At 68.6% G+C, this 57,671-nt stretch carries 41 protein-coding genes (1 of these 41 running past the window's edge); 15 read left to right on the top strand and 26 right to left on the bottom strand.

The features are described from left to right. Positions 1-64, bottom strand: the 5' end (the start) of a protein-coding gene (locus tag AUL32_RS01870; protein WP_062111253.1) for a glycosyltransferase. Its footprint begins 884 nt before the window's first position; 64 of the gene's 948 nt are visible here — the first part of the coding sequence; its start codon is at positions 62-64; its stop codon lies beyond the left edge, outside the window. Then, entirely contained in the window at positions 54-992 is a 939-nt protein-coding gene (locus tag AUL32_RS01865; protein ID WP_062111251.1) for a glycosyltransferase family 2 protein, read from the bottom strand. The genes AUL32_RS01870 and AUL32_RS01865 overlap by 11 nt, the downstream gene beginning before the upstream one ends. Before the next feature lie 192 nt (positions 993-1,184). Between AUL32_RS01865 and AUL32_RS01860 the strand changes: the two genes are divergently transcribed. Beyond that, the gene (locus AUL32_RS01860; RefSeq protein ID WP_062111249.1) at positions 1,185-2,171 is read left to right on the top strand and encodes an NAD-dependent epimerase/dehydratase family protein; all 987 of its coding nucleotides are present in this window, start codon (positions 1,185-1,187) and stop codon (positions 2,169-2,171) included. A gap of 13 nt (positions 2,172-2,184) precedes the next feature. Here the strand turns inward: AUL32_RS01860 and AUL32_RS01855 are convergent, their stop codons facing one another. The 7 genes from AUL32_RS01855 to AUL32_RS01825 all read right to left on the bottom strand — a co-directional run bounded on the left by AUL32_RS01855 (position 2,185) and on the right by AUL32_RS01825 (position 12,037). Further along, positions 2,185-3,414 (bottom strand): hypothetical protein, encoded by a 1,230-nt coding sequence (locus AUL32_RS01855; RefSeq protein WP_062111247.1) that lies wholly within the window; start codon positions 3,412-3,414, stop codon positions 2,185-2,187. A 143-nt stretch (positions 3,415-3,557) separates the two neighbouring features. Beyond that, a complete protein-coding gene (locus tag AUL32_RS01850; protein ID WP_062111245.1) occupies positions 3,558-4,661 on the bottom strand; it encodes an acyltransferase family protein in 1,104 nt (367 codons plus the stop codon). Then, complete coding sequence (locus AUL32_RS01845; RefSeq protein ID WP_062111243.1) at positions 4,658-6,100, bottom strand: oligosaccharide flippase family protein; 1,443 nt, start codon at positions 6,098-6,100, stop codon at positions 4,658-4,660. Before AUL32_RS01845 ends, AUL32_RS01850 begins: the two co-directional genes overlap by 4 nt. Beyond that, complete coding sequence (locus AUL32_RS01840) at positions 6,097-7,449, bottom strand: O-antigen ligase family protein (RefSeq protein ID WP_062111241.1); 1,353 nt, start codon at positions 7,447-7,449, stop codon at positions 6,097-6,099. The genes AUL32_RS01845 and AUL32_RS01840 overlap by 4 nt, the downstream gene beginning before the upstream one ends. Then, on the bottom strand, positions 7,442-9,637 hold the full coding sequence (locus tag AUL32_RS01835) for a GumC family protein (RefSeq protein ID WP_062111239.1): 2,196 nt from the start codon (positions 9,635-9,637) through the stop codon (positions 7,442-7,444). The genes AUL32_RS01840 and AUL32_RS01835 overlap by 8 nt, the downstream gene beginning before the upstream one ends. Before the next feature lie 10 nt (positions 9,638-9,647). Continuing rightward, on the bottom strand, positions 9,648-10,595 hold the full coding sequence (locus AUL32_RS01830) for a UDP-glucuronic acid decarboxylase family protein (protein WP_062111237.1): 948 nt from the start codon (positions 10,593-10,595) through the stop codon (positions 9,648-9,650). Between the two features lie 95 nt (positions 10,596-10,690). Continuing rightward, positions 10,691-12,037 (bottom strand): UDP-glucose dehydrogenase family protein, encoded by a 1,347-nt coding sequence (locus tag AUL32_RS01825; RefSeq protein ID WP_062111235.1) that lies wholly within the window; start codon positions 12,035-12,037, stop codon positions 10,691-10,693. 333 nt (positions 12,038-12,370) lie between these two features. Between AUL32_RS01825 and AUL32_RS01820 the strand changes: the two genes are divergently transcribed. Next, positions 12,371-17,104: a family 16 glycosylhydrolase gene (locus tag AUL32_RS01820; protein ID WP_062111233.1), complete on the top strand. Its 4,734-nt coding sequence runs from the start codon at positions 12,371-12,373 to the stop codon at positions 17,102-17,104. An 85-nt stretch (positions 17,105-17,189) separates the two neighbouring features. Here AUL32_RS01820 and AUL32_RS01815 read toward each other — a convergent pair whose 3' ends face one another. After that, positions 17,190-18,305, bottom strand: coding sequence for an endo-1,4-beta-xylanase (locus AUL32_RS01815; protein WP_062111231.1), 1,116 nt, complete (start codon positions 18,303-18,305; stop codon positions 17,190-17,192). A 500-nt stretch (positions 18,306-18,805) separates the two neighbouring features. Here AUL32_RS01815 and AUL32_RS01810 point away from each other — a divergent pair, with 500 nt between their 5' ends. Next, positions 18,806-19,411, top strand: coding sequence for a hypothetical protein (locus tag AUL32_RS01810; protein ID WP_062111229.1), 606 nt, complete (start codon positions 18,806-18,808; stop codon positions 19,409-19,411). 13 nt (positions 19,412-19,424) lie between these two features. Here the strand turns inward: AUL32_RS01810 and AUL32_RS01805 are convergent, their stop codons facing one another. The 5 genes from AUL32_RS01805 to AUL32_RS01785 form a co-directional block, all read right to left on the bottom strand. Next, positions 19,425-20,093, bottom strand: a complete 669-nt coding sequence (locus AUL32_RS01805) for an aspartate/glutamate racemase family protein (RefSeq protein WP_062111226.1) — start codon at positions 20,091-20,093, stop codon at positions 19,425-19,427. Positions 20,094-20,264: 171 nt separating this feature from the next. Then, complete coding sequence (locus AUL32_RS01800) at positions 20,265-21,149, bottom strand: ABC transporter permease (protein ID WP_061974332.1); 885 nt, start codon at positions 21,147-21,149, stop codon at positions 20,265-20,267. A 165-nt stretch (positions 21,150-21,314) separates the two neighbouring features. Further along, entirely contained in the window at positions 21,315-22,199 is an 885-nt protein-coding gene (locus tag AUL32_RS01795; protein WP_062111224.1) for an ABC transporter permease, read from the bottom strand. A gap of 245 nt (positions 22,200-22,444) precedes the next feature. Further along, the gene (locus AUL32_RS01790; protein WP_061974328.1) at positions 22,445-23,743 is read right to left on the bottom strand and encodes an ABC transporter substrate-binding protein; all 1,299 of its coding nucleotides are present in this window, start codon (positions 23,741-23,743) and stop codon (positions 22,445-22,447) included. 40 nt (positions 23,744-23,783) lie between these two features. Next, on the bottom strand, positions 23,784-24,773 hold the full coding sequence (locus AUL32_RS01785) for an ABC transporter ATP-binding protein (RefSeq protein WP_062111222.1): 990 nt from the start codon (positions 24,771-24,773) through the stop codon (positions 23,784-23,786). A gap of 240 nt (positions 24,774-25,013) precedes the next feature. Between AUL32_RS01785 and AUL32_RS01780 the strand changes: the two genes are divergently transcribed. From AUL32_RS01780 to AUL32_RS01765, 4 genes are all read left to right on the top strand, one after another. Further along, positions 25,014-25,742, top strand: a complete 729-nt coding sequence (locus AUL32_RS01780; protein WP_082659071.1) for a GntR family transcriptional regulator — start codon at positions 25,014-25,016, stop codon at positions 25,740-25,742. Positions 25,743-25,891: 149 nt separating this feature from the next. Beyond that, positions 25,892-26,731 carry an aspartyl/asparaginyl beta-hydroxylase domain-containing protein gene (locus tag AUL32_RS01775; RefSeq protein WP_062111220.1) on the top strand — a complete coding sequence of 280 codons (840 nt, stop codon included), beginning with the start codon at positions 25,892-25,894 and terminating at the stop codon, positions 26,729-26,731. 214 nt (positions 26,732-26,945) lie between these two features. After that, complete coding sequence (locus tag AUL32_RS01770; protein ID WP_062111218.1) at positions 26,946-29,303, top strand: Orn/Lys/Arg decarboxylase N-terminal domain-containing protein; 2,358 nt, start codon at positions 26,946-26,948, stop codon at positions 29,301-29,303. A gap of 23 nt (positions 29,304-29,326) precedes the next feature. Continuing rightward, entirely contained in the window at positions 29,327-29,887 is a 561-nt protein-coding gene (locus AUL32_RS01765) for a GNAT family N-acetyltransferase (protein ID WP_061974320.1), read from the top strand. Between the two features lie 21 nt (positions 29,888-29,908). On the opposite strand, the gene AUL32_RS01760 is transcribed toward AUL32_RS01765, so the two are convergent. Beyond that, positions 29,909-30,673: an SDR family NAD(P)-dependent oxidoreductase gene (locus AUL32_RS01760; protein WP_062111216.1), complete on the bottom strand. Its 765-nt coding sequence runs from the start codon at positions 30,671-30,673 to the stop codon at positions 29,909-29,911. Between the two features lie 410 nt (positions 30,674-31,083). Here AUL32_RS01760 and AUL32_RS01755 point away from each other — a divergent pair, with 410 nt between their 5' ends. The 6 genes from AUL32_RS01755 to AUL32_RS01730 are packed head-to-tail and all read left to right on the top strand — an operon-like array spanning position 31,084 to position 40,311. Next, complete coding sequence (locus AUL32_RS01755; RefSeq protein ID WP_062111214.1) at positions 31,084-32,367, top strand: DUF6212 domain-containing protein; 1,284 nt, start codon at positions 31,084-31,086, stop codon at positions 32,365-32,367. Beyond that, complete coding sequence (locus tag AUL32_RS01750) at positions 32,364-33,497, top strand: hypothetical protein (RefSeq protein WP_062111212.1); 1,134 nt, start codon at positions 32,364-32,366, stop codon at positions 33,495-33,497. Before AUL32_RS01755 ends, AUL32_RS01750 begins: the two co-directional genes overlap by 4 nt. A 53-nt stretch (positions 33,498-33,550) precedes the next feature. Further along, the gene (locus AUL32_RS01745; RefSeq protein WP_062111210.1) at positions 33,551-34,789 is read left to right on the top strand and encodes a polysaccharide pyruvyl transferase family protein; all 1,239 of its coding nucleotides are present in this window, start codon (positions 33,551-33,553) and stop codon (positions 34,787-34,789) included. Beyond that, entirely contained in the window at positions 34,789-35,967 is a 1,179-nt protein-coding gene (locus tag AUL32_RS01740; protein WP_062111208.1) for an SGNH/GDSL hydrolase family protein, read from the top strand. The genes AUL32_RS01745 and AUL32_RS01740 overlap by 1 nt, the downstream gene beginning before the upstream one ends. A 22-nt stretch (positions 35,968-35,989) precedes the next feature. Then, positions 35,990-37,546, top strand: a complete 1,557-nt coding sequence (locus tag AUL32_RS01735) for a DUF6212 domain-containing protein (protein WP_062111206.1) — start codon at positions 35,990-35,992, stop codon at positions 37,544-37,546. Next, positions 37,543-40,311, top strand: coding sequence for a glycosyltransferase (locus AUL32_RS01730; RefSeq protein ID WP_062111204.1), 2,769 nt, complete (start codon positions 37,543-37,545; stop codon positions 40,309-40,311). Before AUL32_RS01735 ends, AUL32_RS01730 begins: the two co-directional genes overlap by 4 nt. Before the next feature lie 140 nt (positions 40,312-40,451). Here AUL32_RS01730 and AUL32_RS25525 read toward each other — a convergent pair whose 3' ends face one another. The 10 genes from AUL32_RS25525 to AUL32_RS01680 all read right to left on the bottom strand — a co-directional run bounded on the left by AUL32_RS25525 (position 40,452) and on the right by AUL32_RS01680 (position 53,237). Continuing rightward, on the bottom strand, positions 40,452-41,717 hold the full coding sequence (locus tag AUL32_RS25525; protein WP_062111202.1) for a glycosyltransferase family 4 protein: 1,266 nt from the start codon (positions 41,715-41,717) through the stop codon (positions 40,452-40,454). Beyond that, entirely contained in the window at positions 41,714-43,423 is a 1,710-nt protein-coding gene (locus AUL32_RS25520; protein ID WP_192847405.1) for a hypothetical protein, read from the bottom strand. Before AUL32_RS25520 ends, AUL32_RS25525 begins: the two co-directional genes overlap by 4 nt. Positions 43,424-43,425: 2 nt before the next feature. Further along, positions 43,426-44,163, bottom strand: a complete 738-nt coding sequence (locus AUL32_RS01715; RefSeq protein WP_062111198.1) for a hypothetical protein — start codon at positions 44,161-44,163, stop codon at positions 43,426-43,428. Beyond that, positions 44,160-45,410 (bottom strand): glycosyltransferase family 4 protein, encoded by a 1,251-nt coding sequence (locus tag AUL32_RS01710; protein ID WP_062111196.1) that lies wholly within the window; start codon positions 45,408-45,410, stop codon positions 44,160-44,162. The genes AUL32_RS01715 and AUL32_RS01710 overlap by 4 nt, the downstream gene beginning before the upstream one ends. After that, positions 45,410-46,261, bottom strand: coding sequence for a class I SAM-dependent methyltransferase (locus AUL32_RS01705; protein WP_082659069.1), 852 nt, complete (start codon positions 46,259-46,261; stop codon positions 45,410-45,412). Before AUL32_RS01705 ends, AUL32_RS01710 begins: the two co-directional genes overlap by 1 nt. Next, positions 46,258-48,420, bottom strand: a complete 2,163-nt coding sequence (locus AUL32_RS01700; RefSeq protein ID WP_062111194.1) for a glycosyltransferase — start codon at positions 48,418-48,420, stop codon at positions 46,258-46,260. Before AUL32_RS01700 ends, AUL32_RS01705 begins: the two co-directional genes overlap by 4 nt. Before the next feature lie 290 nt (positions 48,421-48,710). Then, positions 48,711-49,370, bottom strand: coding sequence for a calcium-binding protein (locus AUL32_RS01695; RefSeq protein ID WP_061974293.1), 660 nt, complete (start codon positions 49,368-49,370; stop codon positions 48,711-48,713). A 149-nt stretch (positions 49,371-49,519) separates the two neighbouring features. Then, on the bottom strand, positions 49,520-50,860 hold the full coding sequence (locus tag AUL32_RS01690) for an HlyD family type I secretion periplasmic adaptor subunit (protein ID WP_062111193.1): 1,341 nt from the start codon (positions 50,858-50,860) through the stop codon (positions 49,520-49,522). Continuing rightward, on the bottom strand, positions 50,857-52,593 hold the full coding sequence (locus AUL32_RS01685; RefSeq protein ID WP_187301301.1) for a type I secretion system permease/ATPase: 1,737 nt from the start codon (positions 52,591-52,593) through the stop codon (positions 50,857-50,859). The genes AUL32_RS01690 and AUL32_RS01685 overlap by 4 nt, the downstream gene beginning before the upstream one ends. A 164-nt stretch (positions 52,594-52,757) precedes the next feature. Beyond that, positions 52,758-53,237 carry a c-type cytochrome gene (locus tag AUL32_RS01680; protein WP_062111189.1) on the bottom strand — a complete coding sequence of 160 codons (480 nt, stop codon included), beginning with the start codon at positions 53,235-53,237 and terminating at the stop codon, positions 52,758-52,760. Between the two features lie 443 nt (positions 53,238-53,680). On the opposite strand from AUL32_RS01680, the gene AUL32_RS01675 reads away from it, so the two are divergent. Further along, the gene (locus AUL32_RS01675) at positions 53,681-55,426 is read left to right on the top strand and encodes a family 16 glycosylhydrolase (protein WP_062111188.1); all 1,746 of its coding nucleotides are present in this window, start codon (positions 53,681-53,683) and stop codon (positions 55,424-55,426) included. Between the two features lie 1,212 nt (positions 55,427-56,638). Next, positions 56,639-57,671: acyltransferase family protein (locus AUL32_RS01670; RefSeq protein WP_062111187.1), on the top strand; the 1,033-nt coding region annotated here is incomplete at its 3' end.

Here is a 57,671-nt window from a genome sequence, read left to right as displayed (position 1 = left end):
CGGCGATGACGACGGCGACCCCGCCCTGCCCGCTTGAAATCGGGGTTCGCGGGTCAGCCGCCATGGATCGTCCGATATTCCTGGTAGCGCAGCCCGGCGAGCCCGGCGAGCTTGCCGCCGACACGGGCGAGCAGCAGCAGCCCGGCGACGCGCCGCTCCGGCTTCCAGGCCAGAAGCGTCATGTTGAGAAGCGAAACACCGAGCGCGCCGCCGATCTTGGAGCCCTCGCGCAAAAGCGTGAAGCTCGGCGGGCGGTGCTTGAGGTTGATGAGCATGTCGGTGTTGCCGCCGCGATAGGCGCGGCGCACCATCCAGCCGAGCGAGCAGCGGCTGGCGGGATAATCCTCCCGGACCACCGCCTCGCGCGACCAGGCGAAGACACCGCCGGCCAAGGCGAGGCCGATCAGGAAGTCCCGGTCCTCGCCGCCGAGCAGGGTATAGGCGGGGTCGAACCAGGGATCGGGCCGCCGGCGAAACACGGCGGCATCGAACAGGATGTTGCTGGTCGCGTCCACCAGATCCACCCGCCCCGTCCCGAGCGCGCCATAGGCGCCTTCGGCGGCTTTCAGCACATGCGGCGCGGGCGGCACTTCGTAGCTGCGCTGCACCGGGCCGCCGACGACATCGGCCTCTTCCTGCCTTTGCACGGCAAGGAGATGGCCGAGCCAGTCCGGCCCCGGCCATTCGTCGTCGTCGATCATGGCGATGTGCGAGACCTCCGGATCGGCGATCGCGGCGCGCACCAGCGCGTTGCGCGCGCAGGCGACGCCCCGCTCCTCGGCCAGCACGACCTGAAGCGGAAAGCGGTAGCCCGCCGCGACCATCGCCTCGCATACGGCCAGCCCCTCTCGCCCCACCGTGTCGTTCTCCGCCACGATCACCCGCAGCGGCCCGGCATGGTCGATTTCGGCCAGCGCCTCCAGGCAGCGCCGAAGGGTGCGGGGGCGCCGACAGGTCGGGATAGCCACCACAACGAGTTCAGCGCCGGGCATGGACGTCCTTCCTGAGACGGGGGGAGAAGCAAGCGGAGCCGGCCGGGTCGCCGGACCGCCTCGCGGCTCCGCAACCTATCATAAAGCGAATCCGTGCAAATCTCTACCTATGAGAGCATCGCCACCTGTGGGCGGGAGGGAAGCCCGCCGGCTTCCGGCGGGGCGAGCGTTGAGGGATTGAGCTTGGCGAAAATGGTCCTCACCGGAGCGGCTGGGTTCATCGGCTTCCACCTCGCCCGCCGGCTCTTGAGCGAGGGGGCGCGCGTCGTCGGCATCGACAATCTGAACGCCTCTTACGACCCCGCGCTGAAGCGCGCGCGCCTGGCCGAACTCAGCCCTCTGCCCGGCTTCGCGTTTCACGCGCTCGACATCACGGATGCCACGGCGCTGGCCGATCTCGTGCGGCGCGAGGCGCCGGAGGTGGTGATCCATCTCGCGGCGCAGGCCGGCGTGCGCCAGTCGATCGATCGCCCGTTCGACTATGCCGGCAGCAATCTTCTCGGCCATCTCGCGGTTCTGGAGGCCTGCCGGCATCTGCGGCCCATGCCGCGTCTCGTCTATGCCTCGTCCTCCTCGGTCTACGGCACGGGCGCGGCGCTGCCGTTTCGCGAAAGCGACGCGGCCGACCGCCCGGCCTCGCTCTATGCCGCCACGAAGCGCTCGGGCGAGCTGATGAGCGACAGCTACGCCCATCTCTTCGGCCTCCCCCAGGTGGGGCTGCGCTTCTTCACGGTCTACGGTCCGTGGGGGCGGCCCGACATGGCGGCGTGGCGTTTCGCGGACCGCATCCTCGCGGGCAGGCCGGTTCCGCTCTTCAACGGCGGCGATCTCCGGCGCGACTTCACCTATGTCGACGACATCGTGGCGGGCCTTCTCAGCGTCGCCATGGAGCCGCTGCGCCTGCCAGAGGAGCGCCCGCACCGGATCTACAATCTGGGCAGCGGGCGGCCGGTGGCGCTGACCGACTTCATCGAGCTTCTGGAACGGGCGATCGGCCGCCCGGCGATCCGCGCGCCCGAGCCCATGCAGCCCGGCGACGTGCGGGCCACGGCGGCCGACATCTCGGCGCTGGCGCGCGACCATGGCTACCGGCCGAGCGTGAGCCTGGAAGTCGGGGTCGGGCGTTTCATCGATTGGTTCAAGGCGCGCTATCCCCATGGCGTGCACTCGCCGCCCTGACCCGAGCGAGACATCAGCGCGCCCAATCCACGCGGGCGAAATGGTCCCGCATCATCGGGTCCTCGGCGTGGCGCGAGGGGTCGAAGCGCTCGCGCTCGGAGCGGTCGTATTTCCAGTTCGTGCTGATCTCGCGGAAATGCCGGAAGCGGAAGTCGCGGCTGACGAGGCGCGCGCGCCACCAGCCGTTGATCGTGTGCGTGTGCCACTGCGCCTCGAGCGGGCAGCGGGCCGGCACCACGGCCCATTTGGGATTGCAGCGCATGGGATGGCGCGGAATCAGGCCGTAGCGATAGGTCACGACCGGCGCCAGCGCGTGTCGGTAGTCGGTGAAGCGCGCGGGCTGGCTGTCGTCGAGATCGCGCGTCACGTCCTGGATGCCGAAGACCCAGTCCCCGAAGAAGGACGTGACGCCCGAGCGCGAGCGCTCCGTGGCGGCGAAGATCGAGGCCCCGGAGCGCGACATGACGAGCTCGTCCACGTCGCAGTTGAGCACCGAGCGCGCGCTCTGGAGAAAGCGCCAGCGCGCGTCGGCGAACATGCCGAGCTGGGAGAAGTTGGAGTCCCAGTAGCGCTTCGACCCATGGCCGGGCGGACCATGCCGGAAGGGCCATCGCACCACCACGACGCGGTTCAACCCCTCCACCGCTTCGAGCGCGGCGAGAAGCTCGTCCACGCCATAGCGGGTCGAGCCGTTGTCGTAGAGCAGCAGCGCCGTCGCGCCGTGGCGGTCGCGATGGAAGCGCGCCCAGTCCTGAAGCCAGACGAGTTCGTTGTTCTTCGACAGGGTGAGAAGCACGCGCTCGCCGGCGAACCAGTCGAACCGGGGTTGGCTGACCTCGACCGCGAATGTGCCGAGATCCGAGGCGATCTCCAGCGCGGTCGTGCCGGGCTCCACCTCCACCAGCATATCCTCGTGCCGGTCGAGCTGGCGATGGGTGAAGCGGCAGGGCTGGCCGGATGGGCGCGCGCGGATGATCGCCCGCACCAGGGCTTCGCGAAGGTTCAGAAGCGCCGGGCAGAGAAGGCGCACCGTGCGCCCGTCGGCGCTGCCGACGGCGTCGAAGATCAGTGTCGAGAAGTCGAAGCGCGCGTCGAAATCCGGGCCGCGAAACTCGGGCGGGCGGCTCGGGATGCGCTTCACCAGGCTGTCTTCCGGCAGGACGACGGACTGAACCGACGCGATCCGTCCTCTCCCCTCCCCGTTCTCGCGCGACAAGCGGCGCGGCTGATGGCTCCTGGTCATCCGAGGCATGCTCCATGTTGCCCGGCAAGGTCGAGACATCGCTTTCGCGCATCCCTTCCCGTGATCGGGCCTTCATTCCCATTCCGAACGCCCGGACGCTCCGAGAAGCGACCGGACGGGCTTGCGATCGTCGCGCCGGGCTTTCAGGCCCGCGCCTTGCCGGCGGCGGGCCGGGGCCGGCGCTGGCGCAAGAGGCGCCGCGCGGGGTTTTCGAATCCGTGGAAGGTCGCGAGCGACACCAGCATCACGAAACCCGCGAAGGCGAAACCGACCCAGGGGCCGAGATCGAAGATCCGGCGGCCGAGCAGCGCCTGGCTGGCGCCTGCGGCCAGGATGATGAGCGAGCCCTGGTTGAGGTAGACGCCGTAGGACATGTCCCCCAGCCGCCGCGCGAGCCAGCTAAGGCGACGCCCGAGCGAGGCGCCGGCCCCCGCCGCGACGAGGAGCGGCATGAGAAAGCCGACCATCGCGAGATCGTAGATCTCAGCTGGGCCGAGCGCGCCCTTGAACTGCACCAGCGCGAGCGCGAGAGCCAGAAGCGCGAAGAAGAGCCAGCGCGGCGTGCGCCAGGGATGCGCAGCGTAGCGGCGATGCAGGCACATGCCGACCGCGAAGGAGAAGAAGACCCGGGCGAAGCCGCCGGTGAAGTTCGCGGTGCCCCAGCCGATATCGGCGCTGCCATAGTGAAACACGGCGGCGACGAGGCCGAGGCCGGCGGCCAGCGCGAAAGCCCGCAGCGGCCGATCGTCCAGCCGGGCGAGAAGGCCGAAGAAAAGGAGGCCGGCGACCATCTCGAAGAAGATCGACCAAGTGGCGCCGTTGAAGGGAAACAGCGTGTCCCTGCCCTGCGGCTCCAGAAAGCTCGGCAGCATCAGGGCATTGAGGAGCCCGGTCGGGACGAGGCGCGCGGTGTCGATCCAGCCGTCATTGGCCTCGAACCGCGCCGTCATGACGAAGAAACCGACTGCGGTCGTCGCAAGGAAGAGCGGATAAAGGCGGGCGACGCGCAGCATCAGGAAGCGCCGCAGGCTCATGTCGCCCACGGCAATAGCGCCGCCATAGGTCAGCGACAGGACGAAGCCGCTGAGGACGAAGAACAGGTCCACCGCGACATAGCCGCCCGGCAGAAGCCCGCCGCGCAGACCGAACATGAAGTCGGTGTGGTAGACCAGGACGACAAGGGCCGCGAGACCACGGACGAGATCGAGGCTTTCGAAATAGGCCGGTCGCTGGGTCGAAGGGGTCATGAACCGAGGGCTCCGCGAAGGCGGCGAACCGCCTGGGGCAGGAAGTCGCTGCGGGCGCCGGCGACATCGAGCGCGAGGGCGGCCAGCAGATAGGCGACGGCGCCGGTCACGACCGTTAACCCGAGCAGGCGGGAGGCCGGCAGCGAAAGGCCGTTCAGCACCGGCAGGCAGGCCGCCAGCATGACCAGAGCGCAGAGGCCGACGCGCGCCAAGCTGCGCGCGGGTATGGGCATGGGAAACACTGGCTTCAGCAGCAGGATGGAGACGGCGACGCCCGTGACGTCGCCGATCACGATGCCATAGGCCGCGCCGAGGACGCCGAACTGCCCGATGAGGATGACCGAGGCGACGAGGTTCGTGGCGAGCGTCACCGCCCCGCAGGCCACCTGCCGAAGCGGACGCTCCACGATCTGGAAGCCGATATGGAGATAGAACTGCGCGAAGGCGTTGAGCCCGCGCGACAGCGCCAGAAGCGGCAGAAGCAGCGCGATCTCCGCCTCGAACTCCTTGCCGGCCACCACCTCGCCGAAGACCGGCGCCACGATCATGAGGCCGACCACGGTCGGCACCATGGCGGCGAGGAAGAGCTCCGCGCCCGTGGCGAGCTGCGTGCTCGAGCCCGCCCGCCCCTGATCGGCATAGGCGCGGATGGCCATGGGCCCGACGATCGCGGCGACCGCCGAGGCGACGATGCCGGTCAGCTGGCTCGTCACATCGAGCGCGGCACCGAAATGGCCGGCTGCCGCCGCGCCCAGCATCCAGCCGACGATCAGCCGCGCCAGCGTGGCGTTTCCCGCAAAGACGAGGCCGGACAGAGAAAGCGGCAGGCCATAGCGCCAGAAGCGGCGGATGACATCGCTCTGCGGGCGCACACCCCTCCCCGGCGCGAGCAGGCGATGGAGGGACAGGAGCGAGACGAGGGCGAAGCCTGCGGCGATGCCCGCCACAACGGCCGAGCCGGAGGCGAAGAGCAGCGCCGCACTGGTGCCGAGCGAAAAGCTGACGAGGCTGCGCGCGATGCTGAGCCGGGCGAAGGCGGCGGACTCGTGGCGCGCCCGGCGCACCTCCTGCGTGATGTCGAACAGCGCCTGCGCCGCCGTCATCGCCAGGATCGCGGCCAGCGCGAGCACGGGCAGGTCGGGCAAGAACAGGAGAACGGCGACGGCGATCGCGGGAATGGCGAGAACCGTCAGCGCGCCGAAGGCGCGCAGAGTGAAGGGCATGAAGTCGGTGCGCGGCGCTTCGGACTGGTAGCGCCCGAGCGCAAAGCGCAGCCAGCCGTAGAGCACGGTGCCGATGAGATAGGCGAGGCTGACGCCGACGGAATAGACGGCATAGTCCTCCGGCCGCAGCACGCGGGTGTAGATGCCGAACGACACGAAGCCGACGAGCCCCGGGGCCGCGAAGGCCAGGAGATAGATGATGGCGTGCTTGGTCACGCACGGCCTGCCTGACGCCCGGAGGGAAGCCGCGCGGGCGATGGCGCGGCCTTGAGGGCCGCGCTCTCGACGCGGCATCGCCGGATGCCGGCGATGCCGATCACCAGAAACAGCCAGGCATTGTCGGCGCGGCCGAGCATGTTGGACTCCGTGCCGTTGTGAAGCAGGCCGAAGAGCCAGAAGGACACGTACATGCCGAGCAGCCGCGTGTCCGTCCGGTCGATGCGGCCGAGGTCGAGAGCCGGGCGCAGGATCAGGAAAAGGAGCGCCAGCGTCAGCCCGGGCAGGCCGATCGTCGCCGCCGTGTCGAGATAGCCCTGATGGCCGTAGGCGGCGACGGACACCCAGGTGTTGCCGTCCGTCGCCGCCGGCGAGGCGGGGCCGATCTGCCAGAAGGAGAGCATGCCGGCGCCCATGAAGGGATTGTCGCCGATATAGCGGATCAGCATGGCCCAGACATCGGTGCGCCCGGTGAAACTCGCGTCGCCGATCACCAGTCTCGCGACCTCATGAAAGAAATCGCTGAGCGTCGACAGGATGGTGAGCGCGTTGATCGCGAACACCGCCGACGAAACCGTCAGCAGGATGACGATGAAGGACCGCGTCTGGAGCACGACCTTCGACAGAATGAAGACGGCGACGAGCAGGGCCAGACTGGTCTTGGACCCAGACATCACGAGAAAGAGGACTTGCGGCACCGCGAGCAGCACGAGCCAGGAACTCTGGACCCGCCCGCGGGCCGCATAAAGGATGAACAGCTCGAAGACGCAGACGGGACCGGCGATGTTCTTGTGCGCGAACTGACCCTTCCAGAGACCGTTCAGCTGCGGCTCCGCGCCGAACAGGCCGTGCTTCCCGAACTCGGGAATCGCGAAGACGAAGACATATTTGGTCAGCGTTTCGGCCAGGATGATGCCGAGGAAGAGCCAGAGGATCGAGGCGCTTCGGCGGGGCGTCGCGATGCACAGGATGGCCACGAGCATGGCGACGAGCGTGAAGATGTAGCGCCGCATCGACACGTCGGGCAGGATCGCGAGCGGCACGGTGGCCGCGCACCAGCCGAGCAGGAGGATCAGCGTCAGGTCGAACTGCTGGCGCACGTCTCCCCAGCGGTCCTGGACGTTGAGAAGCGCGAAGCCGAAGGTCCCGAACCAGAGAAGCTGGACGAGAAACGTTCCCTCCCGCCCGGCGCCCGGGTCCTCGCGGAAGCTCACGGCGTTCGGATTGGGAAAGAACCAGATCATCAGGAAGAAGCCGACGAAGGCGGCGTAGCGCAGGTGCTCCCATTGCACCCCGCCCCCTGCCCCGGCCACCCGGCCGCCGGCGAAGCCGGCTTGCGCTCTAGCCATAATAGGCGCTCTTGCCGGGCGCGTATTCGTATTCGAAATAGCGCTTGGCCTGACGCCCATCGACCTTGTTGAGCACGACGCCGACGGTCCTGCGCTGGATGCGGGCCGAGAGCTCCAGGGACCGGCGCGCATTGTCGATCAGTGTCCCGCCCCATTCCACGGTGAACACGAAACAGTCGATCATGTCGGCCGAAGCGCGCGCGTCGATGATCGGCAGGAGCGGCGGCAGGTCCACCACCACATAGTCGTAGTGCTGCTTGAGATGGGCCAGCGTCTCGGCCATGGCACGCGAGGACAACACGTCGTTGGAACTGATGCCGTCCTCCAGCTGCACCGCCGGCAGGAAGTCGAGTCGTCCGTCGCGCGTTCGCAGCATGGCATGGGCGGCGGCGGTCCCGTCCCGCAGATCCGTGAGGCGAACACGGGCCGAGCCCGCCAGACGGCGCGTCAGCGAGGGATTGCGCAGGTCGCAGTCCACCAGAACCGTGCGGGCGCCGGACTGGGCGGCGAGTTCGGCGAAATTGGCGGCCAGCGTCGTCTTGCCCTCGCCCGGCAGGCCCGACACGAAGCCGACGATCTGCGGGCCGCGTTCGGTCGGGTGGAAATCCACCGCGACCTTGATGGCGCGGATGGACTCGGCAAAGCGCGCGATGGGCCGGGCGACGACCTCGCGCAGCCCGCCCGCCTCCTTGCCGCGCACGGTCTCGACGGCGGGCACGCTGGCGATGCAGGGAACGCCGAGCTGGCGCTCCACGTCGCTCGGCCGGCGCAGCGTCTTGTCGGTGGCGTCGCGCAGGAAGGCGAGGCCGAAGCCGGCGATGCCGCCGAGCACCAGCGCCCCGGCCAGCGTCATGGACGTGCGCGGCTTGCTCTTTTGTCCCGGCGGCGAGGCGCTGGTGATGAGGCGCGCCTCCGTCAGCGGAAAGGACTGCTGCTGGACGGTCTCGCGGTAGCGCTGAAGAAAGCTGTCGTAGAGCGCGCGGTAGCTCTGGGCCGAGCTTTCCAGCGCCCGAAGCTGGACCTGCGCCTGGCTGGAAAGCTGGGACTGCCCGATCGCCTCCTTGAGGCTCGCTTCGATCGTGGCGACGCGCGCGCGGGCGATCTCGTAGTCGCTGCGATAGCCCTCGCCGATGCGCCCCAGTTCCTCGTTGATGGAGCGCTTGGCTTCCGCGATCTCGCCCCGGACATTGGCGACGGCCTGATGCTGCGGCCCCAGGCGCTTGGCGAGGTCTGCCTCGCGCTTGGTCAGCTCGGAATACTGGTTGCGCAGCTTGATGATGACCTCGTTGCGCAATGCGTCGGTCAGCGTCGAGTCGGCCAGATCCGAGCCGATCATCTGCTCGACCCGGTCGAGCCGGGCGCGCGCCTCGCTGGCATTGCCGCGCGCTGTCGAAAGCTGCGTGTTCAGCTCGGTCAGCTGCTGTTCGGACAAGAGCCGCCCGCCCCCGGCATCCACGATGTTGTTGGTGGCGCGAAAGTCGACCACGGCGCGGTCGGCCTCGGAGGCCTGGGCGCCCAACTCGGCCAGGCGCTCCTGCAGCCAGACGCCGGCCCGGCGGGTCGACTGGTACTTGGCGTCGAGCTGGTCGGTGACATAGGCGTCGGCCACCGCGTTGGCGACCTCGGCGGCGAGCTGCGGGCTGGTGGAGGTGAAGCTGATTTCGAACACGAAGGTGACGCCGATGCGGCGCACATAGAGATTGTTGTCGACCTCGGCCACCGCCGCGCGCAGGCGCTGCTCCGGCGTCGGCGGCTCGCCGGAGGAGACGAGCGAGCGCAGGCTGCGCTTCATCGCGCCGAGCCCGGTCGGCCGGGTGAAGTCGGGGTCTTCGTCCAGCTTCAGCTGACGCACCACCGCGAGCGCGATGTTTTCCGAGCGCAGGATCTCCAGCTGGCTTTCCACGGTCGGATTGTCGAGCGGCGTTTCGGCCACGTTGGCGCTGACCGAAGGGTTCATCATCGTGGTGGAGCGGCGCGCGTCCATCACCATGGTGGCCGTCGCGGTGAACTGGGGCGGCGCAAGCAGGAGATAGATCACGGCAAGAGCGAGGCTCACCGCGACCGCCGCGCCGATCAGCAGCATATGGCGCCGGACGATGCCCCAAATCTGGACCAGGAGTTCGGTCGGCGAGAGGATCGCCGAGCCGGCTTCGGGCGTGTGCGCGGCGGGGTGGACGCGGTGAAGCATGGCGGACCGCCTACTGAACGAGGGCTCGGAAGTAGTGGATCGTCCGCTCGATCCCGTCTTCCAGCGCGACCTTCGGCTCCCAGCCGAGTTCGGCCTTGGCGAGCGAGATGTCGGGCCGGCGCTGGCGCGGATCGTCTGAGGGCAGCGGCAGGAACTCGATGGTGGAAGAAGAGCCGGTCTTGCGAAGGACCAGTTCGGCCAGTTCCAGCATGGAGAACTCGCCGGGATTGCCGACATTCACCGGACCGGTGAAGCCCGGCCCCGAATCCATCATGGCCAGCATGCCGTCCACGAGATCGTCGACATAGCAGAAGGAGCGCGTCTGCGACCCGTCGCCATAGATGGTAATTGGCTCGCCGCGCAGCGCCTGGACGATGAAGTTCGACACGACGCGCCCGTCGTTCGGGTGCATGCGCGGGCCATAGGTGTTGAAGATGCGGATGACCTTGATCTGCAAGGCGTGCTGGCGCCAATAGTCGAAGAACAGCGTCTCGGCGCAGCGCTTGCCCTCGTCGTAGCAGGAGCGCATCCCGATCGGGTTCACGTGGCCCCAGTAATCCTCGACCTGCGGATGCACTAGCGGGTCGCCATAGACCTCCGAGGTGGAGGCCTGGAGGATCGGCACGTTGAGGCGCTTGGCGAGGCCCAGCATGTTGATCGCCCCATGCACGCTGACCTTCGTGGTCTGCACGGGATCGCGCTGGTAGTGGATGGGCGAGGCCGGACAGGCGAGGTTGAACACCTGCGAGACCTGCACATAGAGCGGGAAGGTCACGTCGTGGCGCATCACCTCGAAGCCGGGATGGCCGATGAGGCTGGCGATGTTGGCGCGCGTGCCGGTGTAGTAGTTGTCGACGCAGACGACATTCGTGCCCCGGCCGATCAGGCGCTCGCACAGATGCGAGCCGATGAATCCGGCGCCGCCGGTGACCAGCGCCGTGTTGGTGTAGGGGTTCATGCCAGGCTCCAAGCGAAATCGATGCAGCCGGCGGCGCCGTCTCGGCCCGCCGGAACGGCCCGCCTCGATCCCGAGACGGGCAAAGGGGCCTCACCTCAGGCCGCGACGTCGGCGGCGCGCGCGGCGCCCGGTGCGTCCCCGCCCCGGCCGACATCGTGGTACTGGAAGCCCTTGGCCTCCATCACGGCGCGCTTGTAGACATTGCGCAGGTCCACGAAGACGCGGCCCTTCATGGCCGCCCCGATCCGGTCGAGATCGAGCGCGCGGAACGTGTTCCATTCCGTCACCAGAACCACGGCGTCGGCCCCCTCGACGCAGCCATAGGCGTCGGCGGCATAGGCGATGTCGTTCAGCACCAGCGCCGCCTGCCTCATGCCCTCGGGGTCGAAGGCGCGCACCCGCGCCCCGCCGTCCTGCAGGGCGGTGGCGACGGCGAGCGAGGGCGCGTCGCGCATGTCGTCGGTGTTGGGCTTGAAGGTGAGGCCGAGCAGCGCGATCGTGCGACCGCGCACGCTGCCGCCGCAGGCCTCGATCACGCGCCGGGCCATGGAGCGCTTGCGCTGCTCGTTGACCGCCGCCACCGTTTCCACGATGCGCGAGGGCGCGCCGAAATCCTGCGCGGTCTTGATGAGGGCGAGCGTGTCCTTGGGAAAGCAGGAGCCGCCATAGCCCGGCCCGGCATGGAGGAACTTGGAGCCGATGCGATTGTCGAGCCCCATGCCGCGCGCCACGTCCTGCACGTCGGCGCCGACCTTCTCGCACAGGTCCGCCATCTCGTTGATGAAGGTGATCTTGGTCGCCAGAAAGGCGTTGGCGGCGTATTTGGTCAGCTCGGCCGTGCGCCGGCTGGTGTAGACGATCGGCGCGCTGTTCAGATAAAGCGGCCGGTAGACCTCCGCCATGACCTCTCGCGCGCGCGGCTCGTCGGAGCCGACGAGAATACGGTCGGGCCGCTTGAAATCGTCGATCGCGGCGCCCTCGCGCAGGAACTCGGGGTTGGATACGACGTGGAAATCGGCGTCGGGGCGCGCTTCCCGCACGATCCGCTCCACCTCGTCTCCGGTGCCCACCGGCACGGTCGACTTGGTCACGAGCACGGTGTAGCCGCGCAGCGAATGGGCGATCTCCCGCGCGGCGGCGTAGACATAGGTGAGGTCGGCGAAGCCGTCGCCACGCCTTGAAGGCGTGCCGACCGCGATGAAGACGACGTCGGCCTCCGCCACGGCGGAGGCGAGATCGGTGTCGAACGCAATGCGCCCGGCCGCCGCGTTGGTGGCGACCAAGGTGTCCAGACCCGGCTCGAAGATGGGAATGCGCCCCTCGCGCAGGGCCGCGATCTTGCTCGCGTCCTTATCGACACAGCGAACCGTGTGGCCGAAATCCGCAAAGCAGGCGCCGGACACAAGTCCGACATAGCCAGATCCGACGATGGCGATTTTCATGGAGATGCTCGTTGCTCTAGCGAGAGGAAAGTCGAACATCTCGGCCGCCGTCCAAAACGACTGCACTTCCCATATTCAGACTTCGCGCTCGCATGATCCTATGGGTTACAACCAAGGGTCAAGTGCAACGCAACATTTTCTTAATATTTCTATACTTCATTCGCAGCACATCATTTGTCCTATAGAGAACGAATGACTTCGGTCCATAAAATGCGTCCGATCGAATTCAGATAACAATATCAGAGGTTCCGTATCCTTCGATCCATTCAAGATGGTTGGCCCAAAGGCCGGCGGGCGTGAGCCCCCCGCCTTCGACAAAAGCGGATGCGAGAGATGACCCAATCGACGCAGGCGAACGGAACCGACCAGAGCAAGCCGGCAGCCATCGCCACGCAGGCCGAGATCGCGGCGGCGATGGCGGGCTTTGCTCAATCAGCCGCAGCCGAGTCCAGCGCCCGGCCCGAAGTCTGGCTCTATGCCGACACGGCGGGGTCGAGCCTCACGGGGACCAGCCGGCGCGACGAGATCCGCGGCGGCGCCAACACAGTTCTGAGCGGTGGCGCGGGCGATGACACCTACATCGCCTATAACCAGACGACGCGGATCGTCGAGCTCGCGGGCCAGGGCATCGACACAGTGAAGACCTGGGCCTCGTCCTTCACGCTCGACAACACGCAGTCGATCGAGAACCTGACCCTGGCCGGCACCGCCCATTCCACCGGCACCGGCAACGATCTCGACAATGTCCTCACCGGCAATTCCGGCAACAACACCCTGAATGGCGGGCGCGGCAACGACATTCTCGTCGGCGGCGGCGGGCGCGACACGTTCGTCTTCCAGCGGGGCGGCGGGCAGGACGTGGTCCGCGACTTCGCGGCCCAAGGCGCCTCCGCCGACACGCTGCAGATCGAGGGCACCGGTTTTGCCGACTTCGCCGCGCTCAAGGGGCGGATCGTGCAGCACGGCGCCGACACGCTGATCCTTCTGGAGGCGGGCGACGCGGTGCTCTTGAAGGGCGTCGCCGCCGCCGATCTCGACGCCTCCAACTTCCGCTTCTCGTTTGTGGGAACCAATGGTGCCGACACGATCCAGGGCGGCTCGGGCGACGATCTCCTGACCGGCGGCGCGGGCGCCGACACGTTCGTGGTCGGCAAGGGTGGCGGCAACGACGCGATCACCGACTTCTCCGCGCGCGGCGGCGATGTCCTGAGGCTCGTGGACACGGCGCTGTCGGACTTCGCGGGGTTCAAGGCAAGCGCACGGCAGGTCGGCGCCGACCTCAGCGTCGATCTCGGCGGCGGGCAGGTCCTCACCCTCGCCAATGTTTCGCTCGCCAGCCTCACCAGCGCCAACCTTCAGTTCGCCAAGAGCGCGCCGACACCCTCTACGCCGCCCCCGACCCCCGCCGTCGAGGTATCCGTTCCGGCCACCGACAGCCAGCAGGGCGTCGGCGCCACGCCGGCCCCCTCGCCAAGCGACGCGCCGGGTGCGCTGACGGGCAAGCTGCTCCTCGCCTCCGCCGCGCCGAACAAATGGCTGACGGCGGGCACCGCCAACGCCGCGCTGGAGGGAAGCGGGGGCAACGACCAGTTCTCCGCCCAGGCCGCCAACGTGACCTTCAAGGGCGGGGCCGGCGACGACACCTACATCGTCAACGGCACCACCCGCATCGTGGAGCTTGCGGGCCAGGGCATCGACACCGTGCAGACCTGGTTCAGCTATCGATTGCCAGGCGACCAGTCGATCGAGAACCTCACCCTCATGGGCACGGCGGCGATCGACGGGACCGGCAACGACCTCGACAACATCCTCACCGGTAACGACGCCGCCAACGTCCTGGACGGCGGCCGGGGCGCCGACACGCTGACCGGCAAAGGCGGCAGCGACACGTTCGTCGTCACCAAAGGCACCGGCACCAAGACGATCACCGACTTCCAGACCACGGGCGTGCAGGCCGATCTCCTGAAGATCGACGGCGCCGCCTATGGCAGCTTCGCCGCCCTCAGCCAGCGCATGGTGCAGGTCGGCGCCGATCTCCATATCGATCTCGGCGGCCACGAGGGCGTCATCCTCAAGAACGTCTCGATGAGCAGCCTGACGGCCGCCCATGTCCACCTCGTCAACGTCACCGACACGATCGTCGGCACGAGCGGGGTGGACACGCTGGACGGCGGCGACGGCAACGACACGCTGACCGGCGGCGCCGGGCGCGACGCCTTCGTGATCGCCAAGGGCAACGGCTCCGACACGATCACCGATTTCGAGACCGGCGCGAAGGGCGACATCCTCGATCTCAAGGGCTTCGCCTTCGAGAGCTTCGAGGCGTTTCGCGCGAGCGCGACCCAGGTCGGCACCGACACGGTGATCGCGCTCGGCAACGGCGAGACGCTGACCCTCAAGAACGTCGCCCCCGCCAAGCTCGTGGCCGAGAACGTCCTGTTCGAGAACGCGCTGCCGGTCAGCGGCGGCTCGTCCACGACCTTCTCTGGCACGCTCGCCAACAGCAGCCTCACCGGCACCGCAGGCAACGACTACATGATCGCTTATGCCAAGCACGTCACACTGGCCGGCGGGCTCGGCGACGACACCTATGTCGCTTCCGACACCACGGCGCGCATCGTCGAGAAGGTCGGCGGCGGCATCGATACGGTGCTGAGCTGGAACGACATCGGCTTCGCCCTGCCCAAGGGCCAGTCGGTCGAGAACCTCACCCTCATGGGCAAGGCGAACTCCACCGCCATCGGCAACGAGCTGAACAATCTCGTCACCGGCAACGAGGGCAACAACACGCTGAACGGCGGAGGCGGCAACGACGTGCTCGTCGGCAAGGGCGGCGCCGATCTCTTCGTCGTCGCGCGTGGTCAGGGCTCCGATGTCATCGCCGACTTCTCCTCGACCGAGGGTGACCGCATCCGCCTCGACGGCGCGAGCTTCAAGAGCTTCGCGGAGCTGAAGGGCGCCATCCAGCAGGTCGGCACCAACAGCTTCATCGCGCTCGGCGAGGGGCAGACGCTGACGCTCCAGAACACGCTCGCCACCTCGCTCTCGGCCAAGGACTTCGTCTTCGACCTCGACAAGAGCGCGATGGTCCAGACCTTTCGCGACGACTTCAACAGCTTCTCGCGTTTCGACGGCACCAGTGGAACCTGGCTCACCAAGTACGAATGGGGCGGGCTCAACGCCTACACGCTGTCCTCCAACAAGGAAGGGCAGATCTATGTCGACGACACGTTCCGGGGCCTTCCCGGCAAGGAGGCCGCCGCGCCGCTCGGCCTCAACCCGTTCTCCGTCGCCAATGGCGAGCTGACCATCACCGCGCAGGCGATCGACCCGGCCAAGCAGGCCGCCGCCGGCGGCTATGCCTACACGTCCGGCCTCATCACCTCGGAGGCCGTGTTCGCCCAGACCTACGGCCATTTCGAGATGAAGGCGACCCTGCCGCAGGGCTCGGGCGTCTGGCCCGCCTTCTGGCTCCTGCCCGTCAACAATAGCTGGCCGCCCGAGCTCGACGTGATGGAGGTCTTCGGCGACCAGCCAGGCGCGGTGCATTTCGACGCCCATTCCGCCAGCGACGGCATGAACAAAGGCGGCTACGGCCTCCTGGACGATCTGTCCGGCTCTCACACCTACGGCATCACCTGGACGCCCTACACGCTGACCTACTTCGTGGACGGGCACGAGATGATGACGGTGGACACGCCCTCCGACATGAACTCGGCCATGTACATGCTGGCCAACATCGCGGTCGGCGGCCTGTCGGGAACGCCGGCCAAGGATCTCCTCGCGCAGATGAAGATCGACTCCATCACCGCCTATCAGCTCAACGACTACACGCTCGCCCACTACACGCTGAAGACCTCGGCCACCCCGACCACCACTCTCTCCGGCACCTCTGCGGCTGAGAGCCTTAGCGGTACGGCGGGGGCCGATCTCATCGACGGCGGCGCGGGCGCCGACACGCTGGCCGGGGGCGCGGGCGACGACACCTATCTCGTGCGCAACGCGGCCACCCGGATCGTGGAGGTCGGCGGCGGCGGCATCGACACGGTTCGCTCCGAGGTCTCCTACACCCTGCCGGGCTTCGTCGAGAACCTGACGCTCACGGGCTCGGCCAACATCGCCGGCACCGGCAACGGGCAGTCCAACATCATCACCGGCAACAGCGGCGACAATGTCCTGGCGGGCCTTGGCGGCAACGACATCCTGACCGGCGGTGCCGGGCGCGACACGTTCGTCTTCGGCAAGGATTCGGGCTCCGACGTCATCACCGACTTCGAGGCCGGGCCGGGGATGGGCGACGTGGTGCGCCTCGACGCCTCGCCCTTCGCCACCTTCGCGGACGTGAAGGGCGCGATGAGCCAGGTCGGCGCCGACGTCTATCTCGCGCTGTCGCCCTACGACACGCTGGTGTTCCGCAACCACAAGATCGCAGACTTCGCCGCCGACGACTTCAAGCTGCCGGCGCAGCCGCCGGTGAGCGCGGGCTACAGCACGAACGTGATCGGCACGGCCGGGGCGGACCGGTTGGTCGGCTCGGGCTCCAACAATCTTCTCGACGGCAAGGGCGGCGACGACATCCTGATCGGCGGACGCGGCGACGACACCTACCGCGCCTATGCCACCGGCAAGCTGACGATCGTCGAGAAGGCCGGCGAAGGCATCGACACGGTGGAGACCTACGGCAACTTCACGCTGCCGGCCAATGTCGAGAACCTGACGGCGATGAGCTGGAACCTGACGCTGACCGGCAACGGCCTGTCGAACCGGATCACCGGCCATGGCGGCGCCGAGGTGCTGAACGGCAAGGGCGGCGACGACTGGCTGACGGGCGGCGGCGGCAACGACACCTTCGTCTTCGAGAAGGGCTCGGGCTTCGACACGATCACCGATTTCCACGCGGCGGGGACCGGCACGGAGCACGACACGATCCGCCTCGTCGGTTTCGGGGCGGGGGCGACGCTGACCCACGAGGGCGACGTCTGGACCGTGCATCACAGCACCGGCACGGACTCGTTCCGCACGCTGGGCGTGGAGTCGCTGGACAGCAGCGACGTGGTCTGGGCCTGATCGGGGACGTCTGTTCGACAGCGCGACCCGCGAACGGGCGGCGGTCCTCTTCGCCGCCCTCGATCCTCATCCCAGACGCCTCCGGTCACCCCGCCGCGCTCAGCGCCGCGTCGAGGACGCCCCAGAGCGGTTTGCGCCGGAAATCGGCGTCGAAGGCGAGCGGGCGAAGCGGGCGCCCGTCGCGCCGCCGGCTCCAGTCGTAGAACTGGTACCAGGACTTGTCGTCGGTGTAGCCCCAGGTCGTGATCGTCACCGGCTTGGTCTCGGCCATCACGCAGTCGAGATAGGCCTTGGCCTGATCGGCGACGATCCGGTCCCGCTTCGTCTCGTCGGCGGGCAGGCCCGTGTCCTTCACGTCGAGCTCGGTGATGGCGACGCGGTAGCCGAGCTTCACCACCTCGCGGGTGAACGCCGCGAGGCCATTGAGGTCGAGCTTGGCGGAACCGTCGAGATGCGATTGGAAACCGACGCAGTCGATCTCGGCCTTTTCCTCGCGCAGGCGCCGCAACAGGGCGAGAAGCGCGGCGCGCTTGCGCGTTTCCTCCGGCTTGGCGTGCTCGAACCCGTATTCGTTGTAGCAGAGCAGCGCCTTCGGGTCGGCCTCGCGCGCCACGGCGAAGGCCCGCGCCATGTAGCCCGGGCCCATCCGGTCGAGATAGGGCGTCTGGCGCAGCCCGTCCTCGCGCGGGCTGGCCGGGTCCACCTGCTCGTTGATGACGTCCCAGCGCACGACCCGCCCCCGGAAGCGCGCCACCATGTGCCCGACATAGGCTTCCATGGCGGCCTGCATGTCGGCAGCCGTTTCCAGCTGCGCCACCCAGTCCGGCACCCCGTGATACCAAAGCAGGGTGTGGCCGACCATGCCGAGATCCTTGGTGGCGAGATAGCGCGCGAAGAGGTCGAGCTTGGTGCTGTTGAAGACCTTGCGGGAGGGCTGCACGGCGCGCCAATGAAAGTCGTTGCCGGGCACGCATAGCGAGGCCTCGCTCGCCAGCCGGTCGAGATAGGTCCGGTTGCCGGGATAGCGGTTCGCCGGCTCGCAGAGGCCGAACGGAATGCCGACTCGCTCGCCGGTCTCGCGAAGGCTCGGCCGCCCGGCAAAGGGATCGCCTGCTCCGTCCTGCGCGAAGCTCTCGTCAGCCACGCGCCCGGAGGCCGCTAGGGCCGCCACCCCACCCATGAACTGCCTGCGATCCAGCATGACGTGCTCCTTCACCGGAGAAAGGGGCCGGGCGGCTGCGAATAGATCACACCCGAAGCGCCCGACTGCACGCTTCTTTATTTGAGTTCGAGATGTTTATGAACCCGATCATTCAGAACAGGAAGATCTCTTTCCGCCATCATTCATAGTATATTGTAATAACGCTATCATCCGGCTATGCCGACTGGACTGCCAGCGTGCGGAGCGATGCGAAATCCTAACCACGTCTCCTAACCCGGCCGTAGGTCGCGCCGCGTAGGCTCTCCCGAACGAAAGGGAGAAGACCATGCTCTGGCTAGCGGTGTTTCATCTGATCTCGGCGCTCGGCGTCATCGCCATGGCGGACCGCGCCGTGCTCGTGGAAGACGTGCGGTCCTGACCAGGGTCGCCGTACCTCCGGCCGGGGCGGGCTGACCGCCGCCCTGCGGCTCGGCGCCCTTGCGCCCCGGCCCTTCCGAATGCTCCCCTGCCCTTCGACGCACCAGCCGAAGGGTCGGGCCATGCCGTTGCCGAACCGCGTTACGCCCTTCGGCGAGATCGTCGCCGATCCCGCGCGAGGGCTGTTCATGGGCAATCGCGGCATCCTGCACGACGAGACCCGCCGGCTGGGCGCGAGCCGCTGGCGCCACCCGCATTGGATCATCTGTCGGCTCGACTACGGCACGACGCGCCGCGCTCTGATGGCGCCCGGCGCCTACACCGAACTCTTCTTTCTCGACGAGGCGACGGCGCTCGCCGCCGGTCACCGCCCCTGCGCGCTTTGCCGCCCGGAAGCGTTTCGGCGCTTCCTCGCCTGCTGGCCTCTGGATGCGCAGCCGAGCGCAAAAGCCGTCGACGCCGCGCTTCATGCCGCGCGCGTGACGCGCGGCCGGCGGCAGGTGAGGTATGAGGCCCCGCTCGACAGCCTGCCGGACGGCGCGATGGTGGAGATGGACGGCGCGGCTTGGCTGGTGTGGCGAGGGCGGCGGCATCGCTGGAGCCCGGCCGGGTATCTCGAGGCCGAACCGCTCGACGCGCGAAACATGAGCGTGCTGACGCCCGCGCCCACTGTGGACGTGTTGCGGGCTGGATACGAGCCGGTGCTTCACACCTCCCTTGCCGCGTGAAGCGCGCGCGCTCTCAGGCGCGGGCTTGCGCCTCTGCCGCCGCGCCCAGGGCTTCCAATTCCGCCACGGCGGCGGCCACGCCGTCGAACACGGGCAGGCCGAAGCGGGCCGAAAACAGTTCCGCCAGATCCGCCATGCCGGCGCAGCCGAGCACGATGGCGTTCGGCCGGTCTTCGCTCAGCGCCGCCGCGATCTCCGCCGCCACGCGCTCGCGCGCCGCGCTGCCGGGCTCTTCAAGATCAAGGACCGGCACTTCGGACGCGCGCACCTTGGCGCAAAAGGGCGCGAAGCCATAGGCCTCGATATTCTCTTCCAGAATGGGGACGGAGACCGAGAGGGTCGTCACCACGCTGAAGCGCAGCCGGGCGCGCACGGCCTGCCGATAGGCGGCCTCGCCGATGCCGATCACGGGCTTCTGCGTCACCCGCCGCGCCTCCGCTAGCCCCGTATCGTCGAAACAGGCGATCACGAAGGCGTCGAAATCCTCGGAATAGCGCTCGATCAGGTGCAGGAGGCCGGGCTCGGCCAGGGCGCCGTCGGCCGGGCCCTGGATCGAGGGCGGGCCGTCCGCGTTGGTGAGCGCGGTGATCGCCGTGTCCGGCCGCGCCGCCGCGCGCGCGGCCTCCGCGATCTTGCCCGTCATGCCGGCGGTGGAGTTCGGATTGATGAAGCAAAGATGCATGGGACCTCGCAGAGCCTGTTCGACAACCCGGTCGGGTCGGTCCGACGGTGCTTTTTCACCGTCCTGTCGTTGCCAATGCTCGCCGATGCCACGGCATCGACTGCGCTTGGCGCCTCATGACGACAAAAAGTCCCTCGCCGGCCCTCCGCCGCCGAGTTGTCGAACAGGCTCTCACAACGTGCCCTTGCCGGCGTCCGAAGCGCCGCGCAGCCGCCGCTGGCGCAGGAACAAGCCGGTGCCCAGCGTCAGCGCGATGACCAGGAAGGAGACGGCCGTGGTCAGCGTGCCCAGCGCATAGATCGCCGGCGTCGTGACCGTCGTGGTCAGGCCCTGAAGCTCCAGCGGCAGCGTGTTCGGCCCGCCGATCGCCTGGCTGGTGCGGGCGATCTCGTCCCAGGAGAGGGTGAAGCCGAAGAGCGCCACGCCGATGAGATAAGGCGCGATGATGGGCAGCACGACATGGCGGAAGGTCTGCCAGGGCGAGGCGCCGAGATCGCGCGCCGCCTCCTCATAGGCCGGGTTGAAGCGGTTGAAGACCGCGAACATCACCAGAAGGCCGAAGGGCAGCGTCCAAGTCAGATGCGCGCCGAGCGCCGAGGTGAAGAGGCCCATGCCGGACTGGTAGCCCTCGCCGCCCAGCCCATAGGCCTTCACGAAATCGTCGAAGATGCGAAACTCCAGCGCGATGCCCAGCGACACGGCGATGGAGGGCAGGATCAGGCTGGCGATCGCGGTGTAGAACAGGAGCGTCGAGCCGAAGAAGCGCCGCCGGAACGCCAGCCCCGCCAGCACCGAGATCACGACGGTCAGCACCGTCACCACCAGCCCCAGCCGGAAGGAGCGGCCGAAGGCGGCCCAGACGTCCACCACGCCCAGCCCCTGCCAGAGCACGCCGAACCAGTGGGTCGAGACGCCGTTCATCGGAAAGGTCAGCCCGCCCTCCGGACCCTGGAAGGAGAGGATCAGCACCGTCAGCGTCGGCCCGTAGAGGAAGACGACGAAGAGCGTGAAGAAGACGGCGAGCGGAAAGAAGGCGCGGGAGCGTTTTTCGGACATGGTCAGAGTGTCCTTCGATGATGCCAGGCGGAGGGGGAGCGAGGCATGCTTCCCTCGACGCAAGGAGAGGAGCGCAGTCGATGCCGGCGGCATCGGCGAGCATCCGCGACGCTGCGGAAGGGGAGCAGGGCCGGTCCGCCGACCCGGGCATTCTCGAAGGACACTCTAAAGCTCCTTGCGGATGTCGACGACGCGAAGCAGCGCGAAGACGATGAGAAGCACGGTGGCGAGCAGCACCACGGCGTTGGCGGCGGCGATCGGAAACTGGAGATAGCTGATTTCGGTCTGGATCGTCTTGCCGACCGAGGCGATCTGCTGCCCGCCCATGAGGCCGACCGTGATGAAATCGCCCATCACGATGGTCAGGACGAAAATCGAGCCGATGGCGATGCCGGTCTTCGACAGGGGCAGGATGACGTTCCACAGGATCTGCCAGCCCGAAGCACCCGCATCGCGCGCCGCCTCGATCAGCGAGCCGTCGATGCGCAGCATGGAATTGTAGATCGGCACCACCATGAAGAAGGTGAACAGGTGGACGAAGGTCAGCGTCACCGAAAAGCTGGAATACAGCAGCCAGTCCAGCGGCGCGTCGATCAGTCCGATGCCGACGAGCGCCTTGTTCACCAGCCCCTCGCGCCCCAAAAGTGGAATCCACGAGATCATGCGGATCACGTTCGAGGTCCAGAACGGGATCGTGCAGATCAGGAACAGCACCGACTGGATCGCCTTGGACCGCACCTCGAACGCCAGGAAGTAGGCGATCGTGAACCCAATCCCGAAGGTCAGCGCCCAGACCAGCCCGGCAAAGCTCAAGGTAGAGACATAGGTTCGAAAGGTTGTGCACAGCGTCGGCAACCGCACGATGCAACGATCGAACACGTCCATGTAGTTCTGCAACGTGAAGGACGGCTGGATCTGGTAATTGTCGTAGGTCCAGACGCTCACCATCGCGATGAAGACGAGCGGCACCACCAGAAACACCAGAAACACCAACGCCAAAGGCGCCGCCTGTAGGTAGGGCGCCAGCCCCGTCCGATCGCTCGCAGCCATACGGCCTCCGTCGCGTGAGGTCTTCGCGGCCGTGGCCGCAGGTTTGCGGGGCTGCCGCCCCGATCCCCGCCCGGGAACGAGTTCCCGGACCCTTCCTTTCTTTTGGGACTTCTTTCCCAATCCGGGGAGGGCCTGAGGCCCTCCCCGGATTGGGACACATGCCAAGAGAAAGAGGGGTCCAGGGGAAATCATTTCCCCTGGCAGGGGGGTGCGGGGGACGGCCGTCCCCCGCCAACGTCAGCGCCTTACGCCGCGACGAACTCGTTCCACTTGCGGACCATGTAGGAGTCCTCGTCCATGACGGCGTTCCAGCAGGCGACGGCGCCCATGCGGTCTGCGAAGGAGCCGCCGTCGCGCAAGGCGCCGGCCTTGGCGATGACCTGGCCCTGGGGGGAGAGGATGTCCTTTTCGGCGGGCTTGCCTTCCATCCAGTAGGCCCATTCGTAGGGCTCCATGGACTTCTGCGCGGTGGGCAGCACGGCGGAATAGTAGCCCTGGCGGTTGAGGAAGGCGCCGGCCCAGCCGGAGAGGAACCAGTTGACGAACTCGTAGGCGGCGTCGAGCTTCGGGCCGTCGAGGGTGGCCGGCAGGGCGAAGCCCGAGGCCCAGGCGCGGTAGCCCTCCTTCAGGGGCTGGAACACGCAGTCGATGCCCTTGGCGCGTACGGCGGTGACGGCGGGCGACCACATGGACTGGATCACGGTCTCACCCGAGGCCATGAGGTTGACGCTCTCGTTGAAGTCCGACCAGAGGGCGCGGAACTGCCCGGCCTGCTTGGCCTCGATCAGCGTCTCGATCGTCATGTCGATCTCGTCGCGGGTCATGTTGCCCTTGTCGGGATACTTGTACTTGCCGGAGGCCTCGATCGCCATGGCAGCGTCCATGATGCCGATGGACGGAATGTTGAGGATGGAGGCCTTGCCCTTGAACTCGGGGTTCAAGAGTTCCGACCAGGAGGAGATCGGGCGCTTGATGAGGTCGGGGCGAATGCCGAGCGTGTCGGCATTGTAGGTGGTGGGGATCAGCGAGATCCACTCGGTCGGGCTGGCGGAGAACTTCTTCGACTTGTTGGCTTCGAGATAGAGCACCTTCCAGGGCGCGGTGCCCTGCCCGCCGATCGGCTTGCCGTCGATCTCGCCCTTGGTGAAGACGGTGGTGATGTTGTCGAATTCCTTGATGCGCTTGGCGTCCATGCCCATCAGGTTGCCGGTCGGCACGAACTTCTTGAGCGAGAAGTATTCGGTGTCGACGATGTCGAACGTGTTGGGCTGGGTGATGATGCGCTTGGTCACCTCGTCGGTGGTGACGGGCACGTATTCGATGGTGATGCCGAGATCGGCTTTCACCTTGTCGGCGATTTCCTTGGACTGGTTCACCGCCGTGCCGAGATAGCGCAGCGTCTTGGCCTCCTGCGCGCGGGCGCCGGAGACGAAGGGAAAGCCGGTGACGGAGGCGCCGCCCACGAAGGCGAAGCCGGCCACGGCCGAGCCGGACTTGAGGAAGGAGCGGCGCGACAGGCCGGCGGGCTGAACGGGATCGGTCATGCGTAGGCTCTCCGGTTGCAAGGACGGTGGGTTGGGTGGATCAGGCGGCCTGAAGGGCGAATTCCTCGCCCCGCGCCCAATGGATGCGGCAAGCCTCGCCGAGGGCGGCCGGGCTCGCGTTGAACTGCTCTTCGGGGATCACGGCGGTGATCTCGCCCGCCTCGCCGGCGGCCAGAACCACGGTGACGGTCGCGCCGCCATATTCGACGCCGCGCACCTCGCCGCTCAGCGTGCGCGCCTCGGCGTTGCCGGCGCCCAGGCGCACCCGGTCGGCGCGCACGGTGACGGGGCGGCCGTCGAGGGTCAGGACATTGTGCCCGCCCATGAAGCGGGCGACGAAGGCGGTCTTGGGCCGGTGAAACACGTCCTGCGGGCTGCCGGCCTGCTCGATGCGCCCGTCCTTCATGATGACCACGATATCGGCGAGCGCCATGGCCTCGTCCTGCCCGTGGGTGACATGGAGAAAGGAGATGCCGAGCTCGCGCTGCAGGCGCTTGAGCTCGGTGCGCACCTTCAGGCGCAGGAACGGGTCGAGCGCCGACAGCGGCTCGTCCAGAAGCAGGATGCCGGGATCGGTGACGAGGGCGCGGGCCAGCGCCACGCGCTGCTGCTGCCCGCCCGAAAGCTGGGCCGGCATGCGCGTCTCAAACCGGCCGAGATCGACCAGATCCATGACGCGCCGCGCCTTGGCATTGCGATCGGCCTTGGAGGCGCCCTTCATCTTCAGGGAGAAGGCGATGTTGTCGAGAACCGTGAGATGGGGAAACAGCGCGTAGCTCTGGAACATCATGGCCGTGCCGCGCCGTGCCGGGGCGAGGTCGGTGATGTTGCCGGCGCCCAGGATGATATCGCCGCCCGAAACGCTCTCGTGCCCGGCGATCATGCGCAGCGTCGAGGACTTGCCGCAGCCGGACGGCCCGAGGAAGCAGCAATAGCTGCCGGCGGGAACGCGCAGGTCGATCGCGTCCACCGCCACCGTCGCGCCGTAGCGCTTGGTCAGCTGCACCAGTTCCAGATCGCCCTGCGCCATGCTCTGCTCCAAACCCGTCCGGTTGGAGTGTTTGCAAACCGCGTGCCAATCCCTTCCAATTCGTGAAGGGCAGGCCTGCCGGGGTTGCGGCGGGCGAGAGCGGGAGGCAGCTCGCCACCGGTCGCCCGGAAAGTCGCCCTTCTGCTGAAATTGTATACAGATATTGTATCGGATCGCATCTTTGCCGCACACGCGCCCCATGCGACGATAGGTCATCCCGTATCAAAGCCCCCGAATCCCATGACCGCCCAGGACATCGCGACCCCTCCCCCCGCCAAGAAAGGGCGCAAGGCGCCCGTCCCGTCCTGGAAACCGATCTATGACGGGCTGATGAGCGCGATCGTCCATCATCGGATCGACCCCGGCACGCGGCTGGCGGAAGAGGATCTGGCCGAGGTCTACGGCGTCAGCCGAACGGTGGTGCGCTCTGCGCTGCAGACCCTGGCGCAGGACGGCGTCCTGATCATCGAGCGTAACAAGGGCGCGCGGGTGGCGCGGCCGACGCCGGAGGAAGCGCGCGAGATCTTCGAGACGCGCGCACTGATCGAGCCGCAGATCGCGCGGCTCGCGAGCGCCAGAATGACTCCGGCCGCCCTCGCCCGGCTGGAGGCCTCGATCGAAGCCGAGCACCGCGCGCTGGCGATAGGGGACGCCAACGCCGCGCTGTTCCAGTCCGCCGAGTTCCACCGACTGATCGCGGAGATCGCCGGCCAGAGCGTGCTCGCGCGCATACTGGGCGAGCTGATGTCGCGCTCCTCGCTGGTGATCGCGCTCTACTGGTCGCGGCGCGAAGCGCTGTGCGACGACCACGCCCATCACGCGCTCGTCGGCTGCTTCGCACGGGGCGAGGGCGAGGCGGCGGCCGATCTGATGCGGCGTCATGTCGAACTGCTCGGCAACAGTCTCGACCTCACGCGCCCCGCCGCGCCCACCCTCGGGCTGGCGGACGTGCTGAAAGCCGTGCGCTAGCAGGCTTGCGAGGCCCTCTCCGGCATCCGCGGCGACCTGCCCGCCACGCCTGCGAAAAAATTGCGGAGCCGCGACAGGGAGCTCTTGCGCGCGCCACAATCAAATGTGCGTTATGCCGAACCGATTCGGATAGCAGGCGGACCCATTCCATGACCAAGGGCCAGAAGAAGGCGCTTCGCCGCGCCGCCATCGCGATTCCCGTTCTGGCGCTGCTTCTGTGGTTCGTGCCCATCCTGACGGCGTTCTGGCTCGTCTGCGGCGCGATCGACGTATCGCGCAACAAGGGCAAGAACCGCCTCCTCGTCAGCCGCTATTTCATGGGCAACGGCATTCTCACCTGGCTTCTCTCGCCCTTCAACCTGTTCGTGGATCGCCTCAGCCGCCGCAACCCGGGCGTCTACACCCTGGGCGACTTCCCGCCGGAATGGCGCGCCGAGATCGAGACCGTGCTGGACACGTTCCGCACCCGGCGCGACGAGATCACGAGCGAAATCGACGCCAAGTTCCATGACGGGCGGCGGGGCATGTATGTCTATCGCTGGTACGGCAAGCCGAATATCGACACGGTGCCGGAGTTCAACCGCGAGTTCAAATACGTCAAGACGATCGCGGTCTCGGTCTTTTCCGGCAAGGAATCCACCACCTGGCATTACGGCCCGCTGCGCCTGACGCTGCGCGTGCTGCTCAATCTCAAGCCGGCCGACAGCGACCGCGTCTTCATCGAGTGCAACGGCGCGCGCCATCTCTGGCGCGACAACCCGCTCTATATTTTCGACGACACGCTGTTTCACCGCTCGGTGAACGAGGTGGACGCGCGGCGCTACAATGTCTTCATGGACGTGATCCGGCCGACCCCGGTGCCGGGTTTCCTCGGTGCGCTCCTTTCGGGCGTCTCGATGATCGCCGACCAGATGAAGTCGCTGTTCTACAAGAACTGGCGCATGATCGGGAACCGGCCCGCCGCCCCGGCGCAGACCAGCAAGGGCTGAAACCCTTCTCCATCGCGAGCGGACCCGCGCGCCTCGCGGCGCGCCGGGTCCGTCTCGTTTTCGGGCGCGCGTCGCCCCGCCGGGCGTCCCGCCCTTCTCCCCCTTCCCTTTTTCCCATCGGCCCTGTCGGGCGCTTGGCGGCTGAAATGGCGGACTGTCTTGGTCCTGTCATGAAACGCACCGACAGTCCGCGCCACGACGAACCGGGTGCCTCATGGACTATTTCAGACGCTTTACCTTCCTCTTCGCCACGCCTTCCTTCGACGCCGACGACCTGGAAGGCGCCCGGTACAACCAGATCGTCGACGAGATCGAAAAGTCCGGCTTCGAGGTCGTGCGCGCCCGCACGCTGGAAGACGCTGCCATCTCCGTACAGACGGACGCGGCCATCGGCTGCATGATGGTGGACTGGGGCAAGAAGGGGTTGGAGGGCAAGACCGCCGCGCTGATCAACCTGATGCGCCGGCGCGGGCTCGACTTCCCGATCATCCTCCTCATCCGCCGCAAGCGCTTCGAGGACGTGCCGGTCGAGGTGCTCGACTTCATCGACGGCTATGTCTTCCTGTCGGAGGAAACGCCGGCCTTCATCGCCAAGAACCTCATCAGCCGCCTCAAGCAATATGCCGAGACGCTGAAGACGCCCTTCTTCGGCGCGCTGGTGGACTATGCCGAGGAGGGCAACCAGCTCTGGACCTGCCCGGGTCACAATGGCGGCGTCTTCTACAGCCGCTCGCCGATCGGCCGGGTGTTCATGGAGCATCTGGGCGAGGCGGTGTTCCGCGACGATCTCGACAATTCGGTGCTGGATCTCGGCGATCTCCTGACCCACGAGGGGCCGGCGCTCGCCGCGCAAAAGGAAGCGGCGAAGATCTTCGGCGCCGAGAAGACCTATTTCGTCCTCAACGGCACCTCCACCTCCAACAAGGTGGCGCTGGCCGCCCTGGTGACGGACGGCGACCTCGTCCTGTTCGACCGCAACAACCACAAGGCCGCCCATCACGGCGCATTGCTGATCTCGGGCGGCATCCCGGTCTATGTTCCGACCGCGCGCAATTCCTACGGGTTGATCGGCCCGATGGACTTTGCTTCGCTGGACGAGGCGGCGCTGCGCGAGCGCATCCGCACCCATCCGCTGGTGAAGGACCCCGAGGCCTGGAAGAAGCCCCGCCCCTTCCGCGTCGCCGTGGTGGAGCAGTGCACCTATGACGGCACGATCCACAATGCCGAGATGATCCTGAAGCGGATCGGGCATCTGTGCGAATACATCCTGTTCGACGAAGCCTGGGCGGGCTTCATGAAGTTCCACCCCCTCTATGCCGGGCGCTTCGCCATGGGACTCGCCGATCTCGGTCCCGATGCGCCGGGCATCATCGCCACGCAGTCCACCCACAAGCAGCTGGCGAGCTTCTCCCAGGCGTCGCAGATCCACATCAAGGACCGGCACATCAAGGGCCAGAAGCGGCGCGTGGAGCATCGTCGCTTCAACGAGAGCTTCATGCAGCATGCTTCCACCTCGCCATTCTATCCCCTCTTCGCCTCGCTCGACGTCGGCGCGCAGATGATGAAGGGCCGCTCGGGCGAAGTGCTCTGGGACGACACGATCCGCCTCGGCATCGAGCTGCGCAAGAAGATCCGCGCCGTTCGCCGCGAGTTCGAGGAGAAGGAGCAGCGGCCGGAGCGGCGCTGGTTCTTCGAGCCCTTCGTGCCCGACACCGTGTCGATTCCCGACGCGGCGCGGCCGGGCGCAGCCCATGTCGTGCCCTGGGAAAGCGTGTCGACCGACCAGCTCGCCACCAATCCGGCCTTCTGGCAGCTTTCGCCGGACGCCCGCTGGCACGGTTTCCGCGACATGGAGCCGGGCTTCGCCATGACCGACCCCAACAAGCTGGTGCTTCTGACGCCCGGCTTCGACGGGGCCAACGGGGCCTATGGCGAGCACGGCATTCCCGCCCCCGTCGTCGCTCAATACTTACGCGAAAACCGGATCGTGGCGGAGAAGAACGATCTGAACTCGCTTCTCTTCCTGCTGACGCCGGGTGTCGAGGCCTCCAAGGCCGGCACGCTGATTTCCGGCCTCGTCGCATTCAAGCGGCTGCACGACGAGAACGCACCCCTGGAAGACGTCATCCCGGAATTCTACCGCCGCCGGGCCCATCGCTATGCCGGCGTGCGGGTGCGCGATCTCTGCGCCTCCATGCATCGCTTCTTCCGCGCCGCCAATGTCAGCGCCCTGCAGGCCATGCAGTTCTCGGCGGAGCACCTGCCCGAGATCGCCATGTCGCCGCACGACGCGGCGCGCTGCCTCGTGCGCAACGATGTCGACTATCTGCCGATCGACGCCATCGCCGGGCGCATCGCGACCACGCCCTTCGTGGTCTATCCGCCGGGCATCGCGACCATCGTGCCGGGCGAGCGGCTGAGCGAGCGCGCCCAGCCGATGATCGACTATCTCAAGATGTTCGAATCCTCGTTCAACACGTTCCCCGGCTTCGAGGTTGAAATCCAGGGCGTTTACCGCGAAACCGACGAGGCGGGCCGCGTGCAGCTCCACACCTATGTCGTCGCGGAATAAGACCAAAGGTTTCGAGCCCGTCCATGGATCAGGAGAATGAGATCGCGATCCGCCCCTCGCGCGATTCCGACGTCGAGGCCATGCTGGCGATCTATCGCCGGCATATCCATCGCGGGGTCGAGGCCGGGGTGGAGGACAGCGAGACGCCGGAACCCGACGATCTGCGGGACCGGCGCAAGAACCTCAAGAACCGCCGCATGCCACACCTCGTCGCGACCCGTCGCGGCGAGGTGGTGGGCTATGCCTATGTCGTGCAGTTCCGCAAGCGGCCGGCCTATCGCTACGCCGTGAAACATTCGATCTACGTGCATCATCAGCATCTCGGCCGAGGCCTCGGCCGGCTCCTGATGCGCGGGCTGATCGATGCCTGCGCGGCGGCGGGCTTCCGGCAGATGATCGGCTATATCGACTCGGACAACGCCGCCTCGCTGGCGCTTCACGCGAGCTTCGACTTCCAGCGCGTCGGCCACCTGCCGGCGGTGGCCTATCGCTACGGCCGCTGGGCCGACAGCGTCATGGTCCAGCGCTCGCTCGGCCCCGGCTCCACCGAGCCGCCTCCGCCCCTACCGCTTTCGACGCGCTGAGGGCGAGGGTCGAATCCGCCATCAACTCAAGGGCGGCTGGCCGTTGGAGGCGGTGAGGCCGCCGTCCACCGGCAGGTTGACGCCCGTGACGAAGCGGGCGTCCTCGCTCGCCAGAAAGGCGATGACGCCGGCGATGTCGTCCGGCTCGGCGCCGCGCCCCATCGGAATGCGCGCCTCGAAGGCGGCGATCAGTTCGGGCTGTTCGCTCATGCCCTCGGTGAGCTTGGTGTAGGTCAGCGAGGGGTTCACCGCGTTCACCCGCACGCCGGCCTTGGCCTCGTCCATGGCTAGAGCGCGGGTGAAGTTCGTCACCGCGCCCTTGGCGGCGCAATAGAAGCTGTGGTTCCAGTCGCCGCCCAGTCCCGAGACGGACGAGACGTTGACGATCGAACCCTTGGACTGGCGCAGGGCCGCGATGGCCGTCCGGCTCATCTGCACGACGCCGTAGAGATCGCTTTCGATCACCTTCGTGAAGGCGGAAAAGTCTCCCTCGTCCAGCTTGCCGAGATGATCGACGCCGGCATTGTTGACGAGAATGTCGAGCCGGCCGAAGCGATCGAGCGCGAGATCGACCAGCGACTGGCACGCCTTGCCATCGGAGACGTCGCCCACCTGGATGGCGACATCCGCCGCACTGAGGCTCGCCGCCACCCGCTTGAGCTCCATCTCCTCCTTGTCGCAGAGAACGAGCTTGGCGCCCTCGCTGGCGAAACGCCGTGCGGCGCCTTCGCCGATGCCGGACGCCGCACCCGTGACGATGACCACCTTGTCGCTGAACCGTGCCATCCGATACGTCTGTCCCTTGCCTGAGGATCGGCGCCGTGCGCCGCTTTGGGAGGACAAGTCCGCCGACCTCGACCGGGTTGCAGCCGCGACGAAGCGCGCACCGTGCGGCTTTGCCTGGCAATTGCAACCGTCAGGTTCGGCCAGCCGCTCCGGCGCCTCCCCAACCCTTGCCACTCGCATGGTTAACCAAGGTTAATCACGCCGGCGCGAATGGTAATTTGCAGGAGCTAACTCACTGCGTTGCAACAAGAAAAAGCGACTGCATTTTTTACTGATAAACGTATTGATAATAACCCAATATTCCAGCGATAATACATTCCACGGCGGCCGATGAGCCGATCTATTCAGCTTCGACGAGGCAGACGATGTCACTGGTTGCTTTGCCAGAACGCGATCTCGCGACTCCGCAAATGCCCCTCCTTGTCGCGCCGAGCCCGGCGCCGGTGGCTGTCGCGTCCGAAATCCACCCGCCTCGCCCGGTTTCGTCGGAGCCGGCGGCACAACCCAGCGATCCGCTGGCAGAGCTTTCCAGCCTTTGCCAGGCGCTGGACGCTCGCATCCGGCAGGGCGCGGCGGCCCATGCGCAGGCACTACGCCGCTTGTCGATCCTGCGCCGCGCCAATGAGGCCGGGCAGAACGATTTCGCCGGGCTGGAGCGCCATCTCGCCCATCCCCGGGAGGCCGCCGCCCTCGTCTTCTGCTCCCGCGCCGAGCGGGAGGATCGCCGCGTCTTCGTGTCCGCCGGGAGCGAGGGCGTCGCCCAGCTCCTGCCGGCCGCCAGCAGCGGTCTCGGCACGGTGGAGCTGCGGCTCCACGCCGTGGACGCCCGGCCGGGCGCCCGGCTTCATCTCGATCTCGTCGCACTCAACGACCACAGCAGCCTGTCGCGCTGGAGCCTGCCGCTGGACCGGCTGGCGCCCGGCTGGGTGGCCTTCGCGCTCGACCGCGAGCCCTCGGGCGCGCCGCGCCTTCTGGAACTGCGTCTGGCGGTCGAGGGGCCGGAGGGCGCGGGCGTGACGCTGGGCGGCGGCGAGGACATGCCGGTGCGCCGCTTCCGGCTGCGCTCCGGGGGCGCCGAGGACAAGGCGATCCTGCCGGCCGCCATGGAGCTGCGTCTTTGGACCGGCTCGCCCGTTCTGCCGGGCGGCGCGCTGCCCTTCTCGGCCGCGCCCGGCCCCCTCTTCGCGGAGGCGGGCGCCGGCCTGCCGCTGTCGCCGACGCTCCTGGTCCAGGCCGAGCATGTGAACCGCGAGGACGCGCCGTTCGAATTCACCGCCGTGCGCCCCCTGCCGGGCGAGCGGGCGGTGGAGTGCCATCCGCTGGCCGAGGGCCTGACGCTGGCCTCGCTGCCGCTGCCGCCCGGCCGCCTGGTTCTGGAAGCGCGCGCCCAGTTGCGCGTCGCCAATCCGCGCTCGCGCGAGGTCGAATTCGCCGCCGTGCTGGCGCCCGACGCCGAGCGGGCGAAGCTGCTTCTGTCGGGAAAGGCGCGGCCCGAGCCGGGCGAAGGCGCCTCATCCTGGGTGGCGGCGGGGCCGCGCACGCCGGGTTCGCTCAGCGTTCTCGCCCGCTCCGGGCCTCGCGCGCCGCGCAGCGAGCCTGTCCGCCTCTTCCTCGCCACGCGAATGGCGCGGCCGGGCCAGGCCGATTTCGCCTGGGCGCGCTTTGCCGACATCGCGATGCGGATCGGAACATGATCGGCGCGCGGCCTCTCGCAATCGGCGCCGCTCTTCTGGCGCTCGTCGCCGGCTCGCCCCTTTCGGCCGCCCCGCTCCTTGGCGTCGGCACGCCCAATCTCGGCCGCGAGAAGCAAGCGGAAATCTCAGCGACGCTGGATGCCGTGGAGCGCGCCGGGTTCCAGCGCATCCGCCTTGGCTGGAAGCCGCCCTATGACGGCGCCCGCAGCGCCCTGGCCGAGGCCGCCCGGCGCGACGTCGCGGTGCTCGTCACCCTGCCGCTGACCGGGGCGGAAACCGCGCGCGAGGGCACGACCGCCCGGCCGGCGCGGGATGGGTTCTTTCCCGCCTACGGCCTCTCCACGCTAGACCCGGCCCGCGTCGAGGCCGAGGCGGCAGCGTTGCTTCAGGCGGTGCAGGAAAGCGGAGCGAAGCTTCTCGGGCTCGAGCTCGGCAACGAGATGAACTGGTCGGGCTACAATGGCGATCTCGCCCTCCAGCCCGCCGGCAAGGGCCGTGTCGCCGCCGATCTCGGCGCCCTGTCCGCTACCGAGGCCGAGGCCCTGCGCGCGGGCATAGCGCTCTATGCCGACAGCGCGCGCCGCGTCGCCGCCCGGCTGGCGCAGTCAGAGTCCGCCGCGCCCTTGCTCGTCGGCGGGCTGGCGGATGTGAACGACGCCTATGTCCGCCAGCGCGGGGCGACGCTGCTTTCCCCCGACGCCTTTCGCGCGCTTCTGAGCGAAGCCGGCGTGTTCGAGACGGTGGGCGCGGTGGGCGTCCATCTCTACGAGCCGCTGCGCCTGAAACGCGGCGACGAGGCCGAGCGCGTGGCGCTTCTGGAACAGGACCTGAAGCCCTGCGGAACGCCGGCCTTCGCCGGGCGCCCCTGCTGGCTCACCGAATTCGGCAGCGCCGAGCCGGCCGAGGCGCGCTGCGACCGGACGGATGCGGAGCGCCGGGCGCTGCTTCAGCCGGTGCTGCGCTATCTCGCGCGGCCGGAACAGGAAAGCCGCGTAAAGGCGGCCTTCTGGCACGATTGGGAAGGCGACGGTGCCTTCAGTCTGGTGCGCTGCGGCGTGGCCACGACGCTCGCCAACGATCTGGCCCGCGCCCTTCCCTCCAAGGCTCTCGGGCCCGCGACCGCCCCCTGACCCTCCTCCCCGTTCCTCACCCCCTTCGGAACGACAGCGAAAGGACCGACCCCATGAAACGTCTCTGCTTCGGACGCCAGCCGGCCGACACGCGCTATCGCTACCATCCCGGCCTGCCCTTCTCGGAAGGCCTGCCGCGCTCCAACGACGCGAGCTATGCCGCGATCAACCGGAATTTCTACCTCACCTCCAACAAGGGCAACATGCTGATCGGCGAAGGCGCGGCGCGCATCTTCGACTGCGACCGCAACTACAGCGCCATGCTGAGCGTCCATGTCCTCTACAATCACTATCAGGGCTCGAACGACGCGATCGGCTGGATCAACAAGAACTTCGACGCGCTGGTCCTGCCCATGGCCAACGAGATCCGGCCCAATCTCAACCACCGTTCGCTGGTGGACGCGCTGACCGAGGTGAAGATTCCCATCGTCGTTCTTGGCATGGGCATGCAGAACGATCTCGGCCCCGACATGTCGGAGCTCGACCCCAGCACCGCCGAGCTGCTCCACCTCCTCGACGAGAAGGCGCATATCTTCGGCGTGCGCGGCTTCTACACCGAGGCCTGGCTGCGCAGCCAGGGGCTGAAGAAGCCGGTGGCCATGGGCTGCCCGAGCATGATGCTCTATCCCCGCAACATCCTCTCCATCAAGGCGCCGGAAGGCGGGGCGGCGGGCAAGCGCTTCATGACGGCGGGCTATCTCACGCCGCAGTCGCGGCGCGGGCTGCAGCTTGCCCGCTTCTTCGAGGGGCAGGACGTGTCCTACGTCTTCCAGGACGAGATCTTCGCCTTCAAGAGCGAGTTGGCGGACCGGCGCTTCTTCAACGACGCCACCAACCAGCTCGACCCGGCCGCGCTGAAGCCGCTGATGGACGCCGCGCTCGGCACCGACACGCCCTTCCGCCGCTATTTCCACTTCGACAGCGTCGAGTCCTGGCGCCAGTCCTATAGCTGGCACGACGTCTTCATCGGCGATCGCTTCCACGGCGCCGTCGCCGCGCTGCAAACGGGCCTGCCCACCGCGATCCTGCACAAGGACCTGCGCGTGAAGGAAATGTCGGAGTTCTTCGGCATTCCCAACGCCACGATGGACGAAGCCCACACGATGGGGCTCGAGGCCTTCATGACCAAGCATCTCTCCGCCGAGAGCATCGCGCGCTTCCACCAGACCTACCGCGAGCGCGTGCGCAACTTCCAGTCCATTGCCGAGGCCGGCGGGCTGCGCTTCGTGGATCGCATCGAGGACGCTCTTTTGGGCGCCGCCCCGGCGCGCGAGCTGGATCTCGTCGCCTGATGCGCCCGCTCCGCGTCACGGTGATCGGCGGCTCCAACACGGTGATGGAGCCGGGCTATCTCGGCCAGTCCCTTCGCGCCGCCGCGCTCCGTGGCGTGGAGATCGGCGAGGTCGAGAACCTCGCCATCGGCGGCACCACCAGCGCCTGCGGCCTTTACCGCCTGAAGACGGCGGCGCGGCTGGAGGAGAGCGACGTTCTCCTGATCGAGTTCGCGCTCAACGACGCCTTCATCTATGGCGACGAGCGGCGCCCGACCCGGCACTGGGCGCGGCTCTACGAAGGGCTGCTGTGCCATGCGCTGGCGCGCAACCCGAAGCTCAAGATCGTCTCTCTCGTCTTCGGCGCGCGCTCGGGCAGCTTCCTCCAGTCGGTGCCGGCGATCGACGCCGGCATCCACTATCTCTCCGCCTGGTACGGAACCTCGGTGGTGGATGTCAGCCGCGAGCTTCTGCGCCGGCATGGGCGCGAGGTGGTGGAGCATCCCGGCTTCTATGCCGACCAGGGCCATTACGCCCGCCCGCTCGCCACCGCCATGGTGGCCGAGATCGTGGCCGACGCCCTGGTGGAGGCCGCCTATGCGCCGCCGCGCGCCGGCGCCCTGCCGGAGCCGGTCGATCCAGCCGAGTTCGGCTCGGCCGGCGTGGTGGAGGCCGCCGATCTGACGGCGCTGGCCGGCACGAAGCTGCGCCGCTTCGAGAACCGGCGCTTCGGCTTCGACGGGTTCGACGCCGAGGCGCACGAGATCCACTTCCGCCTCTCCGGCGGGCAGTTGCTCGGCCTTCTCTATGTCGCGGAAGCCGCCACCGGCACGCTGGAGATCGAAAGAAACGGCGCGGTCCGCCAGGCCGCGCTCGCCAAGGGCGGCGTCACGGCCGGGCACTTCCGCTTTCTCGCCGCCCTGCTGCCGGCCGATTTCCTTTATGGCACGGCGCTGGTCTCCGGCCAGCCGGACGGGGCAACCTATCGCCTGAGGCTGGCCGCCGCGCCCGACCCCGCGCTTCTCCATGTGCCCAAGGACAGTCTCGCCGGCCCGCCACCGTCCGGTGCCGCCACGCTGCCGATCCTCGGCCTCCTCCATTCCGGCACGTTGAGCGATCTCGCCGTTCGCCCGCGCACCGAGCTTGCCGCTCCCAGCCGCTCCCAATCCTCCCTTGCTTCCCAATCCGTTGCCGCCTGACCGGAAGGGTCCCGCCTCTCCCATGCCCAGCCGCACCTCGATTCCTCACCGCGCCGCCTCGCCGCTTCCGCCCCCCGCGCCGCCGCAGGCGACCTCCACGGCCCTGGTGGCCGCCGCGCCCCGCTCACTCGCCTCGCTCCTGTCGGGGCCGATCGTCTTCAGCTGCGACGCCGACCCGGCGGCGCGCGCGCCAGCGGCCTGCCCCGTGCTCACCCTCTTGCGCTTCGAGCGCGGCGTGCCGGTGATCCTCTGGGGCGGCGCGGCGCGCCCGCTTCTCGACGCGCCCGCCCTACCGCTCGCGATCCTCGCCGGCGAACCGGAGAGCGACACGCCGCGCCGGCTGGTCGCTTGGCTCGGTGAGCGCGGCCTTGCCCCGCCGCCCGTCCTCGCTTGGCAGAAGGGCGGCGAGGAGATGGCGCTGCGCCAGCTGGCCGCCCTCCTGCGGCGCGAGGCGATCGCCGCCGACCGCAGCGCCGAGCGGGCGCGGGCCGACGTTCGCCGCGTCGCGCTCATGAACCGCCGCCTGCGCGAGCGCTTCACCTCCGCCGAAGAGGCCCTGACGCGGCGCGGCGCCCTGCCCTTCGCCGTGGCGCTCACCAACGAACCGGCCCGCTCCCCGGCCCAGACCCTGCCGCTCGGCGAAGGCACCGGCGCGCTGCGCCAGATCCTGCCGCTGGCGAGCACGGGCCTTGCCGCCGTCGCGGTGCATCTCAGCGGCGTGCCGGAGAGCGGCGCGGCGCCGCTTCTGGCCGAGCTGCGCACGCTGGAGGACGGGGCGACGGTCGGCCGCTGGGCCGTGCCGGGCGAGCGGCTTTCCTCCGGCTGGGCCGTGCTGGCGCTGGCCCGCGCCCTGTCCGGGCAGCAGCGCACGCTGGAACTCCATCTTTCCGCCGGGCCGGAGGGTCTGCCGGTGCAGGTCTCGCTCGGCGTCGAGCAGCCCATTCCCGATTTTCAGGTGCAGGCCCCAGGGCTCGGCCCGATCACGCCCAACGCGCTCGCGCTGCAACTCTGGCGCGGCCTGCCCGGCGCCGGGGTGCCGGAGGTGGAAGGTCATCACCGCCCGGCCGGCGAGCGCCCGGCGCGCGGCGGGTTTCGCGAGCGCGCGGTGGCCCCGGCCCGGCTTCTTCTGGCGAGCCACGCCAACCCGGACATGGTGCGCTTCGAGTTTCCCGCCGTCGAGGCGCCGCCGGGCGAGGGCTCGGTGATCTGCCATCCGCCAAGCCACGGCTTGACGCTCGGCGTCCTGCCCGGCGCCGTGCCGCCCAAGGCCGTGCGCGTTTCCGCCAGCGTGCATGTCGCCAACGAGCGAGCGCAGGCGGTGGACTTCGCACTCTGCGCCGCCCCGGATGCGGAGCGCGCCAAGGCGCTGTTCGAGGGCCGCGCCCGACCGGAGGCGGGCGAGGCGCTGGGCCCCTTCTGCCGCGTGCCGCATGGCGAGACCCGGCGCATCAGCGCGTTCTCGGCCGGCCTTGGCGAAAGCGCGCAGGATCTCTTCATCGCCACGCGCATGTCGACGCCCGGCGACAACAGCTACGCCTGGGCCCGCTTTTCCCATTTCAGCGTTCTGGAGCAGCCATGACCGACGCTCTGACCGAACGGGCTCCCGCGCCCGCCCGCCGCTTCGCGCCGCGCATCGCCGTGGTGATCCCGGTCTACAAGCATTCCGCGCTTCTGGCCGAGGCGATCGAATCCGTTCTCGCTCAGACCGCGCCCTTCGAGATCGCGACCATCGTCGTGGACGACGGCTGCCCCTTTCCCGAGACGGCGGAGGTCGCGCGCGCCTATGCCATGGCGCACGCCAATGTCTCCTATCTTCGAAAGCCCAATGGCGGCCTGTCCTCGGCCCGCAATGCCGGCATCGATTATGCGCTACGCCATTTTCCCGGCTTCGAGGCGATCTATCTGCTCGACGCCGACAACCGCGTCACGCCCAACGCGCTGGAGGTGCTGCTCGCCTTTCTCCAGTCTCGGCCGGACATCGACTGGGTCTATCCCAATATCGACAAGTTCGGCATCAGCTGGAGCGGCAACTACACGACCGAATATTCCCGCCTCCTGCACCTGACCTTCGACAATATCTGCGAGGCCGGCAGTCTCGTGTCGCGGCGGATGATCGATGCCGGCGTGCGCTTCGACGAGACGATGCGCTCGGGCTTCGAGGACTGGGACTTCTGGCTCCAGGCCATGGGGCGCGGCTTCAAGGGTGCGAACCACCCGCATTTCGGCTTCGAATATCGCCAGCGCGCCGAGAGCATGCTGCGCGACAGCAACCGGACGCGCGAAAGCATCCTCTCCTACATCCGCCAGAAGCATAAGGCGCTGTTCCAGCCGGACACGCTCATCGCCTGCGAACACGCCGAGGCGCCGCGCTATGCCTCGATCGGCATCGGCACCTATGTCGTGCGCGCCTTCACCGACCCGGACGTGGCCCACGAATCCTACGAGCTCGGCGAGTTCGTGCGCCGTTTCTGGGCCGCGCGCAACGAGCCCGACACCTATGGCGCGCCGCCTTTCCTTCTCTGGATGACCGACGCGCAGCGGCGCGCCCTGTCGCGCATGAAGCTCCTGCACAACGTGCTTTGGCTGGGCGAGCGCCTGTCGGAGCGGTTCAACTTCGTCGCCATCCGCTTTCGCTCCGCGCCCTCGCGCATGGAGATGGAGGTGCGCCCGGTCAGCGCCACCGAGCCGCTGGAGGCCAAGCTGTCGGGCTGGATGACGACCCATCGCATCCTTTCGGCCTGCGTGGACGACAAGAGCGACGACTGGGTGCGCACGCTGCGCCAGCCCCATCCCGGCCCGAGTGTGGTGGAACTCGTCATCACCGCGCCCTTCACCCCGCGCGAGATGCAAGGGGCCGTGCTCTCCCCCACCAACGCGCTTCTGGCGACGCTCGGCGCCTTGCGCGATTCCGGCTTCCGCGCCGCGCGCGGCCAGAAATGGATCTGGCGCGAGAGCTATCTGCCGGACCGCTCTCGCTATCACGAGCTGCTGCGCCGCGCGCTCGGCACCGAGGCGGTGATGCCGCGCCTGCCGGCGCCCGAGCGGCCGTTGCGCGTCGGCATGCTCCTGCCGATCGCCAGTTTCGGCGGGGTGGAGAAGGTCGCCTTCGCCCTGTCGCGGGTGCTCAAGGCGGCCGGCTGCGAGGTGCATCTCTTCATCCTCGGCAAGCCGGTCTACGAACTTCATCGCGAGAACGAGGGGCTCTTCACCTCGGTGAACTTCCTGGCCTCGGACTATCCGATCTGGGGCGGCGCGCATGTCTATAGCGGGCACGAACTGCTGATGGAGGGCGACGAGGCCGCCATCGCGCCGACGCTGATGGGCCTTCTCACCGGGCTCGACGTGATCGTGAACAATCAGGTCGCCTCGGTGAACTCGGTGCTCGGGAGCCTCCGCCGCTCCGGCGTCAAGGTGCTGAACTATCTCCATGTGCTGGACCGCACACAGCACGGGCGCGACGCCGGCCATCCCTATCTCGCGCTGGCCTTCGAGCATGTCTACGACGCGCTGCTCACCTGCTCGGAAGACATGGTGGACTGGCTCCATGCCATGGGCGTGCCGCGCGCCAAGCTCCTGCATGTGCCCAACGCGCCGAGCTACGAGCTGGCCGAGGCGGACCGGCTCGCGGTCCTGGCCGACCGGCCGACGCGCCCGGCCGGGCCGCTGCGCGCGCTCTTCATCGGTCGGTTCGACGCGCAGAAGGGCGTCGAGCGCCTGCATGGCTGCGCCGGCGAGCTGGTGCGCCGGGGCGTCCCGGTCGACTGGCGCGTGGTCGGCCGCGACGTGCTGGACGAGGGCGCCGGCCAGTCCTGGCAGGCGCGCTTCGCCGAGATCGGCATCGCCACCATCCCGCCACTCTACGACCCGCGCGATCTCACCCGCGCCTTTGGCTGGGCCGATGTCGTGGTCATGCCGTCCCGCTGGGAAGGCGCGCCGCTCACCATCCTGGAGGCGCAGCGCGTCGGCTGCGTGCCGCTTTCGACCGCCGTCGGCGCGGTGGAGGAGCTGGTGAGCGACGGGCAGGACGGGCTTCTCGTGCGGGCCGAAGGCGAAGGCGCCGTGGCGCTGGCCTTCGCGGACGCTCTGGCCCGGCTGGCGGGCGACCGGGCGGAACTGGCGCGCCTTCGCGACGGCGCGGCCGCCAGAGCTGCCGAGACGCGCTGGGAGCGCTCCACCGAGGGCGTGCTGAAGCTCCTCGACGGCTGGTTCCCCAAGCGGCTCGCCAACCTGCCCAAGGGCGCGCCGCGCCTCATCCAGGTCCGCGCCAAGCCGCCCGTCGCCGCCAAGCCTGCCCGCCTCGCGCCGCCGCGCCCGGCTCCGCTGGTGGCGCCGCCGGTCGTCTAACTCCAAGATATCGAACCTTCAAAAAGGCTCGTCGCTCCAAGCGGCGGGCCTTTTTCGTGCAATCGTTCTCTCAACGAAAAGAGGGCGCCCGGTTCGCGCCGGACGCCCTCCTGTTTTCAAGATGCTGGGGAATGCGCCGGTCAGACCGGCTCCGCCACGGGCGCGGGAACGGCCAGGGATCGGTAGAGGGCGAGATGCTGTCGGGCGGCCTCGGCGGGCGGCTCGGACGGGCGGATGCCGCCGCGCAGCCGGCGCCAGAGTTTGGGATCTCTGGCTCGCATCAGCGTCTCGGCCAGAGACTGCGGATCGCCGGGGGCGAAGAGAAGCGCGTCGCGCTCCGCCGTCAGCTTCTCGGCGAGCCCGCCCAGCGCCGCGCCGATCACCGGGCGCCCGGCGCCAAACGCCTCCTGCACCACGAGCGGCGAGTTCTCCCACCAGCGCGAGGGCACGACGACCCAATCCGCCTCCGCCATCAGCCGAGGCAGCGCGTCGCGGCTATAGGCGCCGTGCAGCGTCACGCCGGGCGGCGCATCCGCCAGAAGCCGGGCGATCTCCGCCTGGAAGTCTTCGCGCTGGCGCTCCAGATTCGCCCCGTGGATGGCGAGCTCGCAGCCCTCCCATTCGCCTCGGGCGTGGAGGCGCGCCACCGCCTCGAGCAGGAGATCGACGCCCTTGTAGGGATTGATCTGCCCGAAAAAGGCGAAGCGGCCACGCATCCGCCCGGCGGGGCCGGCGCGGCGCGGGCGAAGGCGCGGCAGGGCTTCCACCGCGTTTTCGAGACAGGTGATGCGCTCGGCCGGCAGGCCCCAGTCGCGATAGCGCGCGGCGAGAAAGGCGCTGGGCGCCAGGAAGCGGTCCACCAGCGAGAAGAGCGCGCGCAGCGTGGCGGCGCGCGAGAGGAAGCGCTCGGGCGTGTGCTGGGGAAAGCAGCCGGCGCAGCGCGCGGGGCTGGATCGATCGCAAAGCTCCATCGTGCCCGGGCGCACCATCTGCCCGTCCTGCCGGCAGATCGGCTGGTACTCGTGCAGCGTCAGGACCAAGGCTGCGCGGGGAAAGGCGCGGCGCAGGGCGAAGAGGAGATCGGCGCCGAAGCCTAGAACGTGATGGAGATGGATCGTATCCGGCCGGAAGTGTTCAAGCGCCGCCAGCACCGCGCGCGGCTCGGCCGGGTCGCGCGACAGGAGGCGAAACGGATCGATCGCCTGCAGGGGCACGAAGCGGACGCCCGGCTCGCACTCCCCGCCGGCCAGCGCATGCCCCTCCGGCACGCAGGCGACGAGCAGAGCCTCCACATCGTCCCGCTGACGAAGCGCCTGAAACAGCGTGTGCGCCGCCAGCTCCGCCCCGCCCGGCGAAAGCGCGGGATGGCCATGGGCGAGAAGGGCGACGCGGTGGAGGCGCGTCACCGGACGCTCACCGACGGGCGCGCCAGGGCGCGCAGCTCGCCGGCCCGCCGATCGGCCCGCCGGGCCAGCCGCATCCAAGGCCCGGCCGCGCCGGATTCGCGCGTCGTGGCAAGACGCACGGCCGGCGTGCGATGAAGGCCGAGACCACCGGCGAGAAGGCGGCGGATCGTGTCGCGCTCCTTCTCGTCCGGGTCGAGAAAGGCGCCTTGCGCGCTGCCGAGCGAAAGAAGCCGCGCGCGGGACACGAGACAGCCGTCGAGCCGGCGGTTCTCGCCCCGGTCGCTGGCGCGCCGGCCGAGCGTGGCGGGAATGGTGATGCCGGGCTCCGCATCGTCCAGCGCCGGCAACACGGCTTCCGCCCCGGCCGCCGCGCGAGCCGCGATGAGCTCTGAGAGCCAGCGCGGTGTCGCCGGCACGACGCGGGGAGTGAGGAGGCACACGAGATCGGTCTCGGCCCATTGCGCGCCGGCCATCAGCGCGTCGGTCGCGTCCTCCAGATCGCTGGCGAAGACGAGGCGCAGGTTCAGCCCGTAGAAGGCGCTCGCGCGCTCGATATCGCCCGCCTGAACACCCAGATCGCGCGCCTCGCCGCAGACGAGAATGGGCAGCAGCGCCAGCGCCGGATCGTCCGCCGCCAGCAGCGCCAGAAGCGGCGCCACGCCCTCCGCGTCGCCCGCGCAGCCGATGACGAGCGTCGCCAAGGCTTCCGGCGCCGCCTCGCCGCCGCGCATGCCGATCAGCCTCGGCACCGCGCCGGGCAGCCGCGCAAGCGCGGGGGCGACCTGACGATCCACCACGTCGAGCGAGGCGGGCAGGTCGGGGTCGAGCCGGCGCAGCGCCGCCCGCAGAAGCGGCACCGCCCGCCCCGGCCGCACCACGAGGGGCACGTGCAGCGGCGACGCGCCAGCCATGTCCAGCGTCAGATGCAGCTCGTCGCCGCCGGCGCCAGGCTCCGGCACCAGCGCGACGAAGCCATGGACCGCGCCCGGCGCGCCATAGGCGGCAAGGCGGGGCTCGTCGCCCAGCGCCTCGGCCGCGTCGGGGCGCGGCAGGATCGCCCAGTCCCCGTCGAGCCGGCGACGCGCCTCGCCCTCGCAAAGGTGAACCGACGCTACCAGCCGCTCGGGATCGAAGAGCCAGCCGCTGAGATAAAGCCCGGCGGCCCCGAGGCGGGCGCATTCGTCGATGCCGACGCGCACCGGCAGGGGGGAGCGCGCGAGCGTGTCGGTGCCGTCGAACCGGCTCGCCGCGCGCCCCAGCCGCGCCCGCGCCTCGCCCGCGCGGCCCGCGTCCAGGATCTCGCGCAGGAGATTGAAGGCGGTGCCTTCACTCAAGAGCTGCGCGCTGGCGTAGCGCGGCAGAAGGGCGGAGGGGCCGGCCTCGGCGGGAAAGAGCAGCCCTTCGATCGCACCGGGATCGGGCACCTCGCCGCAATCCACGATGCCGTAGAAGCCGGTGGCGGGGCCTGTGTCGGGCCGGTCGCGCCAGCCGGCGTGGAAGCGGCCGGGAAGCACCCGCGTGCCGCCCGCCTCGCGCAGCAGCAACAGGGCCCCCGCGCCGGATGCGGGCGCCGTGTCGCACCAGCCGCCTACGAAAAGCGCGCCCTCGCCGAGATCGGCGAGGAGTTCGAGCGTGCCGGCCTGGCGCATGGCGGGCGCAGCAAGCCTGGGGGCAGCGGGCGTAAGGTCGGGGCGAGCCGGGGCCATGGCTAGCTTGCCACGAAGGTGAGAACAGCGCCCATCACCGTGCCGGACAGGACGGCAAGAAGCAGGAGAGCGGCGCGCCCCTCGTCGCGGCCGACGCGCTCCATGGCGCGCAGCCGCGCGTCGAAGCCGCCCAGCGTCTCGTCGATGCGCGCCAGGATGCCCTCGGTCTGTGTCAGGCGCTCGCCCATCTCCGTGTCGAGCCGCTTAGCGGTTTCGAGCGCCGTGCCGATCTCGCGGCCTACTCCGGCCGCCTCGTCGAGCTTTTCCACGGAGGCGCGAAAGCCTTGCGCCACCTCGCGCTGCGCCAGATGCAGCTGGCGCTGGGCGGCGAGCATGACGTCGAGCCGCTCCATGATGCGCGCAGCGGGCGCGGCGACGGCGGCCTCGGCGGTGCGCTCGCCGGTGGAGGGAATGCGCAGGAGCAGCGTCTCGCCGCCCTCCGCCATTGCCCGCACGACCAGCCGCCCTTCGGCCAGCACCGCTTCCGGCACCTCCTCGGGCAGCGCCAGGGTGAAGGCGTGCGAGCCGTCTCCGATGCCGTTGCGGCGCAGGTCCACCCGCGCGCCGTCGGCGGTGGCGCTCGCCACCACCGCGCCGTCGATCAGCGCCTCGACGCGCAGCCGCTCGGCCGGGCGCTCGGCATGCCAGGCCCAGCCGAGCAGCGACTGCCGGTCCAACCCTTCGACGCGCCCTTGGAGGGGGCTCTGCGCCTCGTTTCTGGTGGTGACGACCGCCTTCATGCCAATTCCCTTTCGGCTGCGCGTGCCGGCGCGAAGAGCTTGAGATGCGCCGCCGCCGTCGCGTCGATGGTCGGCGGCGGCGCGACGGCGGCGGCGAGTTGCGCAAGCAAGCCGGGCTCCTCGATCAGCCGCGCCATGGCGCGGGCGAGATCGTGCGGATCGTTGGGCCGGGCATGGAGCCCGTCGACCCCGTCGCGCACCATCTCGGCCATCCCGCCGATGCCGCTGGCAATCACCGGCCGGCCGTGCTGGAAGGCCTCGGAGATGACGAGCGGGGCGTTTTCCCACCAGATCGAGGGCACGACCACGGCGTCCACCGGCTCCATCAGCTCGCCCATCCGATCCCGCCCATAAGGGCCGAGGCGCAGCAGCCGATCACCCAGCGGCTCGGCGAGTTCCTCCAGCCGCTCGCGGAACTCCGGCGTCTGGAACGGCGCTCCGCCATGCAGGCGCAGCGTGAAGTCGAGGCCGCGCTCGGCAAGGAGACGCGCGGCGCGAAGCAGGAGCGGCACGCCCTTCCAGGGGTTGAGATTGCCGAAATAGCCGAAGGTGACGCGCCCGCCGGGCACCGGGCGGGGCGCGGCCGGCATTGCGGGCCGGCCGTTGGGCACCACCACGATGCGCTCGGCCGGCAGGCCCCAGTCGACATAGCGATCGCGCAGGAAGCGGCTCGGCGCGACGAACTGGTCGACGCTGCCGAGCAGCGTGCGCAGCTTGTGCTCGCGAAGGAGAAAACGGTCCGCCCCGATCTGGGGAAAGCAGCCCTTGCAGGCGGAGGGCGAGGCGCGGCGGCAAGGCTCGTGCGTGCCGGTCTTCAGCATCAGCCCGTCATGATGGCAGATCGGGTAATAGTCGTGCAGCGTCAACACGATGCGCGCCTCCGGCAGAACCCGGCGGGCGAGAAAGGGCAGCTCCGCCCCGGCCAGCAGGAGATGGTGCAGGTGGATCACGTCCGGCCTGAACTCGGCCAGAAGCCGCGCCATGTCCTGCAGCGTGCCGAAACTGTCGGTCTGGCTGAGATAGAACCGGTCGAAATGCCCGGCCCAGACCACGACCTCGTCGCCGGACGGGCCGACCGTCTGGAAGCTCGTGCCCGGGCGCGGCTCGCGGTGCAGCGCGTTGGTGGCCGCGACGAACAAGGCTTCCGCGCCCTGGCGCTGATAGGCCTTGAACAGGTCATGCGCGAAGATCTCCGTGCCGCCGGGGTGAAATTCGGGATGGTTGTGGGCGAGGACCAGGATGCGCATCAGCGGGTGTCCGGCTTTCGCGCCACGAGAATGTCCTGATAATGCGCGGCCTCGCCGCCGCGCCAATGGCCGGGGCTCTCGGTGACGCAGTCGAGCCCCGCCCAGCGCAGGCAGGCGCGCAGCCAGCCGGCGTCGAAGGCGACGGCGCCGAGCGGGGCGCTGGGGTCGGCGTGCCAGTCCGGCCCCTCGCTTGTTCGCACGAAGCCCCGGCGCGGGTCGCGCACCGAGGAGCGCCGGGCCGCCTCGTCCATCTCGAAATGCGTGACGAAGAGCGTGCCGCCGGGCGCGAGGACGCGCGCCGCCTCGCGGGCATAGCGGGCGATCTCCGCCGGGCGCAGATGGGTGGCGACGGAAACCATGAAGGCGAAATCCACCGACCTGTCCCCCACGGGGAGAACCAGCGTCTCGCCGGTGAGCAGGCCTTGCGGGTTGTAGATCTCGTGCGCGATGTCGAGATGGCGGAAGCGGAAGGCGGGATAGACGGGCGCGATCTCGGCCCGGCACCAGTCGATGCCCTCGCGCACGGGGTCGAGCCCGAGATAGGAGCCCTCGTCACCGAGATATTGCGTCAGCGGCACGGCGATGCGCCCGATGCCGCAGCCGATGTCGAGAACCCGTGCCTCGGGCCGCAGTCCGCCGAGCCGCACGAGATGGCCGAGGAACTCCGCGCCGATGAGGCGATAATCGCCATCGCCGACGAAGACGCTGCCGGGCTGCGGCGCGGGCAGGAAGCGGTTGCGGCGGATCGCGGCGAGAAGCGCTTCCAGCGCCGCATCCGCCGGCATCGTCTCAATCAGGGAGGGCTCGATGGGCACGGCGGAGCCGGCCGGGCTCTGGGCCAGCGCGCTCATGCGGCGGCCGCCTTGGCGAGAGCGAAGGGCCCGTGCATCAGCGCCTCCATGTCGGCGCGCCAGCGCCCCTCGTGCAGCCAGGAATTGTAGAAGGCGGCGACGCCCTTGGTGTAGTCGGCGTTTTCGTTCATCGAGCGGCGCTCCAGATGGTAGAGTTCGGCCGAGGGCACGTAGCGGATCTCGCCGCCGCCCCGGCGCAGCTTGAGGCAGAGGTCGCTGTCCTCGTAGTCGCCGATCACGTAGTCCTGCGTGAACCCGCCGACGGCCTCGAAATCGCGACGGCGCAGGACGAGGCAGGCGCCCGTCACGCCCGGCACGGCGCGCTCGCGCCCCGCCGGCGCGTAATGACGCGGCATGCCCTTGTAGTAGTGATGGTTCAGCCAGCGGCCGCGATGATCGGGCGCGAAGTAGAGCCCGGCATGCTGGATGGAATCGTCCTCGAAGAGAAGCTTCGGCCCGCTGGCAACCACGGCCGGGTCCTCCAGCCTTGCGGCCAGAGCCTCCAGCCAGCCGGGGCGCACGGGCACGACGTCGGAATTGACCAGCGCCAGAACCGGCGCGCGGGCGAGCGCGGCGGCGCGGTTGTTGGCCAGCGCATAGCCGCCATTGCGCGCCATGACGGCGAGCGTCACGGGCAGGCCGTAGACGAGATTCAGCCCGGTCAGGAGATGCTCGGCGACATCGGCCTGATCGGGACTATCGAGCACATAGATGATCTCGCAGCGCCCGGCGATGGCGGGGTCCGAGGCGAAAGCGGCGATCTGGAAGGGCAGGAAGTCGAGAACGCGATAGAGCGGCACGATGATGGTGGCAATAGGATCGTCGACGGGCCGGCCGATCGGTTTGACGATCGGCGCGCCGACCCCGGCGCAGGCCTCGGCCTGGAGATCGGCCAGCGCCGGCCCCAGCGCCTCGCGCATCAGCCGGTCGTCCAGGGCCTGGGGCGCCACGGCGCGCAGCGCCGCCGCCCGCCGCGCCGCGCCGTCGAAGGGCTGGACCGGGGGCGTCAGGGCGCGCCGGGCGCCCGAGCCGAGGCGCAGCAGGAAGCGCGGCTGCAGCAGCGGCCCGCGCACCTCGGGCAGGAAGGCGAGAAAGCCGGTGGCCGGCGCGGCGCGCCCGCCCGGCTCCGCCACCTTGCCCGCGAAGCGATGGAGCCGCGCGCCGAAGGCGACGGGCGCCTCGCTGTCGGAGAGGATTTCGAGATCGTCCAGAAAGCCGCCGGGGTCGCGCAGCCAGCCGGCGGCGAGCGTTCCCGATGCGCCGGCCAGCGCGATCTGGATCTCGGCGGCGGGCAGCGTTCCTCCGCCGCGCTCGGCGCGGGCGGTGAGCGGGCAGCGCAGCTGAAACTCGGTGCAGGCGGCGCGCGAAGCGGGCGAGCGGCGCGACAGGGCGGCGATCAGCACCTGCCGCAGGCCGGGGTCGCGCCCTTCCGTCTGTTCCCACCAGGCGCGCAAGCCCGGCACGCGGCGCGGCTCGCGCCAGCGCCGCAGGACGAAGCCCCCTTCCCCGCGCAGCGCGAGAAGACACTCGGCCTCGCCCGGCGCAAGAGCGGGGCGGGGCAGGAGAAGCCGGCGCGGCCCGCGCTCGCCGGGCAGCGTGTCGGGCACCAGCGACACGAGGCCGGCGCGCGAAACGAGCGTGGCCGCACGGACCGCCCCGAAGCGCGGCGGCAGCGCGCATTCGATCACGGCGTCCCCCTCCGTGCCGACCAGCGCGCGCGCTTCGCCCGCCGCGCCGTCTGGCGCGCGCAGGAGGGCGCGGATCGCGGCGAGATAGGTTGGCGCGCGCGCGAGGCGAAACAGGCGCGGCCAGTCGCTCAGGAGCGCGGCGACGAGGCGCGTGCGGGCGGCGGGCGCCAGCCCTTCGAACAGACTGGCGTCGGCGATGGGAGCGGCAGCGGCGTCGAACCGCTCCAGCGCGATAGTGGTCCCGCCCGTATCCAGTGCAAGGGTGGCGTTCTGCGCGACAAGGCTCGGCAGGGCCCAGACGAAGCGTGTGCCGCCCTCGCCCCCGGCCAGCGCCAGGGCGCTCAGCGGCGCGGGCGGCGCGCCCGTCTCGTCCCGCAGCACGGGCCGGGTGCCGCGTGCGACCTCCCCGCGCCAGACGAGAAGCGCCAGATCGTGGCCGAGACGGAGAAAGCGCGGTGCGCCATCGGTCATCCAAAACGCTCCGAGAAGGGACTGAAGTTAGAGCTTGTCACAAGACGGGAGCGGGCCTTGTGCCTGCACTCGGATCGGCCGGTCGAGGCCACCGCCGAAACCGGCAATGCCTTGGGCGCGAAAGGGCGGGCGCAAAGAACGAGAGGGGCGCCCTTCCCCAACCGGCCGGAACGATCGGCCATCTCGGCCAGCCTTGGCAGGCCTCGTCCGCCAGATACCCGCCTCGTCCATCCGCCATGACGGACCTCGCGGGTGGAAAGGGCGCCCGAAGGCGCCCTTCCCGGGAAAGGTCAGTGGACCGTGAAGTAGCTGGACGGATTGTCCTGAATGTCTTCGAGGCTGACATTCTTCAGGAGAACCGTGTCGCCGTTGCCGAGATTGATCAGCGTGCTCTTGCCGACCTGCACGGCGTTGGCCACCACGTCCTCGGCGGACTGGATGCCGCTGCCGTTGATGTCGGCCTCGATCTGCAGGAGATCGTCGCCCGGCTGGAAGTCGATCACCACGTCGTTGCCGCCGCCGCTCTCGAACACGAAGACGTCCTGCCCGGCGCCGCCGGAGAGAATGTCGTTGCCCGCGCCGCCGGCCAGGATGTCGTTTCCAAGGCCGCCGGTGAGGATGTCACCACCCGCGCCGCCGTCCAGATAGTCGTTGCCGGCGCCGCCGAGAAGCGTGTCGGCCCCGTCTCCGCCAAACAGGAAGTCGTCACCGACCCCGCCGTCCAGAAGATCGTCGCCGGCTTCGCCCGCCAGGTAGTCGGAGCCCTGACCTCCGAAGAGATGATCGCTGCCATTGCCGCCGAACAGGATGTCGTCACCCTTGTCGCCGAAGACGAAATCGTCACCATCGCCCGCAGAGACGAAATCGTTCCCCGCCTTGGCGAAGATGAAGTCGCTGAAGCGAGTGCCCAACAACGTATCGTCGAACTGCCCACCTTCTACAGTTGCCATTTCTGGCCTCCTATATCGCGTACAATTGGGAGGTTGCGTCAAAACTGTATTGTTCTGACTTGCGAAGATTACATGCAAGTAATGTTCAGACAACCGACAGTTTTTATCGTCAACGGATATGGTTAACGGCGTCGCTCGGTCGCGAAAGCTTATTCCTCCCGGAAGGCCGTGTTGACGCTGTCGGTGAGCGGCGACAGGAGATAGTCGATCGCGAGGCGCGGCCGGTTGAGAACGAGCAGGTCCGCCGGCATGCCGGGATAGAGCTTGACCGTGGGATGGGCCTCCAGCGAGGCGGGCGCGACCTCGGCGCGCACGAGATAGAAGGCGAGCGAGGTCTTCTCGTCCACCGTCTGGTCGGGCGCGACATAGGTCAGCGTGCCTTCGAGATAGGGCACCTCGCGCGTGTTGTAGGAGGGAAGGCGCACCCGCACGGGCGAGCCGGGATGCACCGCGTCGATGTCGCGCGGGTTGATGCGCGCCTCGATCACCCGCGCGTCGTTGACCGGCACGATGTCGAGAACGGGCATGCCCGCGCCGATCACCGTGCCCGGCGCGCGAATGCGGATATCGGCCACGATCCCCGCCTCGGGCGCCCGCACCTCGACCCGGCTCAACGTGTCGGCCGCCGCGCGCTGCTGGTCGAGCGAGGCGTTCAGCTCGATGCGCGCGGACTGGATCTGGTCGGCGATGTCGCTCTGGCGCGCCATCTCGGCGCGGGCGATCTCGGCCTGGAGACCGGCCATGGCCTGGCGCGCCCGCGCTTCGCCCGCCGCGTGCTCGCCGCGATTGCCGGCCAGCACCGACAGGCGCGCTTCGAGCTCTGCGATCTGGGCGCGCGTGGCGAAGCCCTGCGTCGCCAGCTTCGAGATCGCCGCCATCTGCTCGCGCACCAGCACTTCGCCCGCCTCCGCGGCGCGGCGCTGCGCGCTCGAGGCGGCGCCTTCGGCGGCCTGCGTCGCGATCTGCGCTTCCAGGGATTCCACCACGCGCCGCTGCATGTCGCGCCGGCTTTCGAACAGGCGCACCTCGTTGGAGAGGATCGCCTCGGCGGTTCCATCGCCCCCCGCCGTCAGCTCGGGCGGAAAGCGCACGCCGGACGCGCCCGACTGCTCGGCGCCGAGCCGCGCCAGCCGCGCGAGCTGACCGAGACGCCGCGCTTCCAGCTGGCCGAGCTCGACCCGGGCGCGCTTGTCCTCCATCACGAAAAGCACCTGGCCGGCCGAGACCTCCTCGCCGTCGCGCACCCGCATCTCGCGCAGGAGGCCGCCCTCCAGATGGGTCACGGACTTGCGCCTCGTGTCCACCACCACGGTTCCGGGGCCGACCGAGGCGCTGTCGAGCCGCGCGGTGAATCCCCAGAGGGCCAGCCCTCCGAAGCCCAGCGCGATCGCCAGCCCGGCGGCCAGCATGTTGGGCCAGAGGCTGGGCAAGGGCGGCGGCGGCGCGGCGGCGCGGCGGCCGGGCGCGGCGGGAACGAGGGCGCGGCTCATGCCGCGTCTCCCGCATTGTTCAAGGCGACGCGCTCGGCCGGGCCGCCGACGGCAGCAGTCACCGCTTCGGCCGGGCCGAACTGCCAGGCGCCGTCGCGGCCCAGCATGAGAAGCTTGTCGGCCGCCTGGAGCACGGCGGCGCGATGGGCGATCACCACCACCACGGCGCCGGCCGCCTTCAGCCGCGCGATGGCGCGCACCACGGCCTGTTCGCCCTCGACGTCGAGATGGGCGTTGGGCTCGTCCAGCACCACCAGCGCCGGCTCGCCGTAGACCGCGCGGGCGATGCCGATGCGCTGCATCTGGCCGCCCGAAAGGTTCAGCCGGGCGTCGCCGATGCGCGTGTCATAGCCGAGCGGCATGCGGCCGATCATGTCGTGGACACCGGCGAGGCGCGCCGCGCGCACCGTGTCGGCCGGATCGTCCTCCTCCGTGCGCAGCCTTGCGATATTGTCGCGGATCGTGCCGTCGAGCAGGCCGACCGATTGCGGGAGATAGCCGATCCAGCGCCCGAAGGACTGGCGCTCGGCGGTGTAGACATTGTGTCCGCCGAGATAGGCGCCACCGGAATTGGGCTTGGCCACCCCGGCCAGCAGCCGCGCCAGCGTGCTCTTGCCGGCAGCGGACGGACCGACGACGCCCAGCACCTCGCCCGGCAGGACCGAAAAATCCAGCGATTTCAGGATCGGGCTGGTAGAGCCGGGCACGGCATAGACCAGCTTTTCCACCACCAAGCCGCCCTCTGGCTTCGGCAGAGGCGTCGTGTCGCGCTCGGCGCCCTCGGTCGCCAGCGCCTCCCTCACCCGGCCCCAGGCGGCGCGCGCTCCGCGCCACTGGCGCCAATTCTCCACCATGGAGTCGAAGGGCTGCAACGTGCGCGCCATGAGAATGCTGGCCGCCATCATCGTGCCGGGCGACACGTTGCCGCCGATCACCAGAATGGCGCCGAGCGCGAGCGCCGCGATCTGCATGCCGTAGCGAACGGTCTTGGAGGCGGCGGAGATCATCTTGTTGCGCCGCATGCCGATGGCGAAATAGCCGTCGGCCCGCACCTGCATGGCCTGCCAGCGCCGGCCCAGCGGCCCGATCATGCCCATGGAGTCGATCGCCTCGGCATGGCGCAGGCTGGCGCCGACGGAGGCATAGACCTCCACCTGCGCGGCGTTGGACTCCTTGATGAAGGATTTCGAGACGAGATCGCCGAGCAGGCTGAAGGCGAGGATCAGGAGCGAGGAGAGGAGCGCGATCAGCCCGTAGAGCGGGTGGAAGCTCGCCAGCGCCAGCATGAAGATCGGCGACCATGCCGCCTCCAGCGGCGCGCCGGCCGCGCCATTGGCGAAGAAGCCGCGGATTTCGGTGAGATCGCGCAGCGCCTGCGAGGCCTTGGCCGAGCCTTCGCGCAGCGAGGCATGCAGCGCCGCCTCGACCAGGGGCAGGTTCAGCCGGCGCAGGAACTGGGCGCCGAGCGTCAGCAGCGCCGCACCGCGCAGGAACTCGAGGAGCCCGAGAAGGAGAAGGCCGCCCACGGTCAAGAGCGTCAGCAGCGTCAGCGTGTCCATGCTGCGGCTGGACAGGACGCGGTCATGCACCTGCATCATGTAGAGCGGCACGAGAAGCTGCAGCAGGTTCAGGACCGCGCTGAGCAGGCCGACATAGACAATGCCGCGCAACATCGCGCGGCGGCTGCCGGCGACGAGGGCGTCTCTCTGAGATCGTGCGGTGTCAGCCGCCATCGGCTCGTCCTGCGCTTTATCGTCCATTTCCGGATTGCAAGCAGGATCGACGCGGCATTGCTGCGACGCAATACCGTATCCTTAACGAGACTGAACGCTTCCTCACGCCGATCGATAAAATTGAGCGGATCGGACGGCAGAACCCTGGATGTCGCGAGGTAAAGCTAGCGGTTCTGGCTATGAAGATAGGCGATGAGATCGGCGCGCGCTAAAGCGTCCGGCATGCCGGGGAAGGTCATCTTGGTGCCGGGCGCGAAGCGGGCGGGGTCGGCGAGCCAAGCGTCCATGGCCTCGTCGCTCCAGACGCCGCCGACCGCGCGCAGCGCCGCCGTGTAGCCGTATCGATCATGCCGGCGCCCGATCGGCGCGCCCATGACGGCGTAAAGATTGGGGCCAGCGAGATCCACCCCGCCCCGGCCGATCGTGTGGCAGGCCGCGCAGGGGCCGAACAGCGACGCGCCGGCGGAAGGGTCGGCGATCGCCATCCGCGCTTCCAACGTCGGGTCGGGGCCGAGCTTGGCCCGGCGCGCCTCGCGCTCGCCGTCGCCGCAGCCGGAAAGAAACAGGGCGCAGAGCAGGAGGGCCGCGCCGCGCGGTGGCCGGCGGCCCGAACGCCCGGCGACCTGCCCGCCCCGTATCGCCATCCATCCGTCCTTCCCAAAACGCCATGCGATGCGGCGCAACTCGCAAGGCTGGACATGCCATTGCTCAAGACACGCGTGCAAGCGGCCTCCCTCCCCGTTCCACTCGGCCGTTAGTCGCCGCCCGCTCCGCGACATTTCGCCTCATGCCGTTGCTGTAAGGGAAACTTGCCCCAAGCGGGGCTCGGAGTGTCCCTGTCCCGTTTCATGGAGATACTCCCAACCAGTCGGAACGGGCTGAGAAACCGGCCTTCGCCTCCCAAGCTCAGGCCGCTCGATCGAGACCTGCTTGATGAAAGAAGACGCAGCCAAAACCTCAGATTATGCCCCCAACTTTCCAGCCTCGCAGGTGGGCCGGAGTCGATAGGTCAGATTGGCGTCAGTTTCGCAAGCAAGCCTTAAGCCGCGTCACCGACCGTGCGCCGCACCATAAAAGGGATTGCGCGATGAAAGATCTGACGGGCTACACGCTGACCTTCAGCGACGAGTTCAACACGCGCAGCATCTCGCAGAACGGCGCGGGAACCGTCTGGGCCGACATTCGCCCCGAATGGCGCTTCGACGCGCAGTCCGACATCGGCTTCGGCCGCTCCTCCTTCGTCGATCCCGGCTCGGGCTACGATCCGTTCAAAGTCGAGAACGGCATCCTCACCATCACCGCCGTACCCGACCGCACGCCCTACGGCATGTCCGGCAGCTGGGAGTCCGGCCTCATCCACACGCGCGGCTCGTTTCAGCAGACCTACGGCTATTTCGAGATGCGCGCCGACCTCTCGGAGGTGAAGGGCGCCTGGGACGCCTTCTGGCTGCTTCCGACCAAGCAGATCAACGAGGGCAAGAACGGCGGCTGGCAGGAGCTCGACATCGTCGAGCACTACGGCAACAACCCGAACGGCGTGTATCGCTGGCTGCATACGACCGACCCCCATGCCGACCCGAACGCCGATCTTCAGGTCTATAGCGACCACGCCAACCAGTCCCAAGGCTTCCACACCTACGGCATGGACTGGAACAAGGACACGATCAGTTTCTACTACGACGGCCAGCTGATCGGCACCAAGGCGACCCCGAGCGACATGCACGGGCCGATGTACATCCTGGCCAATCTGGCGATGGAAGCGGGCGCCGATCCGTCCGGCCCCGCGCCCGAAATGAAGATCGACTACATCCGCGCCTATGCGGAAAAGCCGGCCACGGCCCCGGTGCCCGTGGAGACGCCGATCAATGTCATCACCGGCACGGCGGCGCGCGACGTTCTGACCGGAACCGATGGGCGGGACCGGCTGGTCGGCCTGGACGGGCCGGACGTGCTGCGCGGCGGCAAGGGCGCCGACGAGCTGATTGGCGGCGACGGCAACGACACCGCCTCCTACGCCACGGCCGGATCGGGCGTGACGGCGAGCCTCATCGACCCCACGAAGAACACGGGCGACGCGGCCGGGGACACCTATTCCTCCATCGAGCGCCTGGACGGCAGCCGGTTCGCCGACGTGCTGGAGGGCGATGGCGGCGACAACGTCATCAATGGCGGCGCGGGCGCCGACCGGATGATCGGCGGCGGCGGCAACGACACGTTCCATGTCGACAATCCCGGCGATGTCGTGATCGAGGCCGCCAAGGGCGGCTGGGACGCCGTGATCGCCTATGTCGACTACACGCTGACGCCGGGCCAGGAGATCGAAGGGCTGCACGCGGCCGGAGGCACGGTCAATCTCACGCTCACCGGCAACGAATTCAACAACTATCTCTATGGAAACGAGACCGCGAACGAGCTGCATGGCGGGGCCGGAAAGGATGTCCTGTCGGGCGGCGCGGGCGACGACCGCCTGTTCGGCGAGGATGGCTCCGACAAGCTGACCGGAGGCGCCGGCCGCGACACGTTCGTCTTCTCCACCGCGCTGAAGCCCGGCGAGTTCGACACGATCACCGACTTCAACCCGGCGGACGATACGATCGCGCTCGCGATCTCGGTCTTCGACAAGGCCGGGCCGGCCGGCACTCTCGCCCCCTCCGCCTTCTACGCCGCCCCCGGCGGCGTCGCCCATGCGGCCGCGGATCGGATTCTCTACGACACGAAATCGGGCGATCTGTTCTACGACGCGGACGGTTCCGGTTCGGGCGCCGCCGTGCGCTTTGCCCATCTGGAGCCGGGCCTCGCCCTGACCAGCTCCGATTTCACGCTCTTCGGCTGAGAATCGGGACGATGATCGAGACCGGAACAGGGGAAGGGATTCGCCCCTTCCCCCGCAGCGCAGCCGAGAGCACCTGGTAGAACGCCCGCTTGCGCGTTGGGAGGGCGCGACCTCTTCTCTCGAACCGGCCTCGGGCGACGGTCGAAGCGCTTCTTCGGCGGGAGCGGCCACATCCACCGACTGCCCGCGTGTGCATCTGCGACCGGGCGGCCGCAACAGGTCGCGCCGAGACCCAGGCACACCATGGTCTCACAGACGCGCAAAACGTCCCGTTCGCGGTGAGCGTAGCAGGCGCCACGGTCAGCCACAGCCATGGGGCAAGACCTTCGAACCGCGAACAAAATTTCATGAGGGGCCGATCAAGGAATCTCGCTCGAAGACAAGACGCGGACAAACCCCTTGCCGATCCTCCAGCGGAGGTCTTGTCTCGAACTCTTGTTCGATGCCCTACCCTTGGTCCGCCAATAGCCGGGACCGCCGGGCCAGGCTGCACACCGAAGACATGCGATCACATTTGTCCTGGCATCGCATTAGCGCACACAGCGCCGAAAGCTGCCAAGACTTGGATCGAGAACAAGTGGCTCCTGCAACGCACCCTGGGATGGCTGCCCCAGTTTCGACGCTTCGCCCTTCTTTGCGAGCGACGCGCTGACAGCTCTCGTCGCCGCCCCGGTCGCAACGCACCCGGCCCGGCAGGCCCGGCCAAAACGTCCGTGAGCGCCTGACCGACACCTTTAGATCACTCAGTTTGTCCATCTGCACAGCTTTGGCGGCAGAACCGATCTCCGTGCTTCGGCGCTGACGGCCCAGCTGCATTTTATCCAGCGAAAGGCAATCGCGAATTTTCACCCTGCGGTTTCAAAACGCCCTTCACTCCGAGACGACACGTCGCTGCCAGCCGCACTCATCTCCCGCCCCACAGGCCTAATGGGCCGGAAGAATCCTATTCCGTCCCAAGTTCTTACTCGCATAAGTAGCGATCCATTGTATGGAACGCGTCCTATTGCTTTGCAACATAACTTAAGGTTTATATTATTGAGATTTCTTTAACACTTTCGACATCCCGGATAGGGTCTCGCGAAGGTGGAGGGTGGGTCGCTTCGGCACCGGTCTCTGGCGCCCGAGGTCCTTGAGACGCTTCGCCGAGCCGATCGACGAGGCGTACGAATCCTTCCCCCGCGCTCCCTCGTCCTCGGCGGCTGGATCATTCTCATGCATGACGGGACGACGGATCGGCCGGCCTTCAGTTTGGAACTGCACGGGGCGAGAGGGCTGTTCTCGCTTCTCGTCTTCGTCTTCCATGTCGAGAATTCCGGCCTGCCCCAGCTGTTCGGATGGGAGTTTATGGCCACGCTTCTCGATCCGCTGAAATTTGGGGTGGAGCTTTTCTTCGCGCTCAGCGGCTATGTCATCATCGGAACGTTGGCCCGCGCCCGCACGCCCCTCGCCTTCCTTTTCGACCGGGCGACACGCATCTATCCCGTCCTGTGGATCGGCGTTCTGACCGTGGTTCTTCTGTCGCTCGTCAGCGGGCGGGAAGCGCCGGCGAGCTTCGCGGGCTGGCCCCTTCTACTGCACACGCTGGCCAATCTGGCGGCTCTGCCCAACCTAATGCCGTTTCCGCTCTTTCTCGCGCCGGCCTGGACGCTCAGCTACGAGCTCTGCTTCTACCTGTTCGGCTGTGTCTATCTCGTCTGTCGGCGCCGGCTGTCGCTCAACATTTTCCCGATCCTGCTCGTCCTCAGCCTGCCGATCATCGACACGCATCCGCGCGCGCTCTTCTTCCTGAGCGGCATTCTGGTGGCGACGGGATACAGCCGTTACCTGCGCCTTCCCATTTTCGCGGAACGGCCCATTCTGTCGCTTCTCGTCTTTCTCTGGAGCTGGAACTCGGTCCACCTGCTCAACCTGCCCGAGTTTCGAACGATGACGCAGTGGTTGGACGGACCGGCCTGGCTCTACGCCGTCATCGCCTTCGCCTCGGCGGCCCTGTTTCTGGACGGGCTCGTGCGGTCCAAGGGCCACCTCTCGGCCTTTCTTCGCTCGCCGGCCATGCTCTACTTCGGCACGATCAGCTACAGCTTCTACCTCTGGCACCCCGTGGTGATGGCGATCGTCAAGAGCACGCTCGCCTCCCTCGGCCTGTTCACCCTGGCGGGGAACCTCTCGCAGCTCCTTTTCTTCCTAGCGGCGTTGCCCCCGTCCATTCTGGTCGGCCATCTCAGCCAGCGCTGGATCGAACGCG

It is taken from the genome of Aureimonas sp. AU40, assembly GCF_001463785.1.
Lineage (GTDB): Bacteria > Pseudomonadota > Alphaproteobacteria > Rhizobiales > Rhizobiaceae > Aureimonas.
Note: the sequence above shows the minus strand (reverse complement) of the source record. Positions and strands in the feature narration are given on the sequence as shown.

What these genes read in the sequence shown, in the direction of transcription:
- AUL32_RS01865 (WP_062111251.1), bottom strand. Translation starts at nt 992, where the DNA reads ATGCCCGGCGCTGAACTCGTTGTGGTGGCTATCCCGACCTGTCGGCGC.
- AUL32_RS01860 (WP_062111249.1), top strand. Translation starts at nt 1,185, where the DNA reads ATGGTCCTCACCGGAGCGGCTGGGTTCATCGGCTTCCACCTCGCCCGC.
- AUL32_RS01855 (WP_062111247.1), bottom strand. Translation starts at nt 3,414, where the DNA reads ATGACCAGGAGCCATCAGCCGCGCCGCTTGTCGCGCGAGAACGGGGAG.
- AUL32_RS01850 (WP_062111245.1), bottom strand. Translation starts at nt 4,661, where the DNA reads ATGACCCCTTCGACCCAGCGACCGGCCTATTTCGAAAGCCTCGATCTC.
- AUL32_RS01840 (WP_062111241.1), bottom strand. Translation starts at nt 7,449, where the DNA reads ATGGCTAGAGCGCAAGCCGGCTTCGCCGGCGGCCGGGTGGCCGGGGCA.
- AUL32_RS01835 (WP_062111239.1), bottom strand. Translation starts at nt 9,637, where the DNA reads ATGCTTCACCGCGTCCACCCCGCCGCGCACACGCCCGAAGCCGGCTCG.
- AUL32_RS01830 (WP_062111237.1), bottom strand. Translation starts at nt 10,595, where the DNA reads ATGAACCCCTACACCAACACGGCGCTGGTCACCGGCGGCGCCGGATTC.
- AUL32_RS01825 (WP_062111235.1), bottom strand. Translation starts at nt 12,037, where the DNA reads ATGAAAATCGCCATCGTCGGATCTGGCTATGTCGGACTTGTGTCCGGC.
- AUL32_RS01820 (WP_062111233.1), top strand. Translation starts at nt 12,371, where the DNA reads ATGACCCAATCGACGCAGGCGAACGGAACCGACCAGAGCAAGCCGGCA.
- AUL32_RS01815 (WP_062111231.1), bottom strand. Translation starts at nt 18,305, where the DNA reads ATGCTGGATCGCAGGCAGTTCATGGGTGGGGTGGCGGCCCTAGCGGCC.
- AUL32_RS01810 (WP_062111229.1), top strand. Translation starts at nt 18,806, where the DNA reads ATGCCGTTGCCGAACCGCGTTACGCCCTTCGGCGAGATCGTCGCCGAT.
- AUL32_RS01805 (WP_062111226.1), bottom strand. Translation starts at nt 20,093, where the DNA reads ATGCATCTTTGCTTCATCAATCCGAACTCCACCGCCGGCATGACGGGC.
- AUL32_RS01800 (WP_061974332.1), bottom strand. Translation starts at nt 21,149, where the DNA reads ATGTCCGAAAAACGCTCCCGCGCCTTCTTTCCGCTCGCCGTCTTCTTC.
- AUL32_RS01795 (WP_062111224.1), bottom strand. Translation starts at nt 22,199, where the DNA reads ATGGCTGCGAGCGATCGGACGGGGCTGGCGCCCTACCTACAGGCGGCG.
- AUL32_RS01790 (WP_061974328.1), bottom strand. Translation starts at nt 23,743, where the DNA reads ATGACCGATCCCGTTCAGCCCGCCGGCCTGTCGCGCCGCTCCTTCCTC.
- AUL32_RS01785 (WP_062111222.1), bottom strand. Translation starts at nt 24,773, where the DNA reads ATGGCGCAGGGCGATCTGGAACTGGTGCAGCTGACCAAGCGCTACGGC.
- AUL32_RS01780 (WP_082659071.1), top strand. Translation starts at nt 25,014, where the DNA reads ATGACCGCCCAGGACATCGCGACCCCTCCCCCCGCCAAGAAAGGGCGC.
- AUL32_RS01775 (WP_062111220.1), top strand. Translation starts at nt 25,892, where the DNA reads ATGACCAAGGGCCAGAAGAAGGCGCTTCGCCGCGCCGCCATCGCGATT.
- AUL32_RS01770 (WP_062111218.1), top strand. Translation starts at nt 26,946, where the DNA reads ATGGACTATTTCAGACGCTTTACCTTCCTCTTCGCCACGCCTTCCTTC.
- AUL32_RS01765 (WP_061974320.1), top strand. Translation starts at nt 29,327, where the DNA reads ATGGATCAGGAGAATGAGATCGCGATCCGCCCCTCGCGCGATTCCGAC.
- AUL32_RS01760 (WP_062111216.1), bottom strand. Translation starts at nt 30,673, where the DNA reads ATGGCACGGTTCAGCGACAAGGTGGTCATCGTCACGGGTGCGGCGTCC.
- AUL32_RS01755 (WP_062111214.1), top strand. Translation starts at nt 31,084, where the DNA reads ATGCCCCTCCTTGTCGCGCCGAGCCCGGCGCCGGTGGCTGTCGCGTCC.
- AUL32_RS01750 (WP_062111212.1), top strand. Translation starts at nt 32,364, where the DNA reads ATGATCGGCGCGCGGCCTCTCGCAATCGGCGCCGCTCTTCTGGCGCTC.
- AUL32_RS01745 (WP_062111210.1), top strand. Translation starts at nt 33,551, where the DNA reads ATGAAACGTCTCTGCTTCGGACGCCAGCCGGCCGACACGCGCTATCGC.
- AUL32_RS01740 (WP_062111208.1), top strand. Translation starts at nt 34,789, where the DNA reads ATGCGCCCGCTCCGCGTCACGGTGATCGGCGGCTCCAACACGGTGATG.
- AUL32_RS01735 (WP_062111206.1), top strand. Translation starts at nt 35,990, where the DNA reads ATGCCCAGCCGCACCTCGATTCCTCACCGCGCCGCCTCGCCGCTTCCG.
- AUL32_RS01730 (WP_062111204.1), top strand. Translation starts at nt 37,543, where the DNA reads ATGACCGACGCTCTGACCGAACGGGCTCCCGCGCCCGCCCGCCGCTTC.
- AUL32_RS25520 (WP_192847405.1), bottom strand. Translation starts at nt 43,423, where the DNA reads ATGGCCCCGGCTCGCCCCGACCTTACGCCCGCTGCCCCCAGGCTTGCT.
- AUL32_RS01715 (WP_062111198.1), bottom strand. Translation starts at nt 44,163, where the DNA reads ATGAAGGCGGTCGTCACCACCAGAAACGAGGCGCAGAGCCCCCTCCAA.
- AUL32_RS01710 (WP_062111196.1), bottom strand. Translation starts at nt 45,410, where the DNA reads ATGCGCATCCTGGTCCTCGCCCACAACCATCCCGAATTTCACCCCGGC.
- AUL32_RS01705 (WP_082659069.1), bottom strand. Translation starts at nt 46,261, where the DNA reads ATGAGCGCGCTGGCCCAGAGCCCGGCCGGCTCCGCCGTGCCCATCGAG.
- AUL32_RS01700 (WP_062111194.1), bottom strand. Translation starts at nt 48,420, where the DNA reads ATGACCGATGGCGCACCGCGCTTTCTCCGTCTCGGCCACGATCTGGCG.
- AUL32_RS01695 (WP_061974293.1), bottom strand. Translation starts at nt 49,370, where the DNA reads ATGGCAACTGTAGAAGGTGGGCAGTTCGACGATACGTTGTTGGGCACT.
- AUL32_RS01690 (WP_062111193.1), bottom strand. Translation starts at nt 50,860, where the DNA reads ATGAGCCGCGCCCTCGTTCCCGCCGCGCCCGGCCGCCGCGCCGCCGCG.
- AUL32_RS01685 (WP_187301301.1), bottom strand. Translation starts at nt 52,593, where the DNA reads ATGGCGGCTGACACCGCACGATCTCAGAGAGACGCCCTCGTCGCCGGC.
- AUL32_RS01680 (WP_062111189.1), bottom strand. Translation starts at nt 53,237, where the DNA reads ATGGCGATACGGGGCGGGCAGGTCGCCGGGCGTTCGGGCCGCCGGCCA.
- AUL32_RS01675 (WP_062111188.1), top strand. Translation starts at nt 53,681, where the DNA reads ATGAAAGATCTGACGGGCTACACGCTGACCTTCAGCGACGAGTTCAAC.